The sequence below is a fragment of the Pseudomonas sp. LAMO17WK12:I10 genome, from assembly GCF_900215185.1.
Taxonomy (GTDB): Bacteria; Pseudomonadota; Gammaproteobacteria; order Pseudomonadales; family Pseudomonadaceae; genus Aquipseudomonas; species Aquipseudomonas chlororaphis.
The window spans coordinates 112737-169640 of sequence record NZ_OBDX01000014.1 but is presented as its reverse complement, the minus strand read 5'-3'; the positions used below and the strand labels follow the sequence as shown (position 1 = coordinate 169640).

The window sequence follows — 56904 nt, the reverse complement described above, 5'->3', positions numbered from 1 at the left end:
TTTGATGTACAGCTCCACGGAATCGATGTGCGTGTAATACACGTCCTGCCAGATTCGATGATCGAGATAGCTGGTCATCGACTTGTAGAGCATTTTCCCCTGCAGCCCGGCAACCACCTGCTGCATGTCCCGGCAGGTCAGGCCGAGGTGCCGGCCGCTGACCAGGGCGGTTCGGGTAAAGGCGGCTGCCCCCAGACGGGCGACATCCGCCTTGATCACCGACAGGTCGTAATGAGGTGTGTGCTTTTCCATAAGACACCTGAAGTCGAGATGAAATTACCCTTAAAGGGTTTTTTTGGCAATCGGATTTCCTTTCCGCTTGCTACATGCATGCATCGGCTTTGTTGTTCACCCACGCGAAGCTGACTAATATGCCAAAAAAATTCATCCGATGATTGGATGAAAAGGCGACGGCATATGACAGACACTTCTCCTTTGATTAAACGTTCCCTGGTCGATCAGGCCCTGGAACAGCTGCGCCAACGCATCAATGACGGTGTATGGAGCATCGGCCAGCGCCTGCCGACCGAACCGGAGCTGGCGGCGGAGCTCGGCATCAGCCGCAATACCGTGCGCGAAGCCATGCGGGTCCTGGCGTTTTCCGGTCTGGTGGAGATTCGCCAGGGCGACGGTAGTTACCTGCGTGCGGTGGTCGATCCGCTGGACACCCTCAAGGCCCTGTCCCAGTGCTCCCTGGAGCAGGCGCGCGAAACCCGGCAGATCATCGAGACGGAGGCCATCGGCCTGGCGGCACTGCGGCGTACCGACCAGGACCTGCTGGCGTTGCGCGAAGCCCTGGCTCTCAGTGGCGATCACTATCACGGCGATCTGGAGAGCTATATCGCCTGCGACCTGGTGTTTCACGGGCGCCTGGTGGACGCCGCGCATAACCCCACCCTCAGCGAGCTGTACCGCTATTTCTCCAGCGTGGTCGGCGCGCAACTGCGCCAGACCCTGAACATCCATCCCCGGCGCCAGGCGGTGTTCGATCTGCACATCGACCTGCTGGACGCCGTCGAGCAGCGCGACCCGGAGCGGGCCAAGGCCATTTCGCGGCAGCTGATCAATGAACCTTGAGACCGAGAGCGCCATGTCCAGCCACCAGGCCAATAACCCGCCACCTATTGCTGTCCCTCGACGCGAGGCCGAGCTCGAAGAGCTGTTGATCGATGCCGAAGCCGACGATGCCGAGGTCCAGCAGAGCCACCCGGCCCCAAGTCGCCCGTGGCTGCTGCTGCTGGGGCTGATCCTGGTGGCGCTGAATTTGCGCCCGGCGCTGTCGAGCATGGCGCCGCTGCTCAGCGAGGTGTCGCACAGTCTCGGGCTGTCGGCGGCCCAGGCCGGCCTGCTGACCACCTTGCCGGTGCTGTGCCTGGGCTTGTTCGCCCCTCTGGCCCCGGTGCTGGCGCGGCGCTTCGGCGCCGAGCGCGTGGTGCTCGGCATTCTGCTGACGCTGGCGGGCGGGATCATCCTGCGCAGTTCCCTGGGAGATGTCGGGCTGTTTGCCGGCAGCATCCTCGGTGGCGCCAGCATCGGTGTGATCGGGGTGTTGCTGCCGGGTATCGTCAAGCGCGACTTCGCCAAACACGCGGGCACCATGACCGGCGTCTACACCATGGCCCTGTGCCTGGGCGCGGCGATGGCCGCGGGGGCGACCGTGCCCTTGAGCCAGCACTTCGATAACAGCTGGGCGCTGGGCCTCGGCTTCTGGGTGCTGCCGGCGCTGGTAGCGGCGCTGTTCTGGCTGCCCCAGGTCGGCAAGCGGCAGGGCGCGCACCATGTGGCCTATCGGGTGCGCGGTTTGCTGCGCGACCCGCTGGCCTGGCAAGTGACGCTGTACATGGGCCTGCAATCCTCGCTGGCCTACATCGTGTTTGGCTGGTTGCCGTCGATCCTTATCGGCCGCGGCCTGAGCCCGACCCAGGCCGGTCTGGTGCTGTCCGGCTCGGTGATCGTCCAGCTCGCCAGTTCGCTGGCCGCGCCCTGGCTGGCAACGCGGGGCAAGGATCAGCGCCTGGCTATCGTGGTGGTGATGCTGCTTACCCTCGGCGGCCTGTTCGGTTGCCTGTATGCCCCGCTCGACGGCCTGTGGGGCTGGGCGATCCTGCTGGGCGTGGGGCAGGGCGGTACTTTCAGCCTGGCGCTGACCCTGATCGTCCTGCGTTCGAAGGACGCCCATGTGGCGGCCAATCTGTCGAGCATGGCCCAGGGCTTTGGCTACACCCTGGCCTCCATGGGGCCGTTCGCGGTCGGCCTGGTGCACGACTGGACCGGTGGCTGGACGGCCCTGGGCTGGATTTTCGCGGTGATCGGCCTGGGGGCCATAATCGCCGGCCTGGGGGCCGGGCGCTCACTCTACGTGCAGGTCGAAAGCGAAAAAATCTGAGCCAACCCACTGTCGGTATTTGCGCGGCGAATGCCGATAGTGTTTCCCGGGTTTGCAGACTATCGTGCAGGCATCTTTCCCTGAGTCGGAGCCTGTTTCATGAGTGACGCCCACCGCGCCTTGATCACTGAGTTCTATAGCGCCTTCCAGCGCCTGGATGCCGAGGCCATGGCCGCCTGCTACACCGAGGATGTGCTGTTCAGTGATCCGGCGTTCGGCGAACTGCGCGGCCGCGATGCCGCTGACATGTGGCGCATGCTCACCACCCGGGCCAAGGACTTCTCCCTGGTCTTCGATAAGGTCCGCGCCGACGAGCGCAGCGGCGAGGCCCACTGGGTGGCGACTTACCTGTTCAGCCAGACCGGCAATACCGTGGTCAACGATATCCAGGCGCGTTTCGTGTTCCGTGACGGCAAGATCTGCGAGCACCACGATCATTTCAATATGTGGCGCTGGGCCCGCCAAGCCCTGGGCACCAAGGGCCTGATCCTCGGCTGGACCCCGCTGCTGAAAAACGCCGTGCGCGCCCAGGCCCGCAAAGGCCTGAAAGCCTTCCAGGCCGGCCGCTGAATCTTCGCCTCTGGTAAGATCGCGGCTTGTTATCCACACGCCGCGATCACCGTGACCCGCCCCAGCCCATCCCCCGCCAGCGATTCCGAGCCTGTACCTGTGGTGAGCAAACCCTGGTTTGTCTACCTGGTGCGCGCCGCCAACGGTGCCCTGTACTGCGGCATCAGCGACGACCCGGTCAAGCGCTTCGCCAAGCACCAGAGCGGCAAGGGTGCGCGCTTCTTCCTCTCCAGCCCGGCCGTCGCGCTGGTCTATACCGAAGCCTGCCGCGACAAGAGCGAAGCCCTGCGCCAGGAACGGCTGATCAAGAAACTCCGCAAAAGTGCCAAGGAATGCCTGGTGGCCTCGGCCGTCGTGGCTTATCAAGCGGACTGATACGTTGCCATCAGGCAGAGCGGTGGGCTGCCAGGCGTTTGCACGCTAAGCTGGTTCTTCCTACTTATCCGGTGGACCCCAGCATGTCAGAGTTGATTCTGCATCATTACCCGACCTCGCCTTTCGCGGAAAAAGCCCGCCTGTTGCTAGGCTTCAAGGGCTTGTCCTGGCGCTCGGTGAAGATCTCGCCGGTGATGCCCAAACCCGATCTCACCGCGCTCACCGGTGGTTATCGCAAGACCCCGGTGCTGCAGGTCGGCGCCGATATCTATTGCGACACGGCGCTGATCGCCCGGCGTCTGGAGCAGGAAAAGGCCTCGCCGGCACTGTTTCCCGAAGGCCGGGAAATGGTCAGCGCGACCTTCGCGGCCTGGGCCGATTCGGTGGTGTTCCAGCATACGGTGAGCCTGGTGTTCCAGCCGGAGTCGGCGGCCGTGCGTTTCGGCCATTTGTCGCCGGAAGCGGTCAAGGCCTTCATGACCGACCGCGCCGGGCTGTTCAGCGGCGGCAGTTCCACCCGCGTGCCGCTGGAGTTGGCCAAGCATCAATGGCCGACGCTCATGGCGCGCCTGGAGCAGCAGTTGCAGCGTGAGGAGGGCGACTTCCTGTTCGGTGAGCCGTCGATTGCCGACTTTGCCATGGCCCACCCCTTGTGGTTCCTCAAGGGCACGCCGGTGACTGCGCCGCTGGTGGACGCCTATCCGGCGGTGTCGGCGTGGCTGGCCCGGGTACTGGGGTTCGGTCATGGTGCTTCGAGTGCCATGACTTCCGAAGAGGCGCTCGAAGTGGCGCGCAGGGCTACACCGGCAGCCTTGCCGGATGAAGCCTTCATTGACCCGAACGGTTTCCAGGCTGGCCAGCAGGTGCGGATCGCGGCGACCGACTATGGCGTCGATCCGGTGGAGGGGGAGTTGCTGTTTGCCGGGCGCGAGGAGTTGATTCTGCGTCGCGAAGACCCGCGCGGCGGGTGGGTGCATGTGCACTTCCCGCGTCTCGGGTTCCGTATCGAGGCGCTGTAAGGCTGAGAATCTATCGTGAGCCAGCTCGCTCTTACAGCCTGTAGGGGCGAGCAGGTTCGTGATGAAGGCTTAGCGCTGCAACGCCGCCATGATCTGGTCCGGGTCGTAGTTGCGGATCAGCGTGCCATTCACATCGAGGATCGGAATCCCTCGTCCACCCAGGGCTTCATAAGCCTTGCGCGCCTCGGCATCCTTCTCGATATCGAACTCGCGAAAGGCAATGCCCTTCTGATCGAGAAAGCGCCGGGTGGCCTTGCAGTAGCCACACCAGTCGGTGGCGTAGAGCACCACCCGGGCATTGGCCCGGACCTGTTCCGATGCGGCCTGAGAGGGGTTGAACAGGTGCTCGAGCTTGCCCCAGTTCTGGTACGCCACGACCACCAGCAGGATCAGCAGGAATTTCTTCAGCACGCCCTGCAGCATCAGTTGCGGCGCTTGAGCTGATCGGTCAGTTGGGTCGGCAGGCCCTTGATGATCAGGGTCCCGGCTTCTTCGTCATACTCGATCTTCGAGCCCAGCAGGTGCGCCTCGAAGCTGATGGACAGGCCTTCGGCGCGGCCAGTGAAGCGGCGGAACTGGTTGAGGGTGCGCTTGTCCGCCGGGATCTCCGGCGACAGGCCGTAGTCCTTGTTGCGGATGTGATCGTAGAACGCCTTGGGGCGGTCCTCGTCGATCAGTTCCGAGAGTTCTTCCAGGCCCACGGGTTCGCCGAGCTTGGCCTGGCTGCTGGCGTAGTCCACCAGGGCCTTGGTCTTTTCCCGGGCGGATTCTTCCGGCAGGTCTTCGCTTTCGACGAAGTCGCTGAACGCCTTGAGCAGGGTACGGGTCTCGCCCGGGCCGTCGACGCCTTCCTGGCAGCCGATGAAGTCGCGGAAGTACTCCGAGACTTTCTTGCCGTTCTTGCCCTTGATGAACGAGATGTACTGTTTCGACTGTTTGTTGTTCTGCCACTCGGAGACGTTGATCCGCGCGGCCAGGTGCAGCTGGCCCAGGTCCAGGTGGCGGGACGGGGTCACGTCCAGCTCGTCGGTCACCGCCACGCCTTCGCTGTGGTGCAGCAGCGCGATGGCCAGGTAGTCGGTCATGCCTTGCTGGTAGTGGGCGAACAGCACGTGGCCGCCGACCGACAGGTTGGATTCTTCCATCAGCTTTTGCAGGTGCTCGACCGCGACGCGGCTGAAGGCGGTGAAGTCCTGGCCGCCATCGAGGTATTCCTTCAGCCAGCCGCTGAAGGGAAACGCGCCGGACTCCGGGTGGAACAGACCCCAGGCTTTGCCCTGTTTGGCGTTATAGCTTTCGTTGAGATCGGCGAGCATGTTCTCGATGGCCGCGGATTCAGCCAGTTCGGAATCGCGGGCGTGCAGAACTGCGGGTGTGCCGTCGGGTTTTTTGTCGATCAGGTGGACGATGCAATGGCGGATCGGCATGGGCTTCTCGGCTGGTTGGCGGGAGAGGGCGTGACTCCCCGAAAAAGTGCCCAGTGTACCGCACCCGCTGGTTTTGGCGCTGTTTGAAGGGTGTGGAAGGCGGCCTGGGTCAAGCTTATGCATTTTTTTACGGATTTAGAGCAATAAAGCTGACCAAATGGCTAGGTAGAGGCGGATATTTCCCCGTCTCTGTGCTAGTTTTGCCCCGTCTTACGCGATGTCTCGGCGTTAAGCGTGCATTCAGCATTTGTCAGGTCGAACCAAACCCTGATTTCGGTATCTATAACCCCGATCTTTCGTGGTTGTGACCGGGGTGCCAGATCCACAAGATCTGGCTCGATGGCTGACACTGCACTCTGCAATCCAAATGAATTTGATAGGGAAGGAACACCACAATGGCTATTACTAAAGACCAACTGATCGCTGATATCGCTGAAGCTATCGACGCGCCGAAAACCACCGCGCGTAACGCTCTGGACCAACTGGCCCAGATCGTTGCTGATCAATTGGAAAATGGCGGCGAAATCACTCTGCCAGGTATCGGCAAACTGAAAGTGACCGAGCGTCCTGCCCGTACTGGCCGTAACCCATCGACTGGCGCTGCCATCGAAATCGCTGCCAAGAAAGTTATCAAGCTGGTTGTGGCTAAAGGCCTGACCGACTCGATCAACAAGTAAGACTGCAGTAAGACCGTGCCTCGGAACACTTCCGGGCACGGTTTTCAGGCTCTAAGGCCGCAACGATTTACGCAAGGTAAATCGCCGTTTTACCCCTCGTATCTATCCCTTTTGAACCCAACGCTCCTGGCGCCAGGCCTGTTGCTGTGCCTTGTCCTTGAAGGTCCAGGCAACGAAGCGGCTCTGTTTTTGCCCCTGTGACATTTCCACCACCTGACTCTCCAGTGCTCCAGCCTTTTTCAGCGCGACCTGAATCGCCGGCAGGTTCGAGGCTTTCGACACCAGGGTGCTGAACCACAACACCTGTTGCGCCACCTGGGCGCTTTCGCCGATCAACTGGGTCACGAAGCGCGCTTCGCCACCTTCGCACCACAACTCCGCCGCCTGGCCGCCAAAGTTCAGCACCGGCAGCTTGCGCTTGGGATCGGCCTTGCCCAGCGCTCGCCATTTGCGCTGGCTGCCGCGCGTGGCTTCTTCCAGGGAGGCATGGAAGGGCGGATTGCACAGGGTCAGGTCGAAGCGTTCGTCGCTCTCCAGCAGCCCCAGCAGGATCTGCTTGCGGTTGCTCTGCTGGCGCAGGCCGATGGCCTTGTTCAGGCCGTTGGCCTGGACGATCGCCTTGGCGGCGGCGAGGGCGGTGGTGTCGATGTCGGAACCGAGGAATTGCCAGCGGTAATCGCAGTGGCCGATCAGTGGGTAGATGCAGTTGGCGCCGACTCCGATGTCCAGCACCCGCACCGCCGCGCCGCGGGGAATTACGCCTTCGTTACGCTCGGCCAGCAGGTCGGCCAGGAAATGCACATAGTCGGCACGACCGGGGACCGGAGGGCAGAGGAAGTCAGCCGGAATATCCCAATGGGCGATGCCGTAGAACGCCTTGAGCAATGCCCGATTGAACACCCGCACCGCCGCCGGGTTGGCGAAGTCGATGCTCTCCTTACCGTAGGGATTGATGATCACGAAAGCCCCCAGCTCCGGGGTGCTCTTGATCAACTGTGGAAAGTCATAGCGGCCTTGATGGCGATTGCGCGGGTGCAGGCTGGCCTTTTCCCGTGGCGCGACGGCCTTGGCCGGAGCTGCAGGTTGAGGCTTGGTGCGCGGAGCTTTGGGAGGGCGGGGGGCAGTCATGGGCGAAATCGGTTCGGGTATGGCTCAAAGTGGCGTGCATTGTCCCATATCTGCCCGGGCGACGTAGCCTCTGTAGGAGCCGCCGAGGATAACGCGGTGTGCCAGGAATAACGCTTCGCGGGCAAGCCTTGCTCCTACAGAGGCATAAGCTTTTCGGTCGGGCACAAAAAAGGGAGCCCTTTGCAGGGCTCCCTTTTTTTACCGCTCGAATCGCCGTTACAGGCTGGAAATCCGTGCGTGCTGCTCGGCCAGCTTGCCCAGGGCCTGTTCGGCCTCGGCCAGTTTGGCGCGCTCCTTGTCGATGACTTCGGCCGGGGCCTTGTCGACGAAGGCGGCGTTGGACAGCTTGCCGCCGACCCGCTGGACTTCGCCTTGCAGACGCTGGATTTCCTTGTCCAGGCGCGCCAGTTCGGCACCCTTGTCGATCAGGCCGGCCATCGGCACCAGCACTTCCATTTCGCTGACCAGGGCGGTGGCGGACAGCGGTGCTTCGTCGCCGGCCTTCAGCACGGTGATCGATTCGAGTTTGGCCAGCTTCTTCAGCAGGGTCTCGTTTTCGCTCAGGCGACGCTGGTCTTCGGCGTTGACGTTCTTCAGGAACAACGCCAGTGGCTTGCCCGGGCCGATGTTCATTTCGGCACGGATGTTACGGGTGCCGAGCATCAGGCCCTTGAGCCATTCGATGTCGTCTTCGGCGGCCTGGTCGATGCGTGCTTCATTGGCCACCGGCCAAGGTTGCAGCATGATGGTTTTGCCCTGGATGCCGGCCAGCGGCGCCAGGCGCTGCCAGATTTCTTCGGTGATGAACGGCATGAACGGATGGGCCAGGCGCAGCGCCACTTCCAGTACGCGCACCAGGGTGCGGCGGGTGCCGCGCTGGCGCTCGACCGGAGCGTTTTCGTCCCACAGCACTGGCTTGGACAATTCCAGGTACCAGTCGCAGTACTGGTTCCAGATGAACTCGTACAGCGCCTGGGCTGCCAGGTCGAAGCGGAACTGGTCCAGCTGGCGGGTCACTTCGGCTTCGGTGCGCTGCAGCTGGGAGATGATCCAGCGATCGGCCAGCGACAGCTCGTAGGCTTCGCCGTTTTGGCCGCAGTCTTCGCCCTTGTCCAGCACGTAGCGTGCGGCGTTCCAGATCTTGTTGCAGAAGTTGCGATAGCCTTCGACGCGGCCCATGTCGAACTTGATGTCGCGGCCGGTGGACGCCAGCGAGCAGAAGGTGAAGCGCAGGGCGTCGGTGCCGTAGCTGGCGATGCCGTCGGCGAACTCCTGGCGGGTCTGCTTCTCGATCTTCTTCGCCAGTTGCGGCTGCATCATGCCGGTGGTGCGTTTCTGCACCAGGGTTTCCAGATCGATGCCGTCGATGATGTCCAGCGGGTCAAGGACGTTGCCCTTGGACTTGGACATCTTCTGGCCCTGGCCGTCGCGAACCAGGCCGTGTACGTACACGGTCTTGAACGGAACCTGCGGCGTGCCGTCTTCGTTCTTCACCAGGTGCATGGTGAGCATGATCATCCGGGCGACCCAGAAGAAAATGATGTCGAAACCGGTCACCAGCACATCGGTCGGGTGGAAGGTCTTGAGGAATTCGGTCTGCTCCGGCCAGCCCAGGGTGGAGAAGGTCCACAGGCCCGAACTGAACCAGGTGTCGAGGACGTCGTTGTCCTGTTGCAGTGCAACCTCAGGCCCGAGGTTGTGCTTGGCGCGCACCTCGGCTTCGTCGCGGCCTACATAAACCTTGCCCGACTCGTCGTACCAGGCCGGGATGCGGTGACCCCACCACAGCTGGCGGCTGATGCACCAGTCCTGGATATCGCGCATCCAGGAGAAGTACATGTTTTCGTACTGTTTTGGCACGAAGGCGATGCGGCCGTCTTCCACGGCGGCAATGGCCGGCTCGGCCAGCGGCTTGGTGGAGACATACCACTGGTCGGTCAGCCACGGCTCGATGATGGTGCCGGAGCGGTCGCCTTTCGGCACTTTCAGGGCGTGGTCGTCGACGCTGACCAGCAGGCCGGCGGCGTCGAACGCGGCGACGATTTCCTTGCGCGCCTGGAAGCGGTTGAGACCGGCGAATTCGGCCGGGATCTTGCCGTCGATGCTTTCGTTCAGCGTGCCGTCCAGGTTGAACACCTGGGCGGCTGGCAGCACTTCGGCGTTCTTGTCGAAGATGTTCAGCAGCGGCAGGTTGTGGCGCTTGCCGACTTCATAGTCGTTGAAGTCGTGGGCTGGGGTGATCTTCACGCAGCCGGTGCCGAATTCAGGGTCGCAGTAGTCGTCGCCGATGATCGGGATGCGACGACCCACCAGCGGCAGCTCGACGAACTTGCCGATCAGCGCCTGGTAGCGTTCATCGTTCGGGTTAACGGCCACGGCGGAGTCGCCGAGCATGGTTTCCGGACGGGTGGTGGCAACGATCAGGTAGTCCAGGCCTTCAGCGGTCTTGGCGCCGTCGGCCAGCGGGTAGCGCAGGTTCCACAGCGAGCCTTTCTCGTCGTGGTTTTCCACTTCGAGGTCGGAGATCGCGGTGTGCAGCTTGGTGTCCCAGTTGACCAGACGCTTGCCGCGGTAGATCAGGCCATCTTCGTGCAGGCGCACGAAGGCTTCTTTAACGGCTTCGGAGAGGCCGTCGTCCATGGTGAAGCGCTCGCGGCTCCAGTCGACGGACGAGCCCAGGCGGCGGATCTGACGGCTGATGTTGCCGCCGGACTGATCCTTCCACTCCCAGACTTTCTCGAGGAATTTTTCCCGGCCCAGATCGTGACGATTCTGGCCCTGGGCTTCGATCTGACGCTCCACCAGCATCTGGGTGGCGATACCGGCGTGGTCGGTACCCGGCTGCCACAGGGTGTTGCGGCCCTGCATGCGGCGGAAGCGGATCAAGGCGTCCATGATCGCGTTATTGAAGCCATGGCCCATGTGCAGGCTGCCAGTGACGTTCGGTGGCGGAATCATGATGGTGTACGAGTCGCCCGCGCCTTGCGGGGCGAAGTAATTCTCTGACTCCCAGGTCTGGTACCAGGAAGTTTCAATGGCGTGCGGCTGGTAGGTCTTATCCATGCGCGGCGGGACCCTATTGGCATTTATTCAGGAAAAGCCGGGAAGTATAGCGGGGATGAGCCGATGCGCGTAGAGCAGGCTGACGGCGGGAGGGCGAAAGTTGCCCAATGAGCGGGGTTTTTGCTTGCCGCCAGGGCGTTATCGCGGGCAAGCCTCGCGCCTACAGACGCTGGGTGGCCTGTAGCTGCGAGGTTTGTCCGCTGAATACGGCAGGGGATCAGGCGTCGTACTGGCTCAGCAAACGATCCATTCGCGCATCGAGGCGGCGCTTGATCTCGGTTTCGATGTGCGGGGCGAAGTCGTCGATCACGTCTTGCATGATCAGTTGCGCGGCGGCGCGCAGTTCGCTGTCCAGGTGCAGCAGGGCATCCTGGCTCTTGGGTGCTGGCGCGGGTTTCGGTGTCGGTGTCGGTGTCGGTGTCGGTGCCGGGGCTGGCGCGGCAACTACGGGGGCGGGTTGCGGTTCGACTACCGGAGCGGGAGCCGGTTGTGGTTCTGCCGGCGCCTCTTCGTGGGTTTCGACGGCAGGCTTGCCGCCGACCATATCGAACAGCAGCGGAATCTGCACTTCGCCGTCGACGGTCTCGGTCAGCAGCGGAGGTTGCAGGTCGTCATCGCCGAGCAGTTGGCGGATGGACTCGAGGTCATCCAGCAGGTGCGCGGACTTTTGCAGCGGTTTGGGAGTGTCCATCGATGGCTCAGAGTCGCTGTAAACGGTGATCTTGCAGAGGATAGCCCTGTTCGCGGTAGAAACGGAAACTCTCGCGGGCGGCCTGGCGAATAGTCGGGTCTTCCACCACCACTTCGGCGATGCGGGCGAAACGCTGGGCAAATGCCGGGACTTTCAGGTCCAGGTTGACCAGCAGGTCATGGTGCTCGCCGGGGGCTTCGCCCAGGCCGAGAACGATCAGGCCATCCGGTTCGCTTTCGGCGGGACCGTGGGGCACGAAGGTTTCGCCCTTGAAGCGCCACAGCCGGGCATCGAGCTCATCGCGCTGGGCCGCGTCGCTGCAATGCAGGTAGATGCGGTGCCCCATGCGCCAGGCCTTGTCGGTGAGCTTGCAGGCGAAGTCCAGGCGCGCCGAAGGATCCGCGCTGGGAAGGATATAGAAGTCGACTTTGGTCATTGCGGTTCCTGAACCCGGGAGTGCGCCGCGTGTGGGCGCACCCCGAGGTCATAGGTTTCAGGCTTTGGCGCGGTCCAGCAGGTACTGGGTCAGCAGGGGAACCGGACGGCCAGTGGCGCCCTTGTCCTTGCCGCCGCTGGTCCAGGCGGTACCGGCGATATCCAGGTGCGCCCAGTTGTACTGCTTGGTGAAGCGCGACAGGAAGCAGGCAGCGGTAATGGTCCCGGCTTTCGGCCCGCCGATGTTGGCGATGTCGGCGAACGGGCTGTCCAGCTGTTCCTGGTACTCGTCGAACAACGGCAGTTGCCAGGCACGGTCGTCAGCCTGGACGCCGGCGCTCAGCAACTGGCCGATCAGTTCGTCGTTGTTGCCCAGGAGGCCCGAGGTATGGGAGCCGAGGGCGACCACGCAGGCGCCGGTCAGGGTGGCGATATCGATCACCGCCTGTGGCTTGAAGCGCTCGGCGTAGGTCAGGGCATCGCACAGCACCAGGCGGCCTTCGGCGTCGGTGTTGAGGATTTCCACGGTCTGGCCGCTCATGGTGGTGACGATGTCGCCCGGACGCGAAGCGGTGCCGCTCGGCATGTTCTCGGCGCAGGCCAGGATGCACACCAGGTTGATCGGCAGCTTGAGCTCCAGCACGGCGCGCAGGGTGCCGAACACGCTGGCGGCGCCACCCATGTCGTACTTCATTTCATCCATACCGGCGCCAGGCTTGAGGCTGATGCCGCCGGTGTCGAAGGTGATGCCCTTGCCGACCAGGGTGTACGGCTTCTCGGACTTCTTGCCGCCGTTGTATTGCATGACGATCAGGCGCGGCGGCTGGGCGCTGCCCTGGCCCACGGCATAGAACGAGCCCATGCCCAGTTCCTTGATCTTCTTCTCGTCGAGGACTTCGACTTTCAGGGCCTTGAATTCCTTGCCCAGGGCCTTGGCCTGTTCGCCGAGGAAGGTCGGGTGGCAGATGTTCGGCGGCAGGTTGCCCAGGTTGCGGGTGAACGCCATGCCGTTGGCGATCGCCTTGGCGTGGGCCACGGCGCGCTCGACTTCGGCCTGCGCGGCCTTGATGGTCAGCAGGGTGATTTTCTTCAGGGCGCGCGGTTCGGCCTTCTGGCTCTTGAACTGGTCGAAGCTGTATTCGCCATCCACCAGGGTTTCAGCCAGCAGGCGGGTCTTGCCGTAGCTGTCGCGGCCCTTGACCACCACTTCGTCCAGCGCCAGCACGGCATCGCTGCCGCCCAGGCCCTTGAGGGTATTGAGGATGCCACTGACGATCTTGCGGAACGGGCGGTCGCCCAGTTCGGTGTCCTTGCCGGTACCGACCAGCAGGACACGTTCGGCCTTCAGGTTTGGCAGGGCGTGCAACAGCAGGCTCTGGCCGACCTTGCCGTCCAGGTCGCCGCGCTTGAGTACCGCGCCGATGGCGCCGCCACTGAGCTCGTCGAGTTGTTTGGCAACGCTGCCGAGCTTGCGGCCTTCGCCGACGGCGACCACCAGGGTGGCGGTCTTCAACGTTTCCGGGCTAACGCTTTTTACAACCAGTTCCATGTCCGGGTCCCTGAATTAATGGTCAAAGAGCGCAGGGCCAATGCCGTGCGCCAGGCTTGTCATGTATGCAGCTTTTATAAGGAAGAGGCGTCGGCAGCGGCCAACGACAGGGCCGCCAGTTTGAACCCGGGCGGTCGAGGCTGACAACCCTCCCATGAGCGAACTTCGCCGCTTTAGAGGCCTGCGTGAGCATGCGCAGTGACAGGCGCATGCAATCACAGGATAATGCGCCATCTTTTTCGGCGGCTCGGCTTCACGGGCCGTGTTTGCTTGTTTGGCCGCCTTAGCCTGACAACCCTGGAGTGTCTGGTTTGATCGTCTTCCGTTATCTATCCCGCGAAGTGTTGCTGACCCTGAGCGCCGTGAGCGCTGTACTGCTGGTCATCATCATGAGCGGACGTTTCGTCAAATACCTCGCGCAAGCGGCCTCGGGCGCACTGGACCCGGGCTCGCTGTTCCTGATCATGGGGGTCCGCATGCCGGGCTTCCTGCAATTGATCCTGCCCCTGGGGCTGTTCCTCGGCATTCTGCTGGCCTATGGCCGGCTGTACCTCGAAAGCGAAATGACTGTGCTTTCGGCCACCGGCATGAGCCAGCAGCGCCTGCTGGGCATGACCATGATTCCGGCGACCCTGGTTGCACTGATCGTGGCCTGGCTGAGCCTGAGCCTGGCGCCTCAGGGCGCCAACCAGTTCCAACTGATCCTCAACAAGCAGGATGCTCTGACCGAGTTCGATACCCTGGTGCCAGGCCGTTTCCAGGCCCTCAACGACGGCACGCGGGTGACCTACACCGAGCAGTTGTCCGATGACCGGACCAACCTCGGTGGCGTGTTCATTTCGGAAAAACGCCTGAGCCAGGACAAGAAGGACCAGGGTATCTCGGTGCTGGTGGCGGAGAAGGGGCACCAGGACGTTCGTCCGGACGGCAACCGCTACCTGATTCTGGAAAACGGTTATCGCTACGACGGTAATCCGGGTCAGGCCGATTACCGGATCATCAAGTACGACACCTACGGCGTGTTGCTGGCCAAGCCGGATGTCAGTGAAGAAGTTACCGACCGTGACGCCATGCCGACCCGCGATCTGATCGGCAATCCGGATCTGCGCGCCCATGCCGAGCTGCAATGGCGTATTTCCCTGCCGCTTCTGGTGTTTGTCGTGACCTTGATGGCGGTGCCGCTGTCCCGGGTCAACCCGCGCCAGGGCCGTTTCCTCAAGCTGTTGCCGGCGATTCTTCTTTATATGGCTTACCTGACCATCCTGATCGCGGCCCGTGGCTCGCTGGAAAAAGGCAAGCTGCCGCAGGCGCTGGGCCTGTGGTGGGTGCACGGACTGTTTCTATTGATTGGCCTCGGGTTGCTGTACTGGGAACCCTTGCGTCTGAAACTGGCGAGCCGCCGCAGCATGAAGGAGGTGGCTCGTGGTTAAACTCGATCGCTACATCGGTAACAGTGTCCTGCTGGCCATCCTGGCGGTACTGGGGATCATTCTCGGCCTGGCGTCGCTGTTCGCCTTCATCGACGAGATGGGCAGCGCCAGCGATAGCTACACCGTGATGGATGTGCTGAGTTTTGTCGCGTTGACGGCGCCTCGCCGGCTTTATGAAATGCTGCCGATGGCGGCCCTGATCGGCTGCCTGATCGGCCTGGGCAGCCTGGCCAGCAATAGCGAGCTGACCATCATGCGGGCCGCTGGCGTGTCCATCGGGCGGATCGTCTGGGCGGTGATGAAGCCGATGCTGTTCCTGATGGTGGCGGGTGTGCTGATCGGCGAGTACGTCGCTCCTGCCACGGAAAGCCAGGCGCAGGCCAGTCGCGCGCTGGCCCAGGGTTCGGGCGATGCGCAAAGTTCCAAGCATGGCCTGTGGCACCGCCAGGGTGAGGAGTTCATCCACATCAATGCCGTGCAACCCAACGGCTTGCTGTATGGCGTGACCCGTTACCACTTCGACGATCAGCGGCACATGCTGTCCTCGAGCTTCGCTCGCCAGGCCCGTTTCGAAGAAAACTACTGGCAGCTGAGCGACGTCACCACCACCTATTTCCGCGAGGGCAGCACCGAAGTCATCAACGTCCCGCAGGAACGTTGGGACGTGGCCTTGAGCCCGCAATTGCTGAGTACTGTGGTGATGGCGCCGGAGTCGCTGTCGATCAGCGGTCTGTGGGGCTATATCCACTATCTGGCCGATCAGGGCCTGAACAACGGTCGCTACTGGCTGGCGTTCTGGGTCAAGGTGCTGCAACCGCTGGTCACCGCGGCCCTGGTATTGATGGCGATCTCGTTTATTTTCGGTCCGTTGCGTTCGGTGACGCTCGGTCAGCGGGTGTTCACCGGCGTGCTGGTGGGGTTCACCTTCCGCATTGCCCAGGACCTGCTCGGGCCGTCGAGCCTGGTATTCGGCTTCTCGCCGTTGTTCGCGGTGCTGGTTCCCGCCGGGATCTGTGCCCTGGCCGGGGCCTGGCTGTTGCGCCGGGCCGGCTGACCGGCGCCAATGACGCCAGTCTTACGCAAAACGCCCCTGTCGAAAGACCGGGGCGTTTTGCGTTTATGCACCACTGACAGGCGAACGTGACGCTTGCGTCGTCTATCAGGTACAATTCCCGGCTATTTTTCGGCGGGCTATGCCTGCAGCCTTTTTGAGTGTTGATCCGTGAGTGATTTGAGTCATATCCGCAATTTCTCCATCATCGCCCACATTGACCATGGCAAGTCGACTCTGGCCGATCGCTTCATCCAGATGTGCGGCGGCCTGGCCGAGCGCGAAATGGAAGCCCAGGTCCTGGACTCCATGGACCTTGAGCGGGAACGCGGGATCACCATCAAGGCCCACAGCGTTACCCTCTATTACAAAGCCCGCGACGGCATCACCTACCAGCTGAACTTCATCGACACCCCAGGCCACGTGGACTTCACCTATGAAGTCAGCCGGTCGCTGGCCGCCTGTGAAGGCGCCTTGCTGGTGGTTGATGCCGGCCAGGGTGTGGAAGCGCAGTCGGTCGCCAACTGCTACACCGCCATCGAGCAGGGCCTGGAGGTCATGCCGGTGCTGAACAAGATCGACCTGCCACAGGCCGATCCGGACCGCGTCAAGGAAGAGATCGAGAAGATTATCGGTATCGATGCCACCGACGCCGTGACCTGCAGCGCCAAGACCGGCCTGGGTGTCGACGAGGTGCTCGAGCGCCTGGTCACTACCATTCCCGCGCCGACCGGCAACATCGAGGATCCGCTGCAAGCGTTGATCATCGACTCCTGGTTCGACAACTACCTGGGCGTCGTGTCCCTGGTTCGCGTGCGCCATGGCCGCGTGAAGAAGGGCGACAAGATCCTGGTGAAATCCACCGGCAAGATCCACCTGGTGGACAGCGTCGGTGTATTCAACCCGAAACACACCGCCACCACCGACCTGAAGGCCGGTGAAGTGGGCTTCATTATCGCCGGCATCAAGGACATTCACGGTGCACCGGTAGGTGACACCCTGACCCTGAGCTCGACCCCCGACGTCGAAGTGCTGCCCGGCTTCAAGCGCATTCAGCCGCAGGTCTACGCCGGCCTGTTCCCGGTCAGCTCCGACGACTTCGAAGACTTCCGCGAAGCCCTGCAAAAGCTCACGCTGAACGACTCATCGCTGCAATACACCCCGGAAAGCTCCGACGCACTGGGCTTCGGCTTCCGTTGCGGCTTCCTCGGCATGCTGCACATGGAAATCATCCAGGAGCGCCTGGAGCGCGAATACGACCTGGACCTGATCACCACGGCGCCGACGGTGATTTTCGAACTGCAACTGAAGAATGGTGAGACGATCTACGTCGATAACCCGTCGAAGTTGCCGGATCTGTCATCCATCGAGGATATGCGCGAGCCGATCGTGCGGGCCAATATCCTGGTGCCGCAGGAGCACCTGGGTAACGTCATTACCCTGTGCATCGAGAAGCGCGGCATACAGCACGACATGCTGTTCCTCGGCAGCCAGGTCCAGGTGACCTACGACCTGCCGATGAACGAAGTGGTCCTGGACTTCTTCGACCGCCTCAAATCCACCAGTCGTGGCTATGCTTCGCTGGATTATCATTTCGATCGCTACCAATCGGCTAATCTGGTCAAGCTGGATGTGCTGATCAACGGTGAGAAGGTCGACGCCCTGGCATTGATCGTGCACCGTGACAACGCGCACTACAAAGGGCGTGCGTTGACCGAAAAGATGAAGGAACTGATTCCTCGGCAGATGTTCGACGTGGCAATCCAGGCCGCCATTGGTGGGCAGATTGTGGCGCGGACAACCGTCAAGGCGCTCAGAAAGAACGTACTGGCCAAATGCTACGGTGGTGACGTTAGCCGTAAGCGCAAGCTGTTGGAAAAGCAGAAGGCCGGTAAGAAACGCATGAAGCAAGTGGGTAATGTGGAGATTCCACAAGAAGCCTTCCTTGCTGTGCTCAGGTTGGATAGTTAGGTCCTATGTCGCTAAATTTCCCGCTGTTGCTGGTCATCGCCGTCGCCGTCTGCGGTCTGTTGGCGTTGCTCGATCTGGTCTTTCTGGCGCCGCGTCGGCGTGCCGCCATTACCAACTATCAGGGCAGCGTCAGCCAGCCGGATGGACTGGTCATCGAGAAACTGAACAAGGAGCCGATGCTGGTCGAGTACGGCAAATCGTTCTTTCCGGTGCTGTTCATCGTGCTGGTGCTGCGTTCGTTTCTGGTGGAACCGTTTCAGATTCCTTCGGGATCGATGAAACCGACCCTGGATGTGGGCGACTTCATCCTGGTGAACAAGTTTTCTTACGGGATCCGCCTGCCGGTGATCGACAAGAAAATCATCGAGGTCGGTGATCCGCAGCGCGGCGATGTGATGGTGTTCCGCTACCCGAGCGATCCGAACGTCAACTACATCAAGCGTGTGGTCGGCCTGCCGGGCGACGAAGTGCGCTACACCAGCGACAAGCGCCTGCTGGTCAACGGCCAGTCGGTCGCCGAGCAACTGGTCGGCTCCGAGCCGGGTACCCTGGGCAGCGCGGAGCTCTACAAGGAAAAACTCGGCGCCGCCGAGCACCTGATCCGCAAGGAAATGAGCCGCTACCGGGCCACCCCGGATCGTCAATGGACCGTGCCTGCCGGGCATTACTTCATGATGGGCGACAACCGCGACAACTCGAACGACAGCCGCTACTGGGATGACCCGAGCATTCCCAAGGACCTGCTGGGCATGGTTCCCGACAAGAATATCGTCGGCAAGGCCTTCGCAGTCTGGATGAGCTGGCCCGAACCGAAACTCAGTCACCTGCCGAATTTCTCGCGGGTTGGCCTGATCAAGTAATCAAACACGGCGCTGTTGAACACAGCGCCGAATGCTTTTCTGGATCTTGTAGAACACCGGCCCGCCAGGTTCGGCAGCCTCCCAGGCGTCACCAGAAGCAGCAGTCAACGATATTCAGGATGTGGATTTGAACACAGCGTTAATTGCCACAGGCACCTCGTGCCTTGTCTCCAAGGTGGTGAAATTCAACCACGAACTCAGCGTGGGTAAACCGTGAGCGTTTCTTTGAGCCGTCTCGAGCGTCAGCTCGGTTACACCTTCAAGGACCAGGAACTGATGGTCCTGGCCCTCACTCACCGCAGTTTTGCCGGGCGCAACAACGAACGCCTGGAATTCCTCGGTGATGCCATTCTCAACTTCGTCGCCGGCGAAGCGCTGTTCGAGCGTTTTCCCCAGGCTCGCGAAGGCCAGCTGTCGCGTCTGCGCGCGCGCCTGGTGAAGGGGGAAACCCTGGCCGTACTGGCCCGTGGTTTCGATCTGGGCGAATACCTGCGCCTGGGCTCCGGTGAGTTGAAAAGCGGCGGCTTCCGTCGCGAGTCGATCCTCGCCGATGCCCTGGAAGCGCTGATTGGTGCGATCTACCTGGATGCCGGCATGGAGGTCGCGCGCGAGCGCGTGCTGTCCTGGCTGACGTCCGAGTTCGACAGCCTGACGCTGGTCGACACCAACAAGGACCCCAAGACCCGCCTGCAGGAATTCCTGCAGTCGCGTGCCTGTGAACTGCCCCGCTACGAAGTGGTGGATATCCAGGGTGAGCCCCATTGCCGGACGTTCTTCGTCGAATGTGAAATCACCCTACTGAACGAAAAAAGCCGAGGTCAGGGTGTGAGCCGTCGCATTGCCGAGCAGGTAGCGGCCGCCGCAGCACTGATTGCCCTGGGCGTGGAGAATGGCCATGACTGATACAACCGCAACACGCTGTGGCTATGTCGCCATCGTCGGCCGTCCGAACGTGGGCAAGTCCACGCTGCTGAACCATATCCTGGGGCAGAAGCTGGCCATCACCTCGCGCAAGCCGCAGACCACTCGCCACAACATGCTCGGCATCAAGACCGAAGGCGCCATCCAGGCGATCTACGTCGACACCCCGGGCATGCACAAGAGCAACGAGAAGGCGCTGAACCGCTACATGAACAAGACCGCCTCGGCGGCCTTGAAAGACGTCGACGTGGTGATTTTCGTCGTTGACCGCACCAAGTGGACCGACGAAGACCAGCTGGTGCTGGAGCGTGTGCAGTACGTGCAGGGCCCGGTGATCCTGGCGATCAACAAGACCGACCGCATCGAGGACAAGGCCGAGCTGATGCCGCACCTGACCTGGTTGCAGGAGCAATTGCCGAATGCCGAGATCGTCCCGGTGTCGGCCCAGCAAGGCCACAACCTGGAAGCCCTGGAAGGTCTGATCGCCAAGCACCTGCCGGAAAACGATCACTTCTTCCCGGAAGACCAGATCACCGACCGCAGCAGCCGCTTCCTCGCCGCCGAACTGGTGCGCGAGAAGATCATGCGCCAGCTGGGTGCCGAGCTGCCGTACCAGATCACCGTGGAAATCGAAGAGTTCAAGCAGCAGGGCAAGACCCTGCACATTCATGCCTTGATCCTCGTCGAACGCGACGGCCAGAAGAAAATCATCATTGGCGACAAGGGTGAGCGCATCAAGCGCATCGGCATGGAAGCGCGCAAGGACATGGAACTGCTGTTCGACTCCAAGGTCATGCTCAACCTGTGGGTCAAGGTCAAAGGCGGTTGGTCCGACGACGAGCGCGCCCTGCGCTCGCTCGGCTACGGCGACCTGTAATCCTGCCCCGTCGCCGGCGCCTCGCTCCTGCAACGTGTAGGGAGCGAGCCGCTGGCGATAAAGGTTCAACGAACCTTCCCGTGGACCTGTCACTTTCTCAAGCCTTGAGATCCCCCCGACACCTATGTCCAGTAACGCTCCCATCGGCCAGCCCGCTTATGTCCTGCACAGTCGCGCCTATCGCGAGAGCAGTGCGTTGGTGGACTTCCTCACGCCCCAGGGGCGGCTGCGCGCGGTGTTGCGTGGCGCGCGGGGCAAGGCCGGGACCCTGGCGCGGCCGTTCGTGCCGCTGGAAGTCGAATTTCGTGGGCGCGGCGAGCTGAAAAACGTCGGGCGCATGGAAAGCGCGGGAACATCCACCTGGCTCAACGGCGAAGCGCTGTTCAGCGGCCTCTACCTCAATGAGCTGCTGATCCGTCTGCTGCCCGCCGAAGACCCGCATCCGGCGATCTTCGAGCACTATGCGGCAACCTTGCTGGCTTTGGCCGAGGGCAGGGCCCTTGAGCCCTTGCTGCGTGCCTTCGAGTGGCGCCTGCTGGACGACCTGGGCTACGGCTTCGCCCTGGACATGGATATCCACGGCGCGCCGATTGAGGCGCAGGGCATGTATCGCCTGCAGGTGGATGCCGGTCTGGAGCAGGTTCATCTGTTGCAACCAGGCCTGTTCAACGGCACCGAACTGCTGGCCATGGCGCAAGCCGACTGGAGCGCCCCCGGCGCGCTGGCGGCGGCCAAGCGCCTGATGCGCCAGGCACTGGCGGTGCACCTGGGCGGTCGGCCCTTGGTTAGTCGCGAGTTGTTTCGCAAGCCCTAGTCGTCCCATTACGCCAATACGCTCGAATCCTGCCTGGCTTGCTCGTGCGACCGAAAGCCGGCAGTTATTTTCGCCAGCGGACACTATATGCTGTGCACCGAATCTCTAATTCCTCAGGAGCGCTTCCGTGACCACCAGCAATCGCATTCTTCTTGGCGTGAACATCGACCACGTAGCCACCCTGCGTCAGGCCCGGGGCACCCGTTACCCTGATCCGGTCAAGGCGGCGCTGGACGCGGAAGAGGCGGGGGCCGACGGCATCACCGTGCACCTGCGCGAGGACCGCCGGCACATCCAGGAGCGCGACGTGCTGCTGCTCAAGGACGTGCTGCAAACCCGCATGAACTTCGAGATGGGCGTCACCGAGGAAATGATGGCGTTCGCCGAGCGCATCCGTCCGGCGCACATCTGCCTGGTTCCGGAAACCCGCCAGGAGCTGACTACCGAAGGCGGTCTTGATGTCGCCGGGCAGGAAGCGCGGATCAAGGCGGCGGTAGAGCGGCTGTCGAAGATCGGCGCCGAAGTGTCGCTGTTCATCGACGCCGATGAGCGGCAGATAGCTGCCTCTCGCCGCGTGGGCGCGCCCGCCATCGAGCTGCACACCGGGCGTTATGCCGATGCCGAAACGCCGAGCGAGGTGGCCGAGGAACTGCGGCGCGTGGCCGACGGCGTGGCTTTCGGCCTGGGCCAGGGCCTGATCGTCAATGCCGGCCACGGCCTGCATTACCACAACGTCGAGGCAGTCGCGGCGATCAAGGGCATCAACGAGTTGAACATCGGCCATGCGCTGGTGGCTCATGCGCTGTTCGTCGGCTTCAAAGGCGCAGTGGCGGAGATGAAGGCGCTGATCCTGGCGGCGGCCAAGGCCTGACGGAAACTCTGTAGCCGCTGCCGCAGGCTGCGATCGACCGGAACGGTCGTGGTGGTTTTACGGTTGTTCAGGTCCTGCGGACTTATCGCAATCGTCGGCAGCGGCTTTCTACACAGATGCTTTAAAGCGGCGGGGTTTCCTGGGTGGGCTTGGTCTTGTCCACGCCCGGCACGTGCAGGTTGCCCTCGGCCACCTGGTCGCCTTCCAGCTGCGGCTGCGTAACCCAGGTCAGGATGTCGTAGTAGCGACGGATGTTGGCGACAAAATGCACCGGCTCGCCGCCCCGGGCGTAGCCATAGCGGGTCTTGCTGTACCACTGCTTCTGCGAGAGACGCGGCAGCATCTTCTTCACGTCCAGCCACTTGTTCGGGTTCAGCCCTTCCTTTTGCGCCAGCTTGCGGGCGTCATCCAGGTGGCCACTGCCGACGTTATAGGCGGCGAGGGCGAACCAGGTGCGGTCCGGCTCTTCGATCTTGTCGTCCAGCTGATCCTTCATGTACGCCAGGTACTTGGCGCCGCCCTGGATGCTTTGCCTGGCGTCCAGGCGGTTGGACACGCCCATGGCCTGGGCGGTGTTCTGGGTCAGCATCATCAGGCCGCGTACGCCGGTCTTGGAGGTAACGCTCGGCTGCCACAAGGATTCCTGGTAGCCGATGGCCGCCAGCAGGCGCCAGTCGACCTTTTCTTCCTTGGCCGAGGCCTTGAAGTGCTTCTCGTATTTGGGCAGGCGCTGCTGCAGGTGCTGGGCAAAGGTGTAGGCGCCGACATAACCCAGGACATCCACATGCCCGTAATAACGGTCCTTCAGGCGTTGCAGGGTGCCGTTCTTCTGCACCTTATCGAGGAAGTCGTTGATTTCGTTGAGCAGGCTGTTGTCTTCGCCGGCGGCCACTGCCCAGCTCTGGTTGCGGGCATCGCCAAGGTCGAAGGCCACGCGGATATTGGCGAAATACACCTGGTTCATCGCCACTTCGTTGGAATCCACCAGGGTCAGGTCGATCTGCCCTTCGTCGACCATGCGCAGCAGGTCGACCACTTCGACCTCGTCGGACTCTTCGTATTGAATGCCGGGGTATTTCAGCTTGAGTTCGGCCAGTTGCTCGGCGTGGGTGCTGCCCTTGAGCACCATGATCTTCTTGCCGACCAGGTCGCCCGCATCGGTGGGGCGGGACTGGCCGTTGCGGTAGATGATCTGCGGGGTGACTTCCAGATAGGTATGGGAAAACCGGACTTGCTGCTTGCGTTTCTCGCTGCTGACCAGACCGGCAGCAGCCAGCACCGGGCCGTTAGGTTTACCCAGCTGGTCGAAGAGATCGTCGAGGTTGTCCGCGGTTTCGATCTTCAGCGTCACCCCCAGGTCGTCGGCGAAACGTTTCACCAGCTCGTATTCGAAGCCGGTTTCACCGTTGCGATCCTGGAAGTAGGTGGCCGGGCTGTTACGGGTGACCACCCGCAGCACGCCATCCTCCTTTACTCGCTCGAGCGTGCTGGGTTTCTCAACGCAGGCACTGAGCATCAGGAAGAGTCCGGTTGCGATGAGCCATCGGGCACAGCGCGGACGTAAAGCCATAGGGGAAAACATCTGCGCAGTATACGCAAAGGACAACAACCGCCATATCTCGACAGCGAAGGGCTTGTCTGCTAGAGGTTCCAGCCCCCGGCCAGAGCCCTCGGGAATGGGCCTTCGCGGCCCGTGGAGAGGGGTGAAATAACCCTGCTGAATGGCCCTGACGAGCCTTTGTCACAGGGGGCTGCGCGCGGGCCGACGTCTGGCCGCGCTCGGGCGTGCCGTTTCGGGTGCCGTCGCGGGCGGTTTAGGCTAGAATGCACGGCCTCAAAGCACACCCCCTTCCCGAGGCTGTCCCGAAGATGTTGATCCTGCGCGGCGCTCCTGCCCTTTCTGCCTTTCGCCACAGCAAACTCCTTGAGCAACTGAGCCAGAAGGTTCCAGCTGTCAGTGGCCTGTATGCTGAATTCGCTCACTTCGCCGAAGTTACCGGCGTCCTGACCGGCGACGAACAGCAGGTGCTTGCGCGCCTTCTGAAGTACGGCCCAAGCGTACCGGTGCAAGAACCTACCGGTCGTCTGTTCCTGGTGCTGCCGCGTTTCGGCACCATCTCGCCCTGGTCGAGCAAGGCCAGCGATATCGCCCGCAACTGTGGCCTGAGCAAGATCCAGCGCCTGGAGCGCGGCATTGCCTTCTACGTGGCCGGTGAATTCAGCGACGCGCAAGCGCAGTTGATCGCCGACACTCTGCACGACCGCATGACCCAGATCGTGCTGGGCAACCTGGAGCAGGCTGCCGGCCTGTTCAGCCATGCCACGCCGAAGCCGCTGACCGCCATCGATATCCTCGGTGGTGGCCGCGCCGCGCTGGAACAGGCCAACACCGAACTGGGCCTGGCCCTGGCCGAAGACGAAATCGATTACCTGGTCAACGCCTTCCAGGGCCTCAAGCGCAACCCGCATGACATCGAACTGATGATGTTCGCCCAGGCCAACTCCGAGCACTGCCGTCACAAGATCTTCAACGCCAGTTGGGACATCGACGGCCAGAGCCAGGAAAAAAGCCTGTTCGGCATGATCAAGAACACCTATCAGATGCACAACGAAGGTGTGCTGTCGGCTTACAAGGACAACGCCTCGGTGATCGTCGGCAATGTCGCCGGCCGTTTCTTCCCGAACCCTGAAACCCGCCAGTACGGCGCGGTGCAGGAGCCGGTGCACATTCTGATGAAGGTCGAGACTCACAACCACCCGACCGCCATCGCCCCGTTCCCGGGCGCATCCACTGGTTCCGGTGGCGAGATCCGCGATGAAGGCGCAACCGGTCGTGGCGCCAAGCCAAAGGCCGGCCTGACCGGTTTCACCGTATCCAACCTGCAGATCCCGGGCTTCGAACAGCCGTGGGAAGTGCCGTACGGCAAGCCTGAGCGCATTGTCACCGCGCTGGACATCATGATCGAAGGCCCGCTGGGCGGCGCTGCGTTCAACAACGAATTCGGTCGTCCGGCCCTGACCGGCTACTTCCGTACCTTCGAACAGTCGATTGCCACCCCGCACGGTGACGAGGTTCGTGGTTACCACAAGCCGATCATGCTGGCCGGCGGCATGGGCAACATTCGCGAAGAGCACGTCAAGAAAGGCGAGATCGTCGTCGGCTCCAAGCTGATCGTCCTCGGTGGCCCGGCGATGCTCATCGGCCTGGGTGGCGGCGCCGCTTCCTCCATGGCCACCGGCACCAGCTCGGCGGATCTGGACTTCGCTTCCGTTCAGCGTGAAAACCCGGAAATGGAGCGTCGTTGCCAGGAAGTCATCGACCGTTGCTGGCAGCTGGGCGACAAGAACCCGATCAGCTTCATCCACGACGTCGGCGCGGGCGGTCTGTCCAACGCCTTCCCGGAACTGGTCAACGACGGCGACCGCGGTGGCCGTTTCGAACTGCGCAACATTCCAAACGACGAGCCGGGCATGGCCCCGCACGAAATCTGGAGCAACGAATCCCAGGAACGCTACGTTCTGGCCGTCGGCCCGGCCGACTTCGAGCGCTTCCAGGCCATCTGCGAACGTGAGCGTTGCCCGTTTGCCGTCGTCGGTGAAGCCACCGCCGAACCGCATCTGACTGTCACGGACAGCCACTTCGGCAACAGCCCGGTGGACATGCCACTGGAAGTGCTGCTGGGCAAGGCGCCGCGCATGCACCGTTCGGTGGTTCGCGAAGCCGAACTGGGCGACGATTTCGACCCGTCGAACCTCGACATCGGCGAAAGCATCGAGCGCGTCCTGCATCACCCGGCCGTCGCGAGCAAAAGCTTCCTGATCACCATCGGCGACCGCACCATCACCGGCCTGGTGGCCCGTGACCAAATGGTCGGCCCATGGCAGGTTCCGGTGGCCGACGTGGCCGTCACCGCCACCAGTTTCGACGTCTACACCGGTGAAGCCATGGCCATGGGCGAGCGTACTCCGCTGGCGCTGCTGGACGCCCCGGCGTCGGGCCGCATGGCCATCGGCGAAACCCTGACCAACATTGTCGCGTCGCGCATCAACAAGATCTCCGACATCAAACTGTCGGCGAACTGGATGTCCGCCGCCGGCCACCCGGGCGAAGACGCACGGCTGTACGACACCGTGAAAGCGGTTGGCATGGAGCTGTGCCCTGAGCTGGGCATCACCATTCCGGTGGGCAAGGACTCGATGTCCATGGCCACGCGCTGGAACGACAACGGCGAAGAAAAAACCGTGACCTCGCCGATGTCGCTGATCGTGACCGGTTTCGCGCCTGTGGCGGACATCCGCCAGACCCTGACCCCGCAACTGCGCATGGACAAGGGCACCACCGACCTGATCCTGATCGACCTCGGTCGTGGCCAGAACCGCATGGGCGCCTCGATCCTCGCCCAAGTGCACGGCAAGCTCGGCAAGCAGGCCCCGGACGTCGATGACGCCGAAGACCTGAAAGCCTTCTTCGCGGTGATCCAGGGCCTCAACGCCGACGGTCACCTGCTGGCTTACCACGACCGTTCCGACGGTGGCCTGCTGACCAGCGTGGTGGAGATGGCCTTCGCCGGTCACTGCGGCCTGAACCTGAACCTCGACGCCCTGGCCGAGAGCTCGGCCGAGATCGCCGCCATCCTGTTCAACGAAGAACTGGGTGCGGTGATCCAGGTGCGCCAGGACGCGACCCCGGATGTGCTGGCGCAGTTCAGCGCCGCCGGTCTGGGCGACTGCGTGGCGGTGATCGGCCAGCCGGTCAACAACGGCCATATCAACATCAGCTTCAACGGCGAGAATATCTTCGCCGGCGAGCGTCGCCTGTTGCAGCGCCAGTGGGCTGAAACCAGCTACCAGATCCAGCGCCTGCGGGACAACGCCGACTGCGCCGAGCAGGAATTCGACGTTCTGCTGGAAGAAGACAACCCGGGCCTGAGCGTCAAGCTGAGCTTCGACGTCAACCAGGACATCGCCGCGCCTTACATCAAGAAAGGCGTGCGTCCCCAGGTGGCCGTGCTGCGCGAGCAGGGCGTCAACGGCCAGGTGGAAATGGCCGCGGCGTTCGACCGTGCCGGCTTCAACGCGATCGACGTGCACATGAGCGATATCCTCGCCGGTCGCGTCGACCTGAACGACTTCAAGGGCATGGTCGCCTGCGGCGGCTTCTCCTACGGCGACGTACTCGGCGCCGGCGAGGGCTGGGCCAAGTCGGCACTGTTCAACAGCCGTGCCCGCGACGCCTTCCAGGGCTTCTTCGAGCGCAGCGACACCTTCACCCTCGGCGTGTGCAACGGTTGCCAGATGATGTCCAACCTGCACGAACTGATCCCGGGCAGCGAGTTCTGGCCGCACTTCGTGCGCAACCGGTCCGAGCAGTTCGAGGCCCGTGTGGCGATGGTCCAGGTCCAGGAGTCGAACTCGATCTTCCTGCAGGGCATGGCCGGTTCGCGGATGCCGATCGCCATCGCCCACGGCGAAGGCCATGCGGAATTCGAAAGCGCAGAAGCGCTGCTTGAAGCCGACCTGTCCGGTTGCGTGGCCCTGCGCTTCGTCGACAACCATGGCAAGGTCACCGAAAGCTACCCGGCCAACCCGAACGGCTCGCCGCGCGGGATCACTGGCCTGACCAGCCGCGACGGCCGCGTCACCATCATGATGCCGCACCCTGAGCGGGTATTCCGCGCCGTGCAGAACTCCTGGCGTCCGGAAGAGTGGAACGAAGATGCGGCGTGGATGCGCATGTTCCGTAACGCTCGCGTGTGGGTGAACTAAGGCCCGTGTACAAGCTCAGCTTTTTCGTCCCGCCCAGCCACGTGGATGTGGTCAAGAACGCCGTATTCGCCGCCGGTGGCGGACGGATCGGCGCTTACGACCAGTGTGCGTGGCAGGTGCTGGGCCAGGGCCAGTTTCGCCCGTTGGACGGCAGCCAGCCGTTTCTCGGGCAGACCGGCCTGGTCGAGCAGGTGCAGGAATGGAAAGTCGAGTTGGTGGTGGCCGACGAGTTGATCCGTAGCGTGGTGATGGCCCTCAAGCAGAGCCATCCCTACGAGACACCGGCCTATGAAATCTGGCGTCTGGAAGACTTCTAAGGCCCCGCCCATGAAAAAGCCCGCTGAACCGATAACGGTCAGCGGGCTTTTTGTGCCTGCTCTCCGGCAGGAGAGGGTCAGACCTTGGCGCTGACCTCGCTGCGGTTGATCAGGCTATCCAGGGCGTGGCTCAGGCTTGCGGCCTTTTCGCCGATCAGCAGGTGCCAGACGCCATCGTCGAGCTGGCTGGAACCCTGGCAGCCGAGGCTCTTCAGCTGACATTCCGACAGCGCCTTGTTGTCGCCCAGTTGCACCCGCAGGCGGGTCATGGCCACGCAGTCCAGTTGCAGCACATTGTCGCTGCCACCGAAGGCGTCCAGCCATTTCACAGCTTCCTGGGGCGCAATGTTCACCGCTGGCGGTGCTTCGAAGGCCGCGGCGGCAGGGCCTGGCTGCTCCAGTGGCTTGCCGCCGCTGGGCATGGCCAGGCGGATTTCATCGGCGATGCTGTCGGCCAGCGGGCCGACCACCACCTGCAGGCTGCCGCCCTTGCCGGGACGCACCACGGCCATGGCGCCTAGGGCCTTGAGGTCACTGTCCGAGGCCTTGCTGCGGTCGGCCAGTTCCAGGCGCAGGCGGGTGGTGCAGGCACCGACGGTTATCAGGTTGTCCGCGCCGCCCAGGGCCTGGATATAGGCACCGGCCCGCTGATTGTTGGTCATGGCGGCTTTTTCGGTGCCTGGAATGTCTTCGCGGCCTGGGGTTTTCAGGTTGAAGCGTTTGATGCAGAAGTCGAACACCAGGTAGTAGATCACCGCGTACAGCAAGCCCACCGGGAACACCAGCCAGCCGTTGGTCGAGCGACCCCAGCCAAGGGCCATGTCGATGGCGCCGCCGGAAAAGGTGAAGCCCAAGTGGATGTTCAACAGGTTGGTCAGGGCCATGGACAGGCCGGTCAGCAGCGCGTGCACCAGATACAGCATGGGGGCGAGGAACATGAAGGCGAATTCGATCGGCTCGGTGACCCCGGTGAGGAACGAGGTCAGGGCCATCGACAGGAAGATCCCGCCCATCACCTTGCGCCGCTCCGGCAGCGCATTGCGGTACATGGCCAGGCACGCCGCCGGCAGGCCGAACAGCATCATCGGGAACATGCCGGTCATGAACTGGCCGCCCTTGGGGTCGCCGGCGAAGTAGCGGGTCAGGTCGCCGGTGACCACGGCGCCGGTGGCCGGGTCGGTGAAGCTGCCGAAAATGAACCAGGCCATGTTGTTCAGGATGTGGTGCAGGCCGGTGATGATCAGCAGGCGGTTGAACACGCCGAAAACGAAGGCACCGAGGCTGCCGCTTTCCATCAGCAACTGGCCGAAGCTGTTGATGCCGTGCTGGATCGGCGGCCAGATCAGGCCGAACACCACCCCCAGGCCGACGGCGCTGAAACCGGTGACGATCGGCACGAAGCGCCGCCCGCCGAAGAACGCCAGGTATTCCGGCAGCTTGATGTCCTTGAAGCGGTTGTACAGGGCACCGGCCAGCAGGCCGCTGATGATCCCGGCGAGCATGCCCATGTTGATGCTGGCATCGAGCACCTTGAGGGTCGCGACCATCACCAGGTAGCCGATGGCCCCGGCCAGGCCGGCGGTGCCATTGTTGTCCTTGGCGAAGCCCACGGCGATGCCGATGGCGAAGATCAGCGCCAGGTTGGCGAAGATGGTCTGGCCGGCATCGTGGATGATCGCGATGTTCAGCAGGTCGGTGTCGCCCAGGCGCAGCAGCAGGCCGGCGATCGGCAGGATCGCGATCGGCAGCATCAGGGCGCGGCCCAGGCGCTGCAGGCCTTCGATGAATAATTGGTACATGGCGTGTCTCCCGGTGTTCTTGTTATTCAGCTGAGGGGCCAATGTTGGTGGCAGGCATGACGCACCGCCGAGGCACTGCTCAGGTTCAGCAGGTCGTGGCTGAGGCGTCGGCATTGCGCAGCGTCCAGTTGGCGGACCCGGTCCTTGATTTCGCCCACTTGCGGCGGGCTCACCGACAGCTCGCTGACCCCCAGGCCGATCAGCACTGGCGTCGCCAGCGGGTCGGAGGCCAGTGCGCCGCACACGCCGACCCAGCGTCCATGCCTGGCCGCGCCGGCGCAGGTCTGGGCGATCAGCCGCAATAGCGCCGGGTGCAGCGCATCGACCCGCGCGGCCAGACCGGCATGGTCACGGTCCATGGCCAGGGTGTATTGCGACAGATCGTTGGTGCCGATGGAGAGGAAGTCGGCGTATTCGGCCAGTTGCTCGGCGAGCAGGGCGGCGGCCGGGACTTCGATCATCACCCCCAGCTCCGGGCGCTGGCCGATTCCCAGCTCGGCGCACAGGCAATCGATGCGTTCGCGGATATGCAGCAGTTCGTCGAGCTCGCTGACCATCGGCAGCAGGATGCGGCAGCGCTGCAGCGGGCTGACCTGCAGCAGGGCTCGCAGTTGCTGGTCGAGCAGTTCCGGGCGGGCCTGGGCCAGGCGAATGCCGCGCAGGCCCAGCACCGGGTTGGCTTCCACCGGCAGCGGCAGGTAGTCCAGTTGCTTGTCGCCGCCGACGTCTATGGTGCGGATGATCACCGACTTGTCGCCAATGGCGTCGAGCACGGCCTGATAGGCCTGGCGTTGTTCCTGTTCGTCGGGGGCGGTATGCCGGTCGACAAACAGAAACTCGGTACGCAGCAGGCCGACGCCATCGGCACCGTTGGCATGGGCGCCCTGGGCTTCCTGGCTGGAGGCGACATTGGCGGCGACCTCGATCGCCTGGCCGTCGAGGGTCCTGGCCGGCAGTTGGGCCTGTTGCTGTTGTTGTTCGCGGCGTTGCTGGCGGAGCAGATGGCTCTGCCGGACCTGTTCGACGCGCGCGCTATCCGGCGTCAGTTCCAGGCGACCGTGGTCGGCATTCAGCACCACTTGCTGGCCTTGCGGCACATCGAGAAGCTCCGAGCCCAGGGCCACCAGGCAGGGCAGGCCCTTGCCGCGCGCCAGGATTGCCACGTGGGAGGTGGCGCCGCCAGCGGCCATGCACAGGCCGGCGGCGCCTTGCTCGCTCAGTTGCAGCAGGTCGGACGGGGTCAGTTCGTGGGCCGCGACTATGGCGCCGGCCGGCAACTGGTAATGCCAGGCCTCGCCGAGCAGGGCGCGCAGGACCCGCTGTTGCAGGTCACGCAGGTCGTTGGCGCGTTCGGCGAGCAGGGCATTGCCCAGTTGCAGCAGGATCTCGCACTGTTCGCCGATGGCGTCGCTCCAGGCGTGGGTGGCGGCGCGTCCCTGGCCGATGCTCTGGCGGGCGGCGTCCAGCAGCGCCGGGTCTTCGAGCAGGGCCAGATGGGCGGCGAAGATCGCTTCTTCCTGGTTGTCCTTGCGTTGCCGGGCGTGCTCCAGGGTGCCGCGAATGTCGCTGCGAACCTTGTCCAGGGCCAGGTCCAGCGCCTGCAGTTGTTCCTGGGGCGGGTGACCGCCGCTGTCTTCCGGCAGGGTCATGGCGGTCAGCTGAAACAGCGGCCCGCAGACCAGCCCGGGGGCGGCGCAGACGCCCTGGATCACCCCGGCTTCGGCGGGGCGCTGGGGCGCGACGGCCTTCACCGCTGGCGCCGCGGCGTGGGTGTCTTCGGCCAGCGGGGTGGCGAGGGCGTCCAGCAGCGCCAGCAGGGCGGCCTTGCAGTCCTTGCCCTGGCAACTGACCCGCACCTCGTCCTGCTCGCCGACCCCCAGCCCCATCAGGCTGACCAGGCTGTCGCAGGACGCCGACTTGCCGTTGAAATGCAGGTGCGCCTTGCTGCTGAAACCCTGGGCGGTCTGGCGTATCAGCGCGGCCGGCCGGGCGTGCAGGCCGCCGCGATGATTGACCCGGGTCTGGCCTTCGACCGCGTCGGTCGAGGTGTCGCCTGCTTCCGCCTGGGCCGTGTTGGCCGCGCGTGGAACGATGTGCAGCAGCGGTTCGCCGACTTTCACCGATTTCAGGGTGATGGGCAGGGTCTGGAAGTGTTCGCCGTTGGTCAGGATCATCAGGCTGATCAGGCTTTTGCTGTTGCGCGCGACCTGATCGAGATCGAAGCGCAGCAGGGCCTGGCCGCTGCTGACCCGGGCGCCTTCCTGCACCAGCATGGAGAAACCCTCGCCTTGCAGCTGAACGGTGTCCAGGCCGAGGTGCAGCAGCAATTCCGCGCCATTGTCGGCGCGCAGGGTCACCGCGTGACCGGTGCGGGCGGCATGCACCACCACGCCGGCGCAGGGGGCGTGCAGGGTGTTGTTCAGCGGGTCGATGGCGATCCCGTCGCCCATGGCGCCGCTGGAAAACACCAGGTCGGGCACCCTGGCGAGGGTGAGCACCGGGCCGCTCAAGGGAGCGCCGAGCGTCAGGTCTTTATTGTTGTTGTGCATGGCGCAGTACTCATCCGTTGAAGGAAAGGCTCAGTGGGTGCGGGTCACTTTGCTCAGGTGCCGTGGCTGGTCCGGGTCCATGCCCCGGGCCTCGGCAAGGCTTGCGGCCATGCCGTAGAAACTCTGGATCGCCAGGATCGGATCGAGCGCCGGGTGTTCGGCCCGGCCCAGGGTCAGGTCGCGTTCGACGATGTCGTCCGGCGCCGCCAGCAGCACCCGGGCGCCACGCTGGCGCATGTCGGCGGCAAGGCTGATCAGGCCGGCCTGCTCCGCTCCCCGTGGGGCGAACACCACCAGCGGGTAGTTATCGCCGATCAGCGCCATCGGGCCGTGGCGAACTTCCGCGCTGCTGAAGGCTTCGGCCTGGATCGCCGAGGTTTCCTTGAGTTTCAGCGCCGCTTCCTGGGCGATGGCGAAGCCGGCGCCACGGCCGATCACCATCAACCGTTGGCTATCGCGCAAGGCCTCGACGGCCGGGCTCCAGTCCTGGGTCGCGGCTTCGCGCAGGCCCTGGGGCAGGGCGAGGCCGGCTTCCAGCAACTGCGCGTCCTGTTTCCAGTGGGCGATCAGACGGGCGCTGGCGCTGAGGGTGGCGATAAAGCTCTTGGTTGCCGCCACGCTGCGTTCGGCGCCGGCGTGCAGCGGCAGGCAGAACTCGCTGGCGGCTTCCAGCGGGGTGTCCTGGGCGTTGACCATGGCCACGCTCAAGGCCCCGCGTTTGCGCAGCAGGCGCATGCTGTTGACCAGATCGGGGCTCTGCCCGGACTGGGAAAAGGCGAATGCCGCCTGGCCGCTGACCCGCAGCGGCGCCTGTTGCATGGTCACCACCGACATCGGCAGGGACGCGACCGGGAAGCCCAACTGCTGCATGGTCAGGTAGGCGAAATAGCTGGCGGCATGGTCGGAGCTGCCGCGGGCGACGGTCATCACCACTTGCGGCGGCTGGCGGTTCAGGCGTCCGGCGACTTCGATCAGTTGCGGGTCCAGGTGCTGCAACTGGCCTTCGACGGCCGCGGCGGCGGACAGCGCCTCTTCAAGCATTTTTGAAGTCAATGTCTTCTCCTTCGACCATCACGGCGGTCAGTGTGAGTGAGCGGTCCAGGCACACGCAGTCGGCCCAGCTGCCGATCTGCAAACGCCCGCGTTCGGCCAGGCCGAGATAATCGGCGGGAAACTGTGACAAGCGTTGCGACGCCTCGGCCAGGGGCAGGCCGATCTTCACCAGGTTGCGCAAGGCCTGGTCCATGGTCAGGGTGCTGCCGGCCAGGGTGCCGTCCGGCAGGCGCACGCCGCCCAGGCATTTGGTCACGGTGTGGCTGCCGAGCTTGTATTCGCCATCCGGCATGCCGGCCGCCGCGGTGGAGTCGGTGACGCAGTACAGGCAGGGGATCGAGCGCAGGGCCACGCGCATGGCGCCGGGGTGCACGTGCAGCAGGTCGGGGATCAGTTCCGCGTACTGGGCGTGGGCCAGGGCGGCGCCGACTATGCCCGGCTCGCGGTGATGCAACGGACTCATGGCGTTGTACAAGTGGGTGAAGCTGGTGGCCCCGGCGTCGAGCGCGGCCACGCCTTCCTCGTAGCTGCCCAGGGTGTGGCCGATCTGCATGCGGATGCCGCGGGCGCTGAGGGCGCGGATCAGCGCGTCATGGCCGGCGATTTCCGGGGCGATGGTGATCACCCGGATCGGCGCCAGGCGCAGGTAGGCCTCGACTTCGGCCATCAGCGCGGTATGGGCGAAATTGGGCTGGGCACCGAGCTTGCCCGGGTTGATGTACGGGCCTTCCAGGTGCACACCCAGTACCCGGGCGCTGCCGCTGGGGCGCTGTTCGCAGTATTCGCCCATGGCGCCCAGGACCCGGGTGATCTCCTCGGTCGGCGCGGTCATGGTGGTGGCCAGCAGCGAGGTGGTGCCAAAACGCACGTGGGTGCGGGTGATGGTCTCGAACGCCGGGGCGCCTTCCATGATGTCCTTGCCGCCGCCGCCATGCACATGCAGGTCGATGAAGCCCGGCAGCAGGTAGGGCAGGTCGTTGTCCGCCGGGTCGCAGGGGCTGCCTTCGATGCCGGTGACCTTGCCGTCCCGGTGGTTCAGGTGGCCGCGAATCCAGCCTTGCGGGGTGAGGATGTTGTGTTCGGACATGGGCAGCTCTCTGGGACGGGTTCTTGGCGACTCGGCGGCCTGGCTCAGCGGTCGGGTTTAGCGACGTAGCTCGGCGACGAAGTCGTAGTAGTCGTTGCGGCAATAGGTGTCGGTGACTTCGATCGGGGTGTTGTCCTCGAGGTAGCCGACACGGGTCATCAGCAGCATCGCGGTGCCGGGGGCGATGCCCACCAGGGCGGCGAACTCGGCGGAGGCGTTGATCGCCTGGATGTGCTGCAGGGCGCGGACCACCGGGCGGCCGATGCCATCGAGGTAGGCGTAGAGCGAGTCGCCGATGGCGTCCGGCTGGGCAATGATCGAGGCCGGCAGGGTGCTCATTTCGATCGCCATCACCGTGTCGTCGGCTTTGCGCAGGCGCTTGAGGCGCGCCACCTTGTCGTTCGGCGACAGGCCGAGGCGGATCAGTTCTTCGTGGGTCGGCGTGGTGATTTCCCGCTCCAGCCATTGGGATCCGGGCACGAAGCCCTTGAGGCGGAGCATTTCGCTGAAGCCCGACAGCCGCGACAGCGGTTGTTCCAGGCGCGGGGTAATGAAGGTGCCGGAGCCCTGGCTGCGGCGGATCAGGCCCTGTTCGAACAGCACTTCCAGGGCCTTGCGCGCGGTCACGCGGGAGATATTGAGCATCTCGCTCAGGTTGCGTTCCGAGGGCAGGGCCTGTTCGGCTTTCCACTGTCCGGCATGGATCGCGGCTTCAAGGTTGCGCGCCAGTTGCAGGTACAGCGGGGTCGGCTGGGTATCGTCAGGGCGCAGGGCCAGGATGTGATTCATCTGTCGAGATTCCGATGCGTTATTGGTTTGTTGTCGCCCGGTAATGTGGCAAAAACTAATACCACTTAAATACCATGTCAACGCCAGTAGTGTGACGATGACGCACGAAAACAGGCGTTTTATGGGCGTTGGCGGGGATGGTTTTGGAAAGTGGTATTAGGGCGGTCTGGCCGTGAATGCGAAAATCGCAGGGGCGGCGGTTTTTCGAGCGGGAATTGGTATTCCCCTTTCGAAGCCGGCGCGGCCTGCGATTTTTTTTGTAACTGAGGTGTTTTAGCGGCGTTTCAGCGAGGAGTCAGGGGCGGATTTCGATCATCGTGCCGTCCGGGACCAGGCCCCAGACTTCGCGCATGTCGACGTTGCGCATGGCGATGCAGCCGTCGGTCCAGTCCAGGGTATGGAAGTACTGCTCCGGGTAGTCTTCGCTGTCCGGGGTACCGTGGATCATGATCATGCCGCCGGGCTCCACGCCCTCGCGGCGCGAACGGGCGGAGTCGCTGATGTTCGGGTAGGAGATATGCATGGCCAGGTTGAAGCGGTCGCTGGTCTTGCGCCAGTCCAGCCAGTAGAAGCCTTCCGGCGTGCGCTTGTCGCCTTCCATGAGCTTCGGCCCCTTGGGTCGTTTACCCAGGGAGATGCGGTAGGTCTTGATGGGTTTGCCGTCGTTGATCAGTTGCAACTGATGGGCCGACTTGAGGACCAGGACTTTTTCGATGACCTTGCCGTTCAGGGCATCCGTCGCGGAGGCATGGGAGACCGCGATAACCGAGCAGCAGAAAAGAGCGAGCAACCAGCGCATGAAACGATATCCCTAAGAGTACACAGGTGCCGCGTACGTTTTGTTGTTTAAGTGAGGGCCGGCTGAGCCAGGGGCGGAATGGACTCGGAACGCACGGGGTAGTCCTCGTTCCGCCGGTCAGCGAAGAAACATTCTAAGGTACGCCCGACCGTGCGAAAAGCCAGCTCGGACCAGGGAATGTCGGCTTCTTCGAAAAGCCGGACCTCCAGGCTCTCTTCGCCAGCGGCGAAATCCAGGTCCGCCAGCTCGGCGCGGAAGAAGACATGCACCTGGCTGATGTGCGGGACGTCGATCAAGGTATAGATGCTCAGGTTGCGGACCCGGGCGCAGGCTTCCTCGAATGTCTCGCGAATCGCCGCCTGTTCGACGGTCTCGCCGTTCTCCATGAAACCGGCCGGCAGCGTCCAGTAACCACGACGCGGCTCGATCGCGCGCCGGCACAGCAGCACCTGGGTACCCCAGGTAGGCAGGCAGCCGGCGACTATGTTCGGGTTCTGGTAATGGATGGTCTGGCAGTTGTCGCAGACAAAACGCAGGCGCGAATCGCCTTCGGGAATGCGCTGGGTGACCGGGTGACCGCACTGGCTGCAGAATTTCATGCTGGGTATCCGAAAAGGCTGCGCCTATCTTGGCGTGCACGGGGCTTTGTCGGCAAGTTGTCGTTACGCGACATGGCGTGGATCGGGGCTTGGGCGGTCGGTTTGTTTGGTGCATGATGCAGGGTAGCGCACAGACCGAGAAGACTCATGCTGGACGAGCTACTGCACCGGGTAAGCAACCATACGCCGCGACCGCTGGAGACGGATCGACGTTTCCCCGAGGCCGCCGTGCTGGTGCCCATTACCCGCAGTGACGAGCCTGAGCTGGTGCTGACCCTGCGCGCCAAAGGATTGTCCACCCACGGCGGCGAAGTGGCGTTCCCCGGCGGCCGCCGCGACCCGGAAGATCCCGACCTGATTTTTACCGCCCTGCGCGAAGCCGAAGAGGAAATCGGTCTGCCTCCAGGGCTGGTGGAAGTGATCGGCCCCCTGAGCCCGCTGATTTCCCTGCACGGGATCAAGGTCACGCCCTATGTCGGGGTGATTCCCGATTACGTCGAATACCTGGCCAATGACGCCGAGATCGCCGCGGTGTTCAGCGTGCCGCTGGAGTTTTTCCGCCAGGACCCGCGCGAGCATACTCACCGCATCGATTATCAGGGCCGCAGCTGGTACGTGCCGAGCTACCGCTTTGGCGAGTACAAGATCTGGGGCCTGACGGCGATCATGATCGTCGAGCTGATCAACCTGCTGTATGACGCCCAGATCAGCCTGCACCAGCCGCCCAAAAGCTTTATCAATATTTGAAGCCATCGCTCGTATGGCCTGAACCCTGCGGTATACGTGAACCTGCCTGGCCTTGAGGACAATAGATATGAAATACCGCCTGGGCGACGCCCGTGTCGAAACCCACCCGCAAAGCTGGGTCGCACCCAATGCCACGCTGGTGGGCAAGGTCAAGCTGGAGGAGGGGGCCAACGTCTGGTTCAACGCGGTGCTGCGTGGCGACAACGAGCTGATCCTGATCGGCAGGAACAGTAACGTGCAGGACGGCACGGTGATGCACACCGACATAGGCTTTCCGCTGACCATCGGCACCGGCGTGACCATTGGCCACAACGCCATGCTGCATGGCTGCACCGTCGGCGATTACAGCCTGATCGGCATCAACGCGGTGATTCTCAACGGCGCGAAGATCGGCAAGAACTGCATCATCGGCGCCAACTCGCTGATCGGCGAAGGCAAGGAGATCCCCGACGGTTCGCTGGTGATGGGCTCGCCGGGCAAGGTGGTCCGTGAACTGACCGAGCAGCAGAAGAAGATGCTCGAGGCCAGCGCCGCGCACTATGTGCATAATTCCCAGCGTTACGCCCGCGATCTGGCCGAGCAAGAACAATGAGCGAACCCGAAAAACCTGTCCGTTCGCCCTGCGTGAGCATCTGCGCGCTGGACGATGACGATATCTGCACCGGTTGCCAGCGCACGGTGAGCGAGATCACCCGCTGGAGCCGCATGGACAACGCCGAGCGCCGCGAAGTGCTGGCGCTGTGTCATGAGCGCGCCAAGTCCAGCGGGCTGCTGTGGATGATCGGCACCCAGCCCGGCTAGACGGCTATCGCCGGCCAGCTCCCGTCTGGCCCATCCCACCCGCCTGAAGTACCCTGTGCGCCTTACTGACAGGTACTTTTCGCCCCATGCTCTTCCTGATCGCCTATATCGGCAGTGTCGTGCTGATCAACTACGCTTTTTCTACCGCTCCGCACCTGGACATCATCTGGTCGGCCTGGGGCGGGCTGGTGTTCGTCCTGCGGGACATGGTGCAAACCCGCTTCGGTCATGGCGCGCTCGTCGCCATGCTGGTGGCGCTGGTGTTGTCCTACGTGACCTCCGACCCGGCCATCGCCCTGGCCAGCGCCACGGCGTTCGCGGTCTCCGAGTGCATCGACTGGCTGGTGTTCAGCATCACCAAGCGCCCACTGCACGACCGCCTGTGGATAAGTTCGGCGTTGAGCATTCCCCTGGACACCTTTATCTTTTTCGGACTGATCGACGCGCTGACCCCGGGCGTGATCCTCACGGCGCTGGGTTCTAAGTTCGCCGGCGTGACCGTGGTCTGGCTGGCCATGGCCTGGCGTTTGCGCAAGGCGGCGTGCGCCGGCTGAGGCCAAAGCGCGCGGTTCATGTAAAATGCCGCGCTTTCTTCCCCATGGGCCGCCCGCCTGGTGCGCGACCCTCGATGATCCGCTCCTTTTTGAGGACCTTCAGATGACCCGTATCGGAACTCCATTGTCGCCAACCGCGACCCGCGTTTTGCTGTGTGGCTGTGGTGAGTTGGGCAAGGAAGTGGTGATCGAGCTGCAACGCCTGGGCGTTGAGGTGATTGCCGTGGATCGCTACGCCAATGCGCCGGCGATGCAGGTCGCCCATCGCAGCCATGTGATCAACATGCTCGACGGCGCCGCGCTGCGCGCAGTGATCGAGGCGGAGAAGCCGCACTTCATCGTGCCGGAGATCGAAGCCATCGCCACCGCCACCCTGGTGGAGCTGGAATCCGAAGGGTTCACCGTGATCCCGACCGCCCGGGCCGCCCAGTTGACCATGAACCGTGAAGGCATCCGTCGCCTGGCCGCCGAAGAACTGGACCTGCCGACCTCGCCTTACCACTTCGCCGACACCTTCGAAGACTACCGCAAGGCGGTGGACGACCTGGGCTTCCCTTGCGTGGTCAAGCCGGTGATGAGTTCCTCGGGCAAGGGCCAGAGCCTGCTGCGCAGCGTCGACGATGTGCAGAAGGCCTGGGACTACGCCCAGGAAGGCGGGCGTGCCGGCAAGGGCCGGGTGATCATCGAAGGTTTCATCGATTTCGATTACGAAATCACCCTGCTGACCGTGCGCCATGTCGGCGGCACCACCTTCTGCGCGCCGGTCGGCCACCGTCAGGAGAAGGGCGATTATCAGGAGTCCTGGCAGCCCCAGGCCATGAGCCCGAAAGCCCTGGCCGAGTCCGAGCGCGTGGCCAAGGCCGTGACCGAGGCCCTGGGTGGCCGTGGCCTGTTTGGCGTCGAGCTGTTCATCAAGGGCGATCAGGTCTGGTTCAGCGAAGTCTCGCCGCGTCCCCATGACACCGGCCTGGTGACCCTGATTTCCCAGGACCTGTCGCAGTTCGCCCTGCATGCGCGGGCGATTCTTGGCCTGCCGATCCCGTTGATCCGTCAGTTCGGCCCGTCGGCTTCGGCGGTGATCCTGGTGGAAGGCCAGTCGACCCAGACCGCTTTCGCCAACCTGGGCGCGGCCCTGAGCGAGCCGGATACGGCCCTGCGCCTGTTCGGCAAGCCTGAAGTCAACGGTCAGCGCCGCATGGGCGTGGCCCTGGCGCGCGACGAGTCGATCGAGGCCGCGCGGGCCAAGGCGACCCGCGCTTCCCAGGCGGTCGTTGTAGAGCTGTAAAAAGCATCGCGGGCAAGTCGGATCGCCGCCTGCTCGCTCCTACAAGGGTTGCGCTGAACCTGTAGGAGCGAGCGTGCTCGCGAAGCATTCTTTCAGGCGACCTGGTCCAGGTCGTTATTACGCGTTTCCTTCAGGCACAGCACAGCGATCAGGCTGAGCACCGCTGCCGCCGACACATAGCCGCCAACCCAACTCAATCCCCCCATCGCCACCAGCTTCTGGGCGAAGAACGGTGCCGCCGAGGCGCCGACGATGCCGCCCAGGTTATAGGCCGCCGATGCGCCGGTATAACGCACGTGGGTCGGGAATAGCTCGGGCAGCAGGGCGCCCATCGGGGCGAAGGTCACGCCCATCAGGAACAGCTCGATGCACAGGAACAGCGCCACGCCCCAGGTCGAGCCCTGGGTCAGCAGCGGTTCCATGGTGAAGCCGGAGAGAATCGCCAGCAGGCCGCCGATGATCAGCACCGGCTTGCGTCCATAGCGGTCGCTGGCCCAGGCCGACAGCGGCGTGGCCGCGGCCATGAACAGCACCGCAAAGCACAGCAGGCCGAGGAAGGTTTCGCGGCTGTAGCCGAGGGTCGCGACGCCGTAGCTCAGCGAGAACACCGTCGAGATGTAAAACAGCGCGTAGCACACCACCATCGCCGCAGCGCCCAGCAGCACCGGCAGCCAGTACTGGCTGAACAGCTCGACCAGCGGCATCTTGACCCGCTCCTGGCGGGCGATGGCGTTGGCGAATACCGGGGTTTCATGCAGCTTCAGGCGCACATACAGGCCGACCAGCACCAGGGCGGCGCTGAGCAGGAACGGAATCCGCCAGCCCCAGGAGCGGAACTGTTCGTCGCTCAGGCTCATGGCCAGGGTCAGGAACAGGCCGTTGGCCGCAAGAAAACCGATCGATGGTCCCAACTGCGGGAACATGCCGAACCAGGCGCGTTTGCCTTTGGGCGCGTTTTCCGTGGCGAGCAGCGCGGCGCCGCCCCATTCGCCGCCCAGCCCCAGGCCCTGGCCGAAACGCAGCAGGCACAACAGGATCGGTGCCCAGGCGCCAATGCTGTCATAGCCGGGCAGCACGCCGATCAGCGTGGTGCACACGCCCATCAGCAGCAGCGATGCCACCAGGGTCGACTTGCGGCCGATCCGGTCGCCGAAGTGGCCGAACAGCGCCGAGCCCAGGGGGCGGGCGAGGAAAGCGATGCCGAAGGTCAGGAACGCCGAGAGCATCTGGGCGGTGCCGGACGTCTGCGGGAAGAATACTGGGCCGATCACTAGCGCGGCGGCGGTGGCATACACGTAGAAGTCGTAGAACTCGATGGCGGTGCCGATAAAGCTGGCGGTGGCCACGCGGCTGGCGGAGTTGGTCGGCTGGGCAGGCACGGAGGCGCTGTAAGTGGTGCTGGTCGTCATGCGGTTATCCCTGACAGTCATGTGCTCCATGGGAGCGAATTATTATGGTCGAACACCCAGGGATGTGGGTTTGGCGCGGGCGCGGCTCGGGGTGGGAGCGAAGCCTGCCAGAAGCGGGCGGAGCAGGGCAGAAGCCGCTGGGTGCGGGTAGCACGCGGGTTCTGCGGGGCTTGGGTTATAGGAAGGCCCCTAACGATCAAACAAGCGGGACTTGCCGCCCTGTAGCCGCTGGCGCAGCCTGCGTTCGACGGCGTAGCCGGCGCAAAGTCTGCCTGCGCGGTGTGTCAGGCAGAAGGTGGATGCAGGGTTTGCGACCGCTTCGCGGTCGATCGCAGCCTCGCGGGCTCGGCAGCGGCTGCAGGGCTACAGGGCGGGCGCGGTGAGCGGTTTGGTGTGCCAGATCAGCACGCGACTGACCCGGTTGTCCTCGGTTTCGAGGATTTCCAGGCGGTAGCGGCCGATCTTCAGGCAAACGGCGCTGTCGGGGATGGTCTCCAGCGCTTCGGTGACCAGGCCGTTGAGGGTTTTCGGGCCGTCGCAGGGCAGGTGCCAGCCCAGGCTCTTGTTCAGTTCGCGAATCGAGGCCGCACCTTCGATCACGAAGCGTCCGTCGGCCTGGGGATGGATATGCGGGTTGTCGAGGCTGTGTTCGCTTTCGAATTCGCCGACGATTTCTTCGAGGATGTCTTCCAGGGTGACGATGCCCAGCACTTCGCCGTACTCGTCCACCACCATGCCCAGGCGGCGCTGCTGCTTGTGGAAATTCAGCAGTTGCAGCTGCAGCGGGGTGCTTTCCGGCACGAAGTAAGGTTCGTGGCAGGCCGCCAGCAGCGCCTCCTGGGTCAGGCTGGCATCCGGCAGCAGGTGACGGATCTGGCGGGTATTGAGGACCGCCTCGACCTGGTTGATATCGCTGTGGAACACCGGCAGGCGGGTGCGTTTGGACAGGCGCAGCTGCTCGATGATGTCGGCGACGGGGTCGTCGAGGTTGATCCCGTCGACCTCGCTGCGCGGCACCAGGATGTCATTGACGGTGATGTTGTCCAGGGCATGGATGCCCGACACCGGGTGCGGACGGCCGTTGGCATGTTCCTCGGCGCCGTCCGGGTCGGCGGCCTGCTCGTCTTCGCTCTGCTTGACGGCGCCGGCCTTGCGGGTGAAGGGGCGCAGCAACAGCTGGCTGATGCTGTCGAGCAGCCAGGCCGCGGGGTAGATGATCTTCAGCGGCACGCCCAGCAGGGTATTGCCCAGGCTGAGGATCGCATCCGGATAACGGGTGGCCAGGGTGCGCGGGAGGTAGTCGGCGAGTACCAGCAACACGCTGGTGGCGAGCAGGCAGGCCAGCCAGGGGCCGTTTTCCGCCCACTGCAGGAGCGCCAGCAAGGTACTGATGATGACCGCCAGCACCCGGCACAGGGTGTTGCAGAGAATCAGGCTGTCGCGCGGGAAACTCAGGCGCGCCAGCGGTTTGTCGCCGGAGCGCGACGCGGTGCGCAGGGTCAGCAGGTGTTGCTGGGCGGCTTCGATGGCAGTGAACAGCCCCGACCACAGCACCAGCAAGGCCAGGACCACGAGCATCGGCTCTATGGGCAGGTTGTCCATTATCGCCGCTCGTCAGATATGCAGGATGTATTCACGGACCAGCTTGCTGCCGAAGTACGCCAGCATCAGCAGGCAGAAGCCGGCCAGGGTCCAGCGAATCGCCTTGTGTCCGCGCCAGCCGAGGCGGTTGCGGCCCCACAGCAGCACGCTGAACACCACCCAGGCCAGGCAGGCCAGCAGGGTCTTGTGCACCAGGTGCTGGGCGAACAGGTTCTCGACGAACAGCCAGCCGGAGATCAGCGACAGCGAAAGCAGGGTCCAGCCGGCCCAGAGGAAGCCGAATAGCAGGCTTTCCATGGTCTGCAGCGGCGGAAAGTTCTTGATCAGCCCGGATGGGTGCTTGTGCTTGAGCTGGTGGTCCTGCACCAGCAGCAACAGGGCCTGGAACACGGCGATGGTGAACATGCCGTAGGCGAGGATCGACAGCAGGATATGGGCGAGGATGCCTGGCTCTTCGTCGATCACCGGCACCGTGCCGGTGGGCACGAACTGCGCCAGCAGCACGGTCAGCGCCCCCAGCGGAAACAGCAGGACCAGCAGGTTCTCCACCGGAATGCGCGAGCAGGCCAGCAGGGTCAGGGCAATCACCGCGGCGGCGATCAGGCTGGCGGCGCTGAAGAAGTCCAGGCCCAGGCCCACGGGCGTCATCAGGTGGGTCAGGAGGCTGGCGCTGTGGGCAAGCAAGGCAAGGATGCCGAGCGAGACCAGCAGGCGCTTGTTCGTCTTGGCGGCTTGAGCCAGACGAGTGCCTTGATAGAGGGTCGCAGCGGCATAGAGACAGGCGGCGGCGAGGGTGGTTAGCAAGCTGGGTGACAAGGGGAGCATAAATCCTGTTAGGCAAGCCCGAAAGTCGTTGAGTTTGGCATAGAACCGCCATCACACGAAAGACCGTGCAACCAGACGGCGGCTGTGCGTCGCACGCAGTCTTCGCTATAATCCGCGACCTGCCCACGGAGCACCTCTTTATATAGGGGCCCCGAGCCGCCATTACCTCGGTCTACTTAGGGCCTGAAAGGATCGCGCATGTTTGAAAACCTAACCGACCGTCTCTCGCAGACGCTGCGCCATGTCACCGGCAAGGCCAAGCTGACCGAGGACAACATCAAAGACACCCTGCGCGAAGTGCGCATGGCGTTGCTCGAAGCCGACGTCGCCCTGCCGGTGGTCAAGGATTTCGTCAACTCGGTGAAGGAACGTGCGGTCGGCACTGAAGTGTCGCGCAGCCTGACCCCGGGCCAGGCGTTCGTGAAGATCGTCCAGGCCGAACTCGAAAGCCTGATGGGCGCGGCCAACGAAGATTTGAACCTGAGCGCCGTGCCGCCTGCCGTCGTGCTGATGGCCGGTTTGCAGGGCGCCGGTAAGACCACCACCGCCGGCAAGCTCGCGCGCTTCCTTAAAGAGCGCAAGAAGAAGAGCGTGATGGTGGTTTCGGCCGACGTTTACCGTCCGGCGGCGATCAAGCAGCTCGAAACCCTGGCCAATGACATTGGCGTGACCTTCTTCCCGTCCGACCTGAGCCAGAAGCCGGTCGCGATCGCCGAAGCGGCTATTAAAGAAGCCAAGCTCAAGTTCATCGACGTGGTCATCGTCGACACCGCCGGTCGTCTGCACATCGACGCCGACATGATGGATGAGATCCAGGCGTTGCACGCGGCGGTCAAGCCGGTGGAAACCCTGTTCGTGGTCGACGCCATGACCGGCCAGGACGCCGCCAACACGGCCAAGGCTTTTGGCGACGCATTGCCGCTGACCGGCGTGATCCTGACCAAGGTCGACGGCGATGCCCGTGGCGGCGCCGCGCTGTCGGTGCGTGCGATCACCGGCAAGCCGATCAAGTTCATCGGTATGGGCGAGAAGAGCGAAGCGCTCGAACCGTTCCACCCTGAGCGTATCGCTTCGCGCATCCTCGGCATGGGCGATGTGCTCAGCCTGATCGAGCAGGCCGAACAGACCCTCGACAAGGAAAAAGCCGACAAGCTGGCGAAAAAGCTGAAAAAAGGCAAAGGCTTCGACCTCGAAGACTTCCGCGACCAGCTGCAACAGATGAAGAACATGGGCGGCCTCGGTGGCCTGATGGACAAGCTGCCGAATATCGGTGGCGTGAACCTGGCGCAAATGGGCAATGCCCAGGGCGCGGCCGAGAAGCAGTTCAAGCAGATGGAAGCCATTATCAACTCCATGACCCCGGCCGAGCGCCGCGACCCCGAACTGATCAGCGGTTCGCGCAAGCGTCGGATCGCCATGGGTTCCGGCACCCAGGTGCAGGACATCGGTCGCTTGATCAAGCAGCACAAGCAGATGCAGAAGATGATGAAGAAATTCTCCGCCAAGGGCGGGATGGCGAAAATGATGCGCGGCATGGGTGGAATGTTGCCCGGCGGCGGCATGCCGAAGATCTGAAGAATCCACGCCGGCAGCCATGCCGGCGTTTCCCGCGGGGACGCGGGACCTCCAGCAAACCCGCGCTTGGCGGGAGCTGACTCGCCGTTGTTGCCAACGGCCCTATAGCAAATCTGGATGGCAGCCGGTAGGCGCCGGAAAAAGTCATTTGCAAAAGTCCGGATATTCCTTAGAATATGCGGCCTTTCGGGCACCCATGCCCGCTGTGCATTTAGATTTGCAGCACCGACTACAGGAACGATGTTCACATGCTAACAATCCGTCTTGCCCTTGGCGGCTCCAAAAAGCGCCCGTTTTACCACTTGACCGTGACCGACAGCCGCAACCCACGCGACGGTTCGCACAAAGAACAAGTTGGCTTCTTCAACCCGATCGCTCGTGGTCAAGAAGTCCGCCTGTCCGTGAACCAAGAGCGCGTAGCCTACTGGCTGAGCGTTGGTGCACAACCGTCTGAGCGCGTTGCTCAGCTGTTGAAGGAATCGGCTAAGGCTGCAGCCTGAACCCTATGAACGCGACGCCTGCTCCTGCTGATGATTTGATCGTTATCGGCAAAATCTACTCTGTTCACGGCGTTCGCGGCGAAGTGAAGGTTTATTCCTTTACTGATCCGATTAAAAACCTGTTGGATTACAAAACCTGGACGCTCAAGCGCGAAGGTAGCGTGAAACAGGTTGAGCTGGTCAGCGGACGCGGGAATGAAAAATTCCTGGTCGCAAAGCTCAAGGGTCTCGATGATCGTGAAGAAGCGCGTCTTCTGGCCGGTTATGAGATCTGCGTGCCGCGCAACCTGTTCCCTGAACTGACCGACGGCGAGTACTACTGGTACCAGCTGCAAGGTCTCAAGGTCATCGACACTCACGGACAACTGTTCGGGAAGATCGATCACCTGCTGGAGACCGGCTCGAACGATGTAATGGTGGTCAAGCCTTGCGCTGGCAGCCTGGATGATCGCGAACGCCTGTTGCCCTATACCGAGCAATGCGTGTTGGCCGTCGACCTGGCAGCGGGCGAGATGAAGGTGGATTGGGACGCGGACTTCTGAACGTGGCTAGCCTGCGCGTAGAAGTGATCAGTTTGTTTCCCGAGATGTTTTCCGCCATCAGCGACTACGGCATAACCAGCCGCGCGGTGAAACAGGGGCTCTTGCAGCTGACCTGTTGGAATCCGCGAGACTACACCACGGATCGACATCACACTGTGGACGATCGCCCATTTGGCGGTGGCCCGGGCATGGTGATGAAGATCAAGCCCCTGGAAGATGCTCTGGTTCAGGCCAGGCAGGCAGCCGGGGAGGGCGCGAAGGTGATTTACCTGTCGCCCCAAGGCCGCAAACTGACTCAGTCGGCGGTACGCGAGTTGGCGAATGAGGATGCATTGATCCTGATTGCCGGTCGTTATGAAGGCATTGACGAGCGTTTTATTGAAGCTCATGTCGATGAAGAGTGGTCGATTGGCGACTATGTACTCTCCGGTGGCGAGCTGCCGGCGATGGTCCTGATTGATGCGGTTACGCGACTGCTGCCCGGAGCTTTAGGGCATGCGGATTCCGCGGAGGAGGATTCCTTCACGGATGGTCTGCTGGATTGCCCGCACTACACCCGACCGGAGGTGTATGCGGATCAGCGTGTTCCCGACGTGTTGCTGAGTGGCAACCACGCACACATCCGGCGTTGGCGTTTACAGCAGTCCCTTGGTCGGACCTATGAACGACGCGCCGATCTTCTGGAAAGCCGCTCGCTTTCTGGAGAAGAGAAGAAGCTGCTCGAGGAATACATCCGCGAGCGGGACGATAGTTAACAACGTATCGATGGTAGATCCGACGATTTACCTTAGGAGCACAGCATGACCAACAAAATCATTCTTGCACTCGAAGCAGAGCAGATGACCAAAGAGATCCCAGCCTTTGCCCCGGGCGACACCATTGTCGTTCAGGTGAAAGTGAAGGAAGGCGATCGTTCCCGTCTGCAAGCGTTCGAAGGCGTTGTAATCGCCAAGCGTAACCGCGGCGTGAACAGTGCATTCACCGTTCGTAAAATCTCCAACGGTGTTGGCGTAGAGCGTACTTTCCAGACCTACAGCCCGCAAATCGACAGCATGGCTGTCAAGCGTCGCGGTGACGTACGTAAAGCCAAGCTGTACTACCTGCGCGACCTGTCGGGTAAAGCAGCTCGCATCAAGGAAAAACTGGTTTAAGCCCAGCTTCCGATGCAGAAAAAAGCAGCCTACGGGCTGCTTTTTTGTTGCCCGTCATTTATCCCCGAATTGTGTTTCAGGCAGTAGAACCATGAGCCCCCGCGAGCAAGAGATCCAACGCCGGACCGAGCTGTCGGTGACCCGCGTGACCAAGGCGGTATTCCCGTCGACCACCAACCACCACAACACCCTGTTCGGCGGCACGGCGCTGGCCTGGATGGACGAAGTGTCGTTCATCGCCGCGACCCGTTTCTGCCGGTTGCCGCTGGTCACTGTGTCCACCGACCGTATCGACTTCAATCACCCGATTGCCGCGGGTTCCATCGTCGAGCTGGTGGGACGGGTGGTGAAGGTCGGCAATACCAGCCTCAAGGTCGAGGTTGAGGTGTTCGTCGAGAGCATGAGCTGCGATGGGCGAGAGAAGGCCATCCATGGCCTGTTCAGCTTTGTCGCCATCGATGATGACAAGCGCCCGGTACCGGTGCTGCCGGGGTTTGTCGATTGATAGTGGATTGATCACAAGCAAGCTCGCGGTTACGGGCGCGAGCTTGCCGGCGATGTGTTTCAGCCCGCCGTCGTATCCTTCTGAATCAACGCCACCAGGGTCCATCCCGCGGAGGGCTTGAGGGCGCTGCCTGGCGTCACCACATGCACCCAGCCGCTGTTGTCGCGAGCGAACAGCAGGGTCGCCCGCTCACCATGCAGCGCCTGGTAATCCTCCCAGCCAAAACCTTCGGTCAGGTTGGTGCTGTACAGCTCCGCACCCTGTCCCAGCAGGCTGGCCAGTTTGCTGTAGGACAGGGTCTCGTTACCCAGCAGGTGTCCGCGATGTTCATGGCTGGCCCGGTGCTTGTCGGTGCGCCGGCTTTCCTGGCTGTTGGCCAGGCCGAACAGGCGCTGATGGCCGAAGTCGTGGCGAAAACGCATGGAGGCCAGGGTGTTCAATTCGCCGGAGGGCGACAGCGCCAGCAGATGGCCAAGCCCCACCAGGTCCAGGTGGGCATCGGCATGTTGCGATGCCGGGTTGCCGAAATAGGTCGGCAGGCCGTCCATGCGCGCGGCACGGATGTTTTCCCAGCTCGAATCGGTCAGCAGCACGCGGCTGCCCAGTTGTTGCAGGGCCTTGCCGATGGCTCGCGCCGGAGCGTTTGCGCCGACGATCAGGAAGCCGCTTGGCGCCGGTTCCGCGACCTTCAGCAGGCGTGCCAGCGGCCGCGCGGTGGCGCTTTGCAGCACCACGGTGCCGATGATCACGGCAAAGGTCAGCGGCACCAGCAGCAGCGCCCCTTCATGGCCGGCCTGGTCCAGGCGAATGGCGAAGATCGCCGAGACCGCCGCGGCAACGATGCCCCGAGGCGCGATCCAGGCCAGCAGAGCCCGCTCGCGCCAGCTCAGGTTCGAGCCAGCGGTGGACAGCAGTACGTTCAACGGCCGGGCGATGAACTGGATCACCAGCAGCAGAATCAACACCAGCGGCCCCAGGGCGATCAGGGCATGCAGGTCCAGGCGCGCCGCCAGCAGGATGAACAGCCCGGAAATCAGCAGCACGCTGAGGTTTTCCTTGAAGTGCAGGATGTGCCGGACGTCGACGTCCTTCATGTTGGCCATCCACATGCCCATCAGGGTCACGGCCAGCAGGCCGGATTCATGCATCACCTGGTTGGCGCCGATGAAGATGCCCAGCACCGCTGCCAGCGTGGCCAGGTTGTGCAGGTATTCCGGCAGCCACTGGCGGCGCATGATGGTGCCCAGCACCCAGCCGCCGACGATGCCGAACAGGCTGCCGCAGAGGATCACCCCGCCGAAGGTCATCAGGCTGTGCTGCAGGCCCTGGCCCTCGGCGCTGGCGATGATGAAGCTGTAGACCACCACCGCCAGCAGGGCACCGATCGGGTCGATGACGATGCCTTCCCAGCGCAGGATGTTGGCGATCGACGCCTTGGGCCGCACCACCCGCAGCATGGGCACGATCACGGTGGGCCCGGTGACCAGGGTCAGGGTGCCGAACAGCAGCGCCAGCAGCCAGTCGAAGCCCAGCAGCCAGTGCGTGGCCAGGGTGATCACCGCCCAGGTCGAAAGGGCGCCGATGGTCACCAGCCGGTGCACCACCTTGCCGATCTCACGCCACTCCGACAGGTGCAGGGTCAGGCTGCCTTCAAACAGGATCAAGGCCACCGCCAGCGACACCAGTGGCATTAGCAGCGGGCCGAACAGTTCCTGCGGGTCGAGCCAGCCCAGGACCGGGCCGGCGAGAATGCCGCTCAACAGCAGGAACAGAATGGCCGGCAGTTTCAGGCGCCAGGCCAGCCATTGGCAGCCCACTGCCGCCACGCCTATGCCGCCAAAGGCCAACAGAATCTGTTGTTCGTTCATTGAAGCTCCCTGTTCCTTGAAATAGCGGGCTATGAAAGACTAGCGACCCTCTGCACAGTTCACTATTTATTTGCACCCGGCCTCAAGGCCGCGCCTTTCGAGTATTTATGCCTGCCATCGACCATCCCCTGATAGACCGTTTTCTCGATGCGCTATGGCTGGAAAAAGGCCTTTCGGACAACACCCGGGAGGCTTATCGCAGCGACCTGGCGTTGTTCAACGGTTGGCTGCAAGAGAAGGGGCTGGAGCTGAAAGAGGCCGGCCGCGAGCTGATTCTCGACCACCTCGCCTGGCGGGTGGAGCAGGCCTACAAGCCACGCTCGACCGCGCGTTTTCTCTCCGGGGTGCGCGGCTTCTACCGTTACCTGCTGCGGGAAAAACTGATCGCCGTGGACCCCACGCTGCAAGTCGATATGCCGCAGCTGGGGCGGCCGTTGCCCAAGTCCCTGTCGGAGGCCGATGTCGAGGCCCTGCTGGCCGCTCCCGACCTGAGCGAGGCCATCGGCCAGCGCGATCGCGCCATGCTTGAAGTCCTGTATGCCTGCGGCCTGCGGGTGACCGAACTGATCAGCCTGACCCTGGAGCAGGTCAACCTGCGCCAGGGCGTGTTGCGGGTGATGGGCAAGGGCAGCAAGGAGCGCCTGGTGCCGATGGGCGAGGAAGCGATTGTCTGGGTCGAGCGCTACATGCGCGATGCCCGTGGCGAGCTGCTCGGCGGGCGGCCCAGCGATGTGCTGTTCCCCAGCCAGCGTGGCGAGCAGATGACCCGGCAAACCTTCTGGCACCGGATCAAGCATCAGGCCAAGGTCGCCGGGATCGGCAAGTCGCTGTCGCCGCACACCTTGCGGCACGCCTTCGCCACCCATCTGCTCAACCACGGCGCCGACCTGCGGGTGGTGCAGATGCTGCTTGGCCACAGCGACCTGTCGACCACCCAGATCTACACCCATGTCGCCCGGGCCCGTTTGCAGGACCTGCATGCCAAGCACCATCCCCGTGGTTGAGTGAGGTGTCGGTCGCCGCGAATGCCGGCTGCGGCGACCCGGGAGCGGTTCCGCGCCGATCGGCAAATGACCGGCTTGGCTCAGCGGGAGCCCGCCAGGCGGGCCTTATGTGGTAGGCTTTGTCGGTTTACAAAGTGGGCCGTTATGACCCGGTGTTCCAGTACGGGCGTTCTGACCGTCCCATTTGTCCGCCTTCAGGAGTTCCCAATGCGCGTGACCCAGATAATCGCCGCCGCCGCCATTGCGTTGGCCAGTACCTTTGTTATGGCCGATGACGCCGCCGAAAAAGCGATTCGTAAAAGCCTCCAGGGCCTGCAGCTCGAAGTCCCGGTAGAAAGCATCAGCGCCAGCCCGCTGCCCGGTGTCTATGAAGTCAAGCTCAAGGGCAGCCGCGTGCTGTACGCCAGCGCCGACGGTCAGTTCGTGATGCAGGGCTACCTGTTCCAGCTCAAGGATGGCAAGCCGGTCAACCTGACCGAAAAGACCGAGCGCCTGGGCGTGGCCAAGCTGATCAACGCCATTCCGGTCGCTGAAACCGTGGTCTACCCGGCCATCGGCGAAACCAAGACTCACATCACCGTCTTCACCGACACCACCTGCCCGTACTGCCACAAGCTGCACGCCGAAGTGCCTGAGCTGAACAAGATGGGCGTGGAAGTACGTTATGTCGCCTTCCCGCGCCAGGGCCTGGGTTCGCCGGGCGACGAGCAGTTGCAGGCGGTCTGGTGCTCGGCCGACAAGAAAGCGGCCATGGACAAGATGGTCGATGGCAAGGAAATCAAGGCCGCCAAGTGCGCCAACCCGGTTTCCAAGCAATTCGCCCTGGGCCAGTCGATCGGGGTGAACGGCACGCCGGCCATCGTTTTGGCCGACGGCCAAGTGATTCCGGGCTACCAGCCTGCGCCACAAGTCGCCAAACTGGCGCTGGGCGCGAAATAATCCTGCGTCGTCGAGCCTTTGACGATCATGACGCGGCGGTTGTGGCCGACGCGTCATTAATAGAGAGCCGTGTGGTTTGCGGCTGTTTTCCACGGCCGACCTAGTGTCGGCCGTTTCATGGGGAGTTCAGAGTGAATCCGGTCAAAGTGGGCATCTGTGGGCTGGGTACCGTCGGTGGCGGTACCTTCAATGTACTTCAGCGTAACGCCGAGGAAATTGCTCGTCGTGCCGGGCGTGGAATCGAAGTGGCACAAATTGCCATGCGCACGCCAAAGCCTCAGTTCCAAACGACCGGTATTGCGATTACCAACGATGTGTTCGAAGTGGCCACGAACCCTGAGATCGACATCGTCATAGAGCTGATGGGCGGCTATACCGTTGCCCGCGAGCTGGTACTCAAGGCCATCGAGCATGGTAAACATGTGGTCACCGCCAACAAGGCGCTTATCGCCGTACACGGTAACGAAATTTTCGCCAAGGCCCGTGAGAAGGGCGTGATCGTGGCGTTCGAGGCCGCCGTGGCGGGTGGTATTCCAGTCATCAAGGCGATCCGCGAAGGCCTGTCGGCCAACCGTATCAACTGGGTGGCCGGGATCATCAACGGCACTGGCAACTTCATCCTCACCGAAATGCGCGAGAAGGGTCGCACCTTCGAAGACGTGCTGGTCGAGGCCCAGGCCCTGGGTTACGCCGAAGCCGACCCGACCTTCGACGTCGAAGGCATCGACGCCGCGCACAAGCTGACCATCCTGGCATCCATCGCCTTTGGTATCCCGCTGCAGTTCGACAAGGCCTACACCGAAGGCATCACCAAGCTGACCACCGCCGACGTGAACTACGCCGAGGCCCTGGGCTATCGCATCAAGCATCTGGGCGTGGCCCGCCGCACCGATGCCGGCATCGAGCTGCGCGTGCACCCGACGCTGATCCCGGCCGATCGCCTGATCGCCAACGTCAATGGCGTGTTCAACGCGGTGATGGTCAATGGCGACGCCGTCGGCTCCACCCTGTACTACGGTGCCGGCGCCGGCATGGAGCCGACCGCTTCGTCGGTGATCGCCGACCTGGTGGACGTGGTTCGCGCCATGACCAGCGACCCGGAAAACCGTGTGCCGCACCTGGCCTTCCAGCCGGACTCGCTGTCGGCGCACCCGATCCTGCCGATCGAGGCCTGCGAAAGCGCCTACTATCTGCGGATCCAGGCCAAGGATCATCCGGGCGTACTGGCCCAGGTGGCGAGCATCCTGTCCGAGCGCGGCATCAATATCGAGTCGATCATGCAGAAAGAGGTCGAAGAACACGACGGCCTGGTGCCGATGATCCTGCTGACCCACCGTGTGGTGGAACAGCGCATCAACGATGCGATCACCGCGCTGGAAGCCCTGCAGGGCGTGGTCGGTCCGGTCGTGCGGATCCGTGTCGAACATCTGAATTAATTCAGCGGCAAGCGCCAAGCCGCAAGCTGCAAGTAAAAGCCGATTCGCTTTGACTTGTCGCCTGTCACTTGAAGCTTGCAGCTCCACACCAAAGGTTTGCTTATATGCGTTACATCAGCACCCGCGGCCAGGCACCGGCCCTGAATTTCGAAGACGTCCTGCTGGCCGGCCTGGCGAGCGACGGCGGTCTGTACGTACCGGAAAACCTGCCACGTTTCACCCAGGAGGAAATCGCTTCCTGGGCCGGCCTGCCGTATCACGAGCTGGCGTTCCGGGTGATGCGCCCGTTCGTCACCGGCAGCATTCCGGATGCCGACTTCAAGAAGATCCTCGAGGAAACCTACGGCGCTTTCTCCCACAACGCCATCGCCCCGCTGCGCCAGCTCAACGGCAACGAGTGGGTCCTGGAGCTGTTCCACGGCCCGACCCTGGCGTTCAAGGACTTCGCCCTGCAACTGCTGGGTCGCCTGCTGGACTACGTGCTGGAGAAGCGTGGCGAGCGCGTGGTGATCATCGGCGCCACTTCCGGTGATACCGGTTCGGCCGCCATCGAAGGCTGCAAGCGTTGCGACAACGTCGATATCTTCATCCTGCACCCGCACAACCGTGTGTCCGAAGTGCAGCGCCGGCAGATGACCACCATCTTTGGCGAGAACATCCACAACATCGCCATCGAAGGCAACTTCGACGACTGCCAGGAAATGGTCAAGGCCAGCTTCGCCGACCAGGGCTTCCTCAAGGGCACCCGCCTGGTGGCGGTGAACTCGATCAACTGGGCGCGGATCATGGCCCAGATCGTCTACTACTTCCACGCGGCCCTGCAGCTGGGCGGCCCGGCGCGTTCGGTGGCGTTCTCGGTGCCGACCGGCAACTTCGGCGATATCTTCGCCGGTTACCTGGCGCGCAACATGGGCCTGCCGATCAATCAGCTGATCGTCGCCACCAACCGCAACGACATCCTGCACCGCTTCATGAGCGGCAACCAGTACGTCAAGGAAACCCTGCACGCCACCCTGTCGCCGTCGATGGACATCATGGTCTCGTCGAACTTCGAGCGCCTGCTGTTCGACCTGCACGGTCGCAACGGTGCCGCGCTGGCTCAGCTGATGGACTCCTTCAAGCAGGGTGGCGGTTTCAGCGTCGAGCAGGAGCGCTGGACCGAAGCGCGCAAGCTGTTCGACTCCCTGGCCGTGGACGATGCCCAAACCTGCGAGACCATCGCCGAAGTCTTCGCCCAGACTGGCGAAGTGCTCGACCCGCACACCGCGATCGGCGTCAAGGCCGCCCGTGAGTGCCGTCGCAGCCTGGACATCCCGATGGTGGTGCTGGGTACCGCGCATCCGGTGAAGTTCCCGGAAGCGGTGGAAAAGGCCGGGATCGGCAAGGCCCTGGAATTGCCAGCGCACCTGTCCGATCTGTTCGAGCGCGAAGAGCGTTGCACTGTCCTGGCCAACGACCTGAAGGCCGTCCAGGCCTTTGTCAGCCAGCACGGCAATCGCGGCAAACCGCTCTGATCGACTGACATCGATCGTCAACAAGGCCCGTCTCTGACGGGCCTTGTCTTTTTATACACAGGCTGTTTATCGCGGCGTGCCTTCAATGACGGAGCTCAAGGATGGAGCATCAAGGACAGGGCGGCGACGCGTCGAGGATCATTCACAGGATGCTTATGTTGCTGCGCCCGGTTTTGTGCACATTGATGGTTTTGGCGACGCTGGCCCTGGCCCCGTGCCTGATGGCGGCGCAGAACCTGCCCTTCAAGCTGGTGCCGGCCTTCGTCGAACTGGAGCCGCTCACCCTGGCCCCGGTCGAACGGCAATGGCTGGCGGGCCGTGGCACCTTGAAGGTGGGCATTTCGATCGATGACTACCAGCCGATCGACATCACGCGCGACCGCAATCGTTACCAGGGCATCAGCGCCGACTACCTGAGCCTGGTCGGCGAACGCCTGGGCGTGTCCCTGGAAGTCCTGGGGTTCTCTGAGCGTGAACAGGCGGTCGAGGCGTTGCGCACGGGGGCGATCGACATCCTGACCAGCGCCAACGGCTACGAGCGTGGCGCCGCGGGGCTGCATTTTTCCAGTGACTACATGCCCGACCGCGCGGTGGTGGTCGTACGCCGGGACGAGGCGGAAATTCCCGAAGACCTGGCCGGCAAGAAAGTGGTGCTGCTGGAGGGCTATGCGGACGCGAAGGTCGCCCACGCGGCTTATCCCCACAGCCAGATCATTCTCTCGCCCAATCTGTACAGCGGCCTGGAAGCGCTGAAGCAGGGGGATGTCGATGCCTTTATCGGCAATGAGGTGATCGTCCGTGCCTACAAGGCGCTGCGCCCTTACCTGGGGTTGCAGATCCGCACCGAAAGCCGGCTGCCGCCGATCGGCTTTGCCTTCGCCACGCGCCAGAGCGACCCGTTGTTGAGCCGCCTGATCGAGCGAGCGCTGGAGAGCATCGACGACTCCACGGATCGGGAGATCCTGGCCCGCTGGACCACCGGGCTGGGCGCCAGCACCAGCGACGAGCGGATCAAGTTGAGCAAGGCGGAGCGAGCCTGGCTGCTCGAACATCAGCATGTGGTGGTGGCTTCCCAGCAGTACCCACCCTACGTGTTCAAGGACAAGGACGGCCAGTGGACCGGGCTGAACATCGACCTGCTCAACCGCATCTCGAGAATGACCGGCCTGCAGTTCATCCAGGAGGAAAGCTTTTCCACGACCCATACCCTGGACCTGCTGCTCAAGGGCCGGGCCCAGATGAACACCACCTTGTCGGCCAATGACGAGCGCTGCGGCTTCCTCGACTTCACCCACCCCTTTGGCGGTTCGGCCTGGGTGTTCGTGGTCCGCGCCGAGGACATCCAGCTCAATACCTTCAGCCAGTTGGCGGGCAGGGTGCTGGCGCTGCCGGCCAAGCATGCGCTGGAGAGCTACGTCCGGCAGAACTACCCGAAGGTCCGCCTGCGTTCGGTCGCTACCTACCAAGAGGCGCGGGCCCTGGTGGCCAATGGCGAGGCCGACGCGACCATCCAGAATGAAGTCGAGGTGCAGGGTTATCCGGCGAACGGGCTGCGCATCGGCCGCAGCGTCGAAGGCAAGTGGTCGGCCGACGAGTTGTCGGTGCGCCGGGACCAGCCCGAGCTGCTGAGCATTCTGAACAAGGCCCTGGAAGCCTTCCCGGTGGCCGAGCTCAGCGCCATCCGCCAGAAGTGGCTGGGGGTGACGCCAGTGCCGGTGCCCATGTGGCAGCGGGTGCCGGTGTGGATCTACTGGGTCACCTTCACCGCGATCCT

52 protein-coding genes (2 of these 52 running past the window's edge) are annotated in these 56904 nt (G+C 63.2%); 32 read left to right on the top strand and 20 right to left on the bottom strand.

Going from position 1 to position 56904, the window contains the following annotated elements; genetic code table 11:
• Positions 1-252, bottom strand: the 5' portion of a protein-coding gene (locus CRO75_RS17085; RefSeq protein ID WP_053277555.1) for a type II toxin-antitoxin system MqsR family toxin. Its footprint begins 60 nt before the window's first position; 252 of the gene's 312 nt are visible here — the first part of the coding sequence; it begins with the start codon at positions 250-252; the stop codon falls past the left edge of the window.
• A 165-nt stretch (positions 253-417) separates the two neighbouring features.
• Between CRO75_RS17085 and CRO75_RS17080 the strand changes: the two genes are divergently transcribed.
• The 5 genes from CRO75_RS17080 (at position 418) to CRO75_RS17060 (ending at position 4350) form a co-directional block, all read left to right on the top strand.
• On the top strand, positions 418-1077 hold the full coding sequence (locus CRO75_RS17080) for a FadR/GntR family transcriptional regulator (protein WP_097136968.1): 660 nt from the start codon (positions 418-420) through the stop codon (positions 1075-1077).
• Positions 1067-2386: a CynX/NimT family MFS transporter gene (locus tag CRO75_RS17075; RefSeq protein ID WP_097136966.1), complete on the top strand. Its 1320-nt coding sequence runs from the start codon at positions 1067-1069 to the stop codon at positions 2384-2386. The genes CRO75_RS17080 and CRO75_RS17075 overlap by 11 nt, the downstream gene beginning before the upstream one ends.
• A gap of 99 nt (positions 2387-2485) precedes the next feature.
• Positions 2486-2956 carry a nuclear transport factor 2 family protein gene (locus CRO75_RS17070; protein ID WP_097136964.1) on the top strand — a complete coding sequence of 157 codons (471 nt, stop codon included), beginning with the start codon at positions 2486-2488 and terminating at the stop codon, positions 2954-2956.
• 51 nt (positions 2957-3007) lie between these two features.
• Positions 3008-3331, top strand: coding sequence for a GIY-YIG nuclease family protein (locus CRO75_RS17065; RefSeq protein WP_097136962.1), 324 nt, complete (start codon positions 3008-3010; stop codon positions 3329-3331).
• An 83-nt stretch (positions 3332-3414) separates the two neighbouring features.
• Positions 3415-4350 (top strand): glutathione S-transferase family protein, encoded by a 936-nt coding sequence (locus CRO75_RS17060; RefSeq protein ID WP_097136960.1) that lies wholly within the window; start codon positions 3415-3417, stop codon positions 4348-4350.
• 69 nt (positions 4351-4419) lie between these two features.
• Here the strand turns inward: CRO75_RS17060 and CRO75_RS17055 are convergent, their stop codons facing one another.
• Both CRO75_RS17055 and yejK read right to left on the bottom strand, forming a co-directional pair.
• Positions 4420-4773, bottom strand: coding sequence for a glutaredoxin family protein (locus tag CRO75_RS17055; RefSeq protein WP_097136958.1), 354 nt, complete (start codon positions 4771-4773; stop codon positions 4420-4422).
• Complete coding sequence (yejK, locus tag CRO75_RS17050; RefSeq protein ID WP_007932136.1) at positions 4773-5777, bottom strand: nucleoid-associated protein YejK; 1005 nt, start codon at positions 5775-5777, stop codon at positions 4773-4775. The genes CRO75_RS17055 and yejK overlap by 1 nt, the downstream gene beginning before the upstream one ends.
• A 395-nt stretch (positions 5778-6172) precedes the next feature.
• On the opposite strand from yejK, the gene CRO75_RS17045 reads away from it, so the two are divergent.
• Positions 6173-6454: an HU family DNA-binding protein gene (locus CRO75_RS17045; RefSeq protein WP_007932138.1), complete on the top strand. Its 282-nt coding sequence runs from the start codon at positions 6173-6175 to the stop codon at positions 6452-6454.
• Between the two features lie 102 nt (positions 6455-6556).
• Here CRO75_RS17045 and rlmF read toward each other — a convergent pair whose 3' ends face one another.
• The 5 genes from rlmF to CRO75_RS17020 all read right to left on the bottom strand — a co-directional run bounded on the left by rlmF (position 6557) and on the right by CRO75_RS17020 (position 13320).
• Positions 6557-7582: a 23S rRNA (adenine(1618)-N(6))-methyltransferase RlmF gene (gene rlmF, locus CRO75_RS17040; RefSeq protein WP_097136956.1), complete on the bottom strand. Its 1026-nt coding sequence runs from the start codon at positions 7580-7582 to the stop codon at positions 6557-6559.
• A 216-nt stretch (positions 7583-7798) separates the two neighbouring features.
• Positions 7799-10645: a valine--tRNA ligase gene (locus CRO75_RS17035; protein WP_097136954.1), complete on the bottom strand. Its 2847-nt coding sequence runs from the start codon at positions 10643-10645 to the stop codon at positions 7799-7801.
• Between the two features lie 217 nt (positions 10646-10862).
• On the bottom strand, positions 10863-11336 hold the full coding sequence (locus tag CRO75_RS17030) for a DNA polymerase III subunit chi (RefSeq protein WP_097136952.1): 474 nt from the start codon (positions 11334-11336) through the stop codon (positions 10863-10865).
• 7 nt (positions 11337-11343) lie between these two features.
• Positions 11344-11772, bottom strand: a complete 429-nt coding sequence (locus CRO75_RS17025) for a DNA polymerase III subunit chi (protein WP_097136950.1) — start codon at positions 11770-11772, stop codon at positions 11344-11346.
• Positions 11773-11829: 57 nt separating this feature from the next.
• The gene (locus tag CRO75_RS17020) at positions 11830-13320 is read right to left on the bottom strand and encodes a leucyl aminopeptidase (RefSeq protein ID WP_097136948.1); all 1491 of its coding nucleotides are present in this window, start codon (positions 13318-13320) and stop codon (positions 11830-11832) included.
• A 311-nt stretch (positions 13321-13631) separates the two neighbouring features.
• On the opposite strand from CRO75_RS17020, the gene lptF reads away from it, so the two are divergent.
• From lptF to pdxJ, 8 genes are all read left to right on the top strand, one after another.
• The gene (lptF, locus tag CRO75_RS17015) at positions 13632-14750 is read left to right on the top strand and encodes an LPS export ABC transporter permease LptF (protein ID WP_007932149.1); all 1119 of its coding nucleotides are present in this window, start codon (positions 13632-13634) and stop codon (positions 14748-14750) included.
• On the top strand, positions 14743-15804 hold the full coding sequence (lptG, locus tag CRO75_RS17010; RefSeq protein ID WP_097136946.1) for an LPS export ABC transporter permease LptG: 1062 nt from the start codon (positions 14743-14745) through the stop codon (positions 15802-15804). The genes lptF and lptG overlap by 8 nt, the downstream gene beginning before the upstream one ends.
• A gap of 168 nt (positions 15805-15972) precedes the next feature.
• On the top strand, positions 15973-17772 hold the full coding sequence (gene lepA / locus CRO75_RS17005; protein ID WP_007932152.1) for a translation elongation factor 4: 1800 nt from the start codon (positions 15973-15975) through the stop codon (positions 17770-17772).
• A gap of 5 nt (positions 17773-17777) precedes the next feature.
• The gene (gene lepB, locus CRO75_RS17000; RefSeq protein WP_007932153.1) at positions 17778-18632 is read left to right on the top strand and encodes a signal peptidase I; all 855 of its coding nucleotides are present in this window, start codon (positions 17778-17780) and stop codon (positions 18630-18632) included.
• A gap of 213 nt (positions 18633-18845) precedes the next feature.
• Positions 18846-19535 (top strand): ribonuclease III, encoded by a 690-nt coding sequence (gene rnc, locus CRO75_RS16995; protein WP_009042306.1) that lies wholly within the window; start codon positions 18846-18848, stop codon positions 19533-19535.
• Positions 19528-20430 (top strand): GTPase Era, encoded by a 903-nt coding sequence (gene era, locus CRO75_RS16990; protein ID WP_007932155.1) that lies wholly within the window; start codon positions 19528-19530, stop codon positions 20428-20430. The genes rnc and era overlap by 8 nt, the downstream gene beginning before the upstream one ends.
• 124 nt (positions 20431-20554) lie before the next feature.
• The gene (gene recO / locus CRO75_RS16985) at positions 20555-21244 is read left to right on the top strand and encodes a DNA repair protein RecO (RefSeq protein ID WP_007932161.1); all 690 of its coding nucleotides are present in this window, start codon (positions 20555-20557) and stop codon (positions 21242-21244) included.
• Between the two features lie 127 nt (positions 21245-21371).
• Positions 21372-22115: a pyridoxine 5'-phosphate synthase gene (pdxJ, locus tag CRO75_RS16980; RefSeq protein WP_007932164.1), complete on the top strand. Its 744-nt coding sequence runs from the start codon at positions 21372-21374 to the stop codon at positions 22113-22115.
• Positions 22116-22236: 121 nt separating this feature from the next.
• Here the strand turns inward: pdxJ and mltF are convergent, their stop codons facing one another.
• Entirely contained in the window at positions 22237-23697 is a 1461-nt protein-coding gene (gene mltF / locus CRO75_RS16975) for a membrane-bound lytic murein transglycosylase MltF (protein ID WP_097136944.1), read from the bottom strand.
• A 287-nt stretch (positions 23698-23984) separates the two neighbouring features.
• Between mltF and purL the strand changes: the two genes are divergently transcribed.
• Positions 23985-27881 (top strand): phosphoribosylformylglycinamidine synthase, encoded by a 3897-nt coding sequence (purL, locus tag CRO75_RS16970; protein ID WP_097136942.1) that lies wholly within the window; start codon positions 23985-23987, stop codon positions 27879-27881.
• A 5-nt stretch (positions 27882-27886) separates the two neighbouring features.
• Positions 27887-28198 carry a YqfO family protein gene (locus CRO75_RS16965; protein ID WP_097136940.1) on the top strand — a complete coding sequence of 104 codons (312 nt, stop codon included), beginning with the start codon at positions 27887-27889 and terminating at the stop codon, positions 28196-28198.
• 77 nt (positions 28199-28275) lie between these two features.
• Here CRO75_RS16965 and nagE read toward each other — a convergent pair whose 3' ends face one another.
• From nagE to CRO75_RS16930, 7 genes are all read right to left on the bottom strand, one after another.
• The gene (nagE, locus tag CRO75_RS16960) at positions 28276-29997 is read right to left on the bottom strand and encodes an N-acetylglucosamine-specific PTS transporter subunit IIBC (RefSeq protein WP_097136937.1); all 1722 of its coding nucleotides are present in this window, start codon (positions 29995-29997) and stop codon (positions 28276-28278) included.
• A gap of 26 nt (positions 29998-30023) precedes the next feature.
• Complete coding sequence (gene ptsP / locus CRO75_RS16955) at positions 30024-32546, bottom strand: phosphoenolpyruvate--protein phosphotransferase (protein ID WP_097136935.1); 2523 nt, start codon at positions 32544-32546, stop codon at positions 30024-30026.
• Between the two features lie 30 nt (positions 32547-32576).
• Positions 32577-33599: an SIS domain-containing protein gene (locus tag CRO75_RS16950; protein ID WP_097136933.1), complete on the bottom strand. Its 1023-nt coding sequence runs from the start codon at positions 33597-33599 to the stop codon at positions 32577-32579.
• On the bottom strand, positions 33580-34686 hold the full coding sequence (gene nagA, locus CRO75_RS16945) for an N-acetylglucosamine-6-phosphate deacetylase (RefSeq protein WP_097136931.1): 1107 nt from the start codon (positions 34684-34686) through the stop codon (positions 33580-33582). Before nagA ends, CRO75_RS16950 begins: the two co-directional genes overlap by 20 nt.
• A 57-nt stretch (positions 34687-34743) precedes the next feature.
• Positions 34744-35475, bottom strand: coding sequence for a GntR family transcriptional regulator (locus CRO75_RS16940; RefSeq protein WP_016702727.1), 732 nt, complete (start codon positions 35473-35475; stop codon positions 34744-34746).
• Between the two features lie 295 nt (positions 35476-35770).
• A complete protein-coding gene (locus CRO75_RS16935) occupies positions 35771-36274 on the bottom strand; it encodes a L,D-transpeptidase family protein (RefSeq protein ID WP_097136929.1) in 504 nt (167 codons plus the stop codon).
• Between the two features lie 47 nt (positions 36275-36321).
• Entirely contained in the window at positions 36322-36873 is a 552-nt protein-coding gene (locus CRO75_RS16930) for an NUDIX hydrolase (RefSeq protein ID WP_085529907.1), read from the bottom strand.
• A gap of 147 nt (positions 36874-37020) precedes the next feature.
• Here CRO75_RS16930 and CRO75_RS16925 point away from each other — a divergent pair, with 147 nt between their 5' ends.
• The 5 genes from CRO75_RS16925 to purT all read left to right on the top strand — a co-directional run bounded on the left by CRO75_RS16925 (position 37021) and on the right by purT (position 40260).
• Positions 37021-37620 carry a CoA pyrophosphatase gene (locus tag CRO75_RS16925; RefSeq protein ID WP_062823580.1) on the top strand — a complete coding sequence of 200 codons (600 nt, stop codon included), beginning with the start codon at positions 37021-37023 and terminating at the stop codon, positions 37618-37620.
• A gap of 67 nt (positions 37621-37687) precedes the next feature.
• Positions 37688-38212, top strand: coding sequence for a gamma carbonic anhydrase family protein (locus tag CRO75_RS16920; RefSeq protein ID WP_097136927.1), 525 nt, complete (start codon positions 37688-37690; stop codon positions 38210-38212).
• Positions 38209-38421 (top strand): DUF1289 domain-containing protein, encoded by a 213-nt coding sequence (locus CRO75_RS16915; protein WP_097136925.1) that lies wholly within the window; start codon positions 38209-38211, stop codon positions 38419-38421. The genes CRO75_RS16920 and CRO75_RS16915 overlap by 4 nt, the downstream gene beginning before the upstream one ends.
• 86 nt (positions 38422-38507) lie before the next feature.
• A complete protein-coding gene (locus tag CRO75_RS16910) occupies positions 38508-38975 on the top strand; it encodes a VUT family protein (protein ID WP_009042319.1) in 468 nt (155 codons plus the stop codon).
• A 103-nt stretch (positions 38976-39078) separates the two neighbouring features.
• Positions 39079-40260: a formate-dependent phosphoribosylglycinamide formyltransferase gene (purT, locus tag CRO75_RS16905; RefSeq protein ID WP_007927694.1), complete on the top strand. Its 1182-nt coding sequence runs from the start codon at positions 39079-39081 to the stop codon at positions 40258-40260.
• Between the two features lie 92 nt (positions 40261-40352).
• Here purT and CRO75_RS16900 read toward each other — a convergent pair whose 3' ends face one another.
• The 3 genes from CRO75_RS16900 to ccsA form a co-directional block, all read right to left on the bottom strand.
• Entirely contained in the window at positions 40353-41669 is a 1317-nt protein-coding gene (locus tag CRO75_RS16900; RefSeq protein WP_062823578.1) for an MFS transporter, read from the bottom strand.
• Between the two features lie 363 nt (positions 41670-42032).
• Positions 42033-43271 (bottom strand): transporter associated domain-containing protein, encoded by a 1239-nt coding sequence (locus CRO75_RS16895; protein ID WP_097136922.1) that lies wholly within the window; start codon positions 43269-43271, stop codon positions 42033-42035.
• 12 nt (positions 43272-43283) lie between these two features.
• Complete coding sequence (ccsA, locus tag CRO75_RS16890; RefSeq protein ID WP_007927682.1) at positions 43284-44096, bottom strand: cytochrome c biogenesis protein CcsA; 813 nt, start codon at positions 44094-44096, stop codon at positions 43284-43286.
• 198 nt (positions 44097-44294) lie between these two features.
• Between ccsA and ffh the strand changes: the two genes are divergently transcribed.
• From ffh to CRO75_RS16860, 6 genes are all read left to right on the top strand, one after another.
• Complete coding sequence (gene ffh / locus CRO75_RS16885; RefSeq protein WP_007927681.1) at positions 44295-45671, top strand: signal recognition particle protein; 1377 nt, start codon at positions 44295-44297, stop codon at positions 45669-45671.
• Between the two features lie 248 nt (positions 45672-45919).
• On the top strand, positions 45920-46171 hold the full coding sequence (rpsP, locus tag CRO75_RS16880) for a 30S ribosomal protein S16 (RefSeq protein ID WP_007927680.1): 252 nt from the start codon (positions 45920-45922) through the stop codon (positions 46169-46171).
• A 5-nt stretch (positions 46172-46176) separates the two neighbouring features.
• Positions 46177-46713, top strand: coding sequence for a ribosome maturation factor RimM (rimM, locus tag CRO75_RS16875; protein WP_007927679.1), 537 nt, complete (start codon positions 46177-46179; stop codon positions 46711-46713).
• A 2-nt stretch (positions 46714-46715) separates the two neighbouring features.
• Positions 46716-47468 (top strand): tRNA (guanosine(37)-N1)-methyltransferase TrmD, encoded by a 753-nt coding sequence (gene trmD, locus CRO75_RS16870; protein WP_007927678.1) that lies wholly within the window; start codon positions 46716-46718, stop codon positions 47466-47468.
• A gap of 45 nt (positions 47469-47513) precedes the next feature.
• Complete coding sequence (gene rplS / locus CRO75_RS16865; protein WP_007927677.1) at positions 47514-47864, top strand: 50S ribosomal protein L19; 351 nt, start codon at positions 47514-47516, stop codon at positions 47862-47864.
• Positions 47865-47955: 91 nt separating this feature from the next.
• Positions 47956-48369 carry an acyl-CoA thioesterase gene (locus tag CRO75_RS16860; protein ID WP_007927676.1) on the top strand — a complete coding sequence of 138 codons (414 nt, stop codon included), beginning with the start codon at positions 47956-47958 and terminating at the stop codon, positions 48367-48369.
• A 59-nt stretch (positions 48370-48428) separates the two neighbouring features.
• Here the strand turns inward: CRO75_RS16860 and CRO75_RS16855 are convergent, their stop codons facing one another.
• Entirely contained in the window at positions 48429-50237 is a 1809-nt protein-coding gene (locus CRO75_RS16855) for a sodium:proton antiporter (protein ID WP_097136920.1), read from the bottom strand.
• A gap of 107 nt (positions 50238-50344) precedes the next feature.
• Here CRO75_RS16855 and xerD point away from each other — a divergent pair, with 107 nt between their 5' ends.
• The 5 genes from xerD to CRO75_RS16830 all read left to right on the top strand — a co-directional run.
• Positions 50345-51241, top strand: coding sequence for a site-specific tyrosine recombinase XerD (xerD, locus tag CRO75_RS16850; protein WP_085529911.1), 897 nt, complete (start codon positions 50345-50347; stop codon positions 51239-51241).
• Between the two features lie 207 nt (positions 51242-51448).
• Positions 51449-52180, top strand: coding sequence for a thioredoxin fold domain-containing protein (locus CRO75_RS16845; RefSeq protein ID WP_007927673.1), 732 nt, complete (start codon positions 51449-51451; stop codon positions 52178-52180).
• A gap of 131 nt (positions 52181-52311) precedes the next feature.
• On the top strand, positions 52312-53616 hold the full coding sequence (locus tag CRO75_RS16840) for a homoserine dehydrogenase (protein WP_007927672.1): 1305 nt from the start codon (positions 52312-52314) through the stop codon (positions 53614-53616).
• Positions 53617-53720: 104 nt separating this feature from the next.
• Positions 53721-55130: a threonine synthase gene (gene thrC, locus CRO75_RS16835; RefSeq protein ID WP_097136918.1), complete on the top strand. Its 1410-nt coding sequence runs from the start codon at positions 53721-53723 to the stop codon at positions 55128-55130.
• A gap of 185 nt (positions 55131-55315) precedes the next feature.
• Positions 55316-56904, top strand: partial view of a transporter substrate-binding domain-containing protein gene (locus CRO75_RS16830; RefSeq protein WP_239990596.1) — the 5' end (the start) only. 1957 nt of this gene lie beyond the right edge of the window; the window shows 1589 of its 3546 coding nt (coding positions 1-1589); it begins with the start codon at positions 55316-55318; its stop codon lies beyond the right edge, outside the window.

What these genes read in the sequence shown, in the direction of transcription:
- CRO75_RS17080 (WP_097136968.1), top strand. Translation starts at nt 418, where the DNA reads ATGACAGACACTTCTCCTTTGATTAAACGTTCCCTGGTCGATCAGGCC.
- CRO75_RS17075 (WP_097136966.1), top strand. Translation starts at nt 1,067, where the DNA reads ATGAACCTTGAGACCGAGAGCGCCATGTCCAGCCACCAGGCCAATAAC.
- CRO75_RS17070 (WP_097136964.1), top strand. Translation starts at nt 2,486, where the DNA reads ATGAGTGACGCCCACCGCGCCTTGATCACTGAGTTCTATAGCGCCTTC.
- CRO75_RS17060 (WP_097136960.1), top strand. Translation starts at nt 3,415, where the DNA reads ATGTCAGAGTTGATTCTGCATCATTACCCGACCTCGCCTTTCGCGGAA.
- CRO75_RS17055 (WP_097136958.1), bottom strand. Translation starts at nt 4,773, where the DNA reads ATGCTGCAGGGCGTGCTGAAGAAATTCCTGCTGATCCTGCTGGTGGTC.
- yejK (WP_007932136.1), bottom strand. Translation starts at nt 5,777, where the DNA reads ATGCCGATCCGCCATTGCATCGTCCACCTGATCGACAAAAAACCCGAC.
- CRO75_RS17045 (WP_007932138.1), top strand. Translation starts at nt 6,173, where the DNA reads ATGGCTATTACTAAAGACCAACTGATCGCTGATATCGCTGAAGCTATC.
- rlmF (WP_097136956.1), bottom strand. Translation starts at nt 7,582, where the DNA reads ATGACTGCCCCCCGCCCTCCCAAAGCTCCGCGCACCAAGCCTCAACCT.
- CRO75_RS17035 (WP_097136954.1), bottom strand. Translation starts at nt 10,645, where the DNA reads ATGGATAAGACCTACCAGCCGCACGCCATTGAAACTTCCTGGTACCAG.
- CRO75_RS17030 (WP_097136952.1), bottom strand. Translation starts at nt 11,336, where the DNA reads ATGGACACTCCCAAACCGCTGCAAAAGTCCGCGCACCTGCTGGATGAC.
- CRO75_RS17025 (WP_097136950.1), bottom strand. Translation starts at nt 11,772, where the DNA reads ATGACCAAAGTCGACTTCTATATCCTTCCCAGCGCGGATCCTTCGGCG.
- CRO75_RS17020 (WP_097136948.1), bottom strand. Translation starts at nt 13,320, where the DNA reads ATGGAACTGGTTGTAAAAAGCGTTAGCCCGGAAACGTTGAAGACCGCC.
- lepB (WP_007932153.1), top strand. Translation starts at nt 17,778, where the DNA reads ATGTCGCTAAATTTCCCGCTGTTGCTGGTCATCGCCGTCGCCGTCTGC.
- era (WP_007932155.1), top strand. Translation starts at nt 19,528, where the DNA reads ATGACTGATACAACCGCAACACGCTGTGGCTATGTCGCCATCGTCGGC.
- recO (WP_007932161.1), top strand. Translation starts at nt 20,555, where the DNA reads ATGTCCAGTAACGCTCCCATCGGCCAGCCCGCTTATGTCCTGCACAGT.
- mltF (WP_097136944.1), bottom strand. Translation starts at nt 23,697, where the DNA reads ATGTTTTCCCCTATGGCTTTACGTCCGCGCTGTGCCCGATGGCTCATC.
- purL (WP_097136942.1), top strand. Translation starts at nt 23,985, where the DNA reads ATGTTGATCCTGCGCGGCGCTCCTGCCCTTTCTGCCTTTCGCCACAGC.
- nagE (WP_097136937.1), bottom strand. Translation starts at nt 29,997, where the DNA reads ATGTACCAATTATTCATCGAAGGCCTGCAGCGCCTGGGCCGCGCCCTG.
- ptsP (WP_097136935.1), bottom strand. Translation starts at nt 32,546, where the DNA reads ATGCACAACAACAATAAAGACCTGACGCTCGGCGCTCCCTTGAGCGGC.
- nagA (WP_097136931.1), bottom strand. Translation starts at nt 34,686, where the DNA reads ATGTCCGAACACAACATCCTCACCCCGCAAGGCTGGATTCGCGGCCAC.
- CRO75_RS16940 (WP_016702727.1), bottom strand. Translation starts at nt 35,475, where the DNA reads ATGAATCACATCCTGGCCCTGCGCCCTGACGATACCCAGCCGACCCCG.
- CRO75_RS16935 (WP_097136929.1), bottom strand. Translation starts at nt 36,274, where the DNA reads ATGCGCTGGTTGCTCGCTCTTTTCTGCTGCTCGGTTATCGCGGTCTCC.
- CRO75_RS16930 (WP_085529907.1), bottom strand. Translation starts at nt 36,873, where the DNA reads ATGAAATTCTGCAGCCAGTGCGGTCACCCGGTCACCCAGCGCATTCCC.
- CRO75_RS16925 (WP_062823580.1), top strand. Translation starts at nt 37,021, where the DNA reads ATGCTGGACGAGCTACTGCACCGGGTAAGCAACCATACGCCGCGACCG.
- CRO75_RS16920 (WP_097136927.1), top strand. Translation starts at nt 37,688, where the DNA reads ATGAAATACCGCCTGGGCGACGCCCGTGTCGAAACCCACCCGCAAAGC.
- CRO75_RS16915 (WP_097136925.1), top strand. Translation starts at nt 38,209, where the DNA reads ATGAGCGAACCCGAAAAACCTGTCCGTTCGCCCTGCGTGAGCATCTGC.
- CRO75_RS16910 (WP_009042319.1), top strand. Translation starts at nt 38,508, where the DNA reads ATGCTCTTCCTGATCGCCTATATCGGCAGTGTCGTGCTGATCAACTAC.
- purT (WP_007927694.1), top strand. Translation starts at nt 39,079, where the DNA reads ATGACCCGTATCGGAACTCCATTGTCGCCAACCGCGACCCGCGTTTTG.
- CRO75_RS16900 (WP_062823578.1), bottom strand. Translation starts at nt 41,669, where the DNA reads ATGACGACCAGCACCACTTACAGCGCCTCCGTGCCTGCCCAGCCGACC.
- CRO75_RS16895 (WP_097136922.1), bottom strand. Translation starts at nt 43,271, where the DNA reads ATGGACAACCTGCCCATAGAGCCGATGCTCGTGGTCCTGGCCTTGCTG.
- ccsA (WP_007927682.1), bottom strand. Translation starts at nt 44,096, where the DNA reads ATGCTCCCCTTGTCACCCAGCTTGCTAACCACCCTCGCCGCCGCCTGT.
- ffh (WP_007927681.1), top strand. Translation starts at nt 44,295, where the DNA reads ATGTTTGAAAACCTAACCGACCGTCTCTCGCAGACGCTGCGCCATGTC.
- rpsP (WP_007927680.1), top strand. Translation starts at nt 45,920, where the DNA reads ATGCTAACAATCCGTCTTGCCCTTGGCGGCTCCAAAAAGCGCCCGTTT.
- rimM (WP_007927679.1), top strand. Translation starts at nt 46,177, where the DNA reads ATGAACGCGACGCCTGCTCCTGCTGATGATTTGATCGTTATCGGCAAA.
- rplS (WP_007927677.1), top strand. Translation starts at nt 47,514, where the DNA reads ATGACCAACAAAATCATTCTTGCACTCGAAGCAGAGCAGATGACCAAA.
- CRO75_RS16860 (WP_007927676.1), top strand. Translation starts at nt 47,956, where the DNA reads ATGAGCCCCCGCGAGCAAGAGATCCAACGCCGGACCGAGCTGTCGGTG.
- CRO75_RS16855 (WP_097136920.1), bottom strand. Translation starts at nt 50,237, where the DNA reads ATGAACGAACAACAGATTCTGTTGGCCTTTGGCGGCATAGGCGTGGCG.
- xerD (WP_085529911.1), top strand. Translation starts at nt 50,345, where the DNA reads ATGCCTGCCATCGACCATCCCCTGATAGACCGTTTTCTCGATGCGCTA.
- CRO75_RS16845 (WP_007927673.1), top strand. Translation starts at nt 51,449, where the DNA reads ATGCGCGTGACCCAGATAATCGCCGCCGCCGCCATTGCGTTGGCCAGT.
- thrC (WP_097136918.1), top strand. Translation starts at nt 53,721, where the DNA reads ATGCGTTACATCAGCACCCGCGGCCAGGCACCGGCCCTGAATTTCGAA.